The sequence below is a fragment of the Streptomyces sp. URMC 129 genome, from assembly GCF_051386415.1.
GTDB lineage: Bacteria > Actinomycetota > Actinomycetes > Streptomycetales > Streptomycetaceae > Streptomyces.
Map to the genome: position 1 here is coordinate 1 of NZ_JBPQTQ010000030.1, position 48,358 is coordinate 48,358.

The window sequence follows — 48,358 nt, forward strand, 5'->3', positions numbered from 1 at the left end:
CCCGGCCCCCGGCCCGCCCCGGCCCGGAGTCAGCCGAGGGCCACCGAGTACGGCGCGAAGCGGCGGGTGATGTCGCCGGGGATGTCGGGGGCGCCCAGCACCATCAGCGAGAAGCGGCTGCCGCCGGACAGCCCGGAGGCCCGCAGCCAGGCCGCCAGCTCCGGGTGGCGGTCGTCGGCGTCGAAGCGGATCGGCAGCGGCGCGGCCGAGCCGAGGCGGGCGATGAGGGCCTGGGCGGTGGGCAGGTCGTCGGCGCAGACCGGGCCGACGACGGTGGTGGTGACGTTGGGCCAGGCCGCCGCGTAGCCGGTGAGGCGGCCGTCGGGCGCGTGGGCGACGAGGATCCGGTCGGCGAACGACGGCAGCCGGGTGAGGAGTTCGGTCCGGTCGGCGCCGAAGACCGGGAGGTCGTAGGCGAGGATGCCCGGCAGGTCGGCGGCCGTCGCGGGGCGCACCGCGGCCGTCGCCGCCGCCGGGGCGGTGCCGGTGAACCTGCCCCGGAGCACGGTGACCGCGCCGACCGTCCGGAAGCCGAGCTGTTCGTACAGCGGCCGTCCGTAGTCCGTCGCGGTGAGGAACGTGACGGCCGGGGCGCACTCCGCGACGACGTGCCGCATCAGGTGGCGGCCCAGGCCGCGCCGGGAGTGGCGTCCGGCCACCAGCACCATGCTGACGCAGCGGTACGCGTCGGTGTACGAGGTGACGACGGCGGAGGCGATCAGGCCGCTCTCGCCGGGCGGGGCGTCGATGCCGTAGCCCTGTCCGGCGGCCAGCAGCAGCCGCCACTTGTGTGCCTCGGGGGGCCAGCCGCGGTCCTCCGCGAGGGCGAGGCAGGCGGGCAGGTCGGCGAGGGTCAGGCGGCGGGGAACGGCGCGGGCGTAGACGTCACGGCTTCCAGCGTGGCCGACCGCGCGCCCGCCGGGCGACTGCTTTTCCGGATGTTCGTGTGGTGGTCAACGGCATGGCGCCGCGACGCCGCGCGCGAGCCGCGCCCGGCGGGCCGGATCCGGGCGGTCGGCGGAGGGTGAATCGTGTCACAGGGCCAGCTTGAAACCGACGTGCGTCGCCCGGAAACCCAGCCGCTCGTAGAAGCGGTGCGCGTCGGTCCTGGCCGCGTCCGAGGTGAGCTGGACCAGGACGCAGCCGCGGCGGCGTGCCTCCGCCACCGCCTGCCGGATCAGCTCGCTGCCGAGCCCGGCGCCGCGCTCCGCCGCCGCCACGCGCACCGCCTCGATCAGCGCGCGGGAGGAGCCGCGCCGGGAGAGGCCGTGCAGAATGCTGAGCTGCAGCGTTCCCACCACGCGGCTCTCGCGCTCCCCGACCAGCAGAAGCTGGTTCGGGTCGGCGGCGATGCGCTCGAAGGCCGCGAGATAAGGAGCCGGTTCGGCCGGGTTCTCGCGCCGCGACCCGAGGATGTCGTCGGCGAGCATCGCGACGATCTCCGGGACGTCCGCCGAAATCGCCTGCCGCAGGATCACATTCATCACCAGCACTTTCTCGGAATCGCGGGAACCGTGCGAAGCTCGCGCTCCTGGAGGGGGCTTGTGTCTCAGCCGTATAACGGTATGGTCGATTCCGCGTCCGGGCGGCGCGAAGCCGTTCATTTTATGGGGTGCGAGGAGCTCGATGGCCGAGTTTCCGGTGAACCACCCGCCCGGGGTGAGCATGCTGACACGCTGTGCGACCGGGAGCTGATCGAGGCGAGGCAGGGGCATGACCGCGATATCGGCCGGTGACGGAGCCACCACGGCCGGAAACGGCCACCGGGACGAGAAGGAACCGCCGTCACCCGACGCGGTGGTGATCCGGCGCACTCTCGCGGAGATCGAGCCGCTCGCGAACGAGGCCACCTCGTACTTCTACGCGTTGCTCTTTCTCCGGAACCCGGCCGTGCGCGACATGTTCCCCGTCGCGATGAGCGGACAGCGCGACCGGCTCTTCGCCGCGCTGCTCACCGCCGCCGAACACATCGACGACACCGTCACGTTGACGGACTACCTGTGCAACCTCGGGCGCGGCCACCGGAAATACGGCACCCGGCCCGAGCACTACCCGGCCGTGGGCGAGTGCCTGATGACCGCGCTCGAACGGTACGCCCCCACCACCTGGGGCCCGGAGGCCGAGGCGGCGTGGGTCCGCGCCTACACGGCGATCTCGCAGATCATGATCGACGCGGCGGCCGAGGCCGAACTGCGCTCGCCGCCCTGGTGGCACGCCGAGATCGTCGCGCACGAGCTGCGCACCAGCGACGTCGCGGTGGTCACCGTCCGCCCCGACCAGCCGTATCCGTACCGCGCCGGGCAGTACGCCAGCGTGGAGACGCCGTGGTGGCCGCGCGAGTGGCGGTGCTTCTCCTTCGCCTCCTGTCCGCGCCCGGACGGGCTGCTGTCGTTCCACATCAAGGCGGTGCCCGCCGGGTGGGTGTCGCGGGCGCTGGTGCACCGGGCGCGGCCGGGGGACGTGCTGCGGCTCGGCCCGCCGGGCGGGTCGATGACCGTGGACCACGCGTCGGGGCGCGGCCTGGTGTGCGTGGGGGGCAGCACGGGCATCGCGCCGTTGCGGGCGCTGGTCGAGGAGGTCGCCGAGCACGGCGTGCGCCGCCCGGTCGAGATGTTCTTCGGGGCCAACCGGGAGTCCGAGCTGTACGACCTGGATCATCTCCTCGATCTGGAGCAGCAGTTCTCGTGGCTGTCGGTGCGGCCGGTCGTCGCCGAGTACGGCACGCGCGGTTTTCCGGGCCGACTTCCCGAAGCGGTGCGGAAGTTCGGGCCGTGGCACGAGTTCGACGGTTATCTGTCCGGGCCGCGGCTGATGATCCGCAAGAGCGTGGAAGCGCTGGTGTCCTCGGGCATTCCCGCGGACCGGATACGCCACGATTTCCCGGAGGAAACAGGCGCGTTGACACACGGAAAGCGTGAAGTGAACTAACGGCATGGCAGGCACGGATACTTCGGACATGGAGAACACGGACGCGGGCGCGGACACGGGCCTGCCGGGCGGCCGTCCGGGCAGCGACGGGGAGCACGTCCTCCAGCGGCGGCTCGGCACCGCGGAACGGGCCGGCCGGTTCTACGACGAGCAGGTCCTCGATCATCTCAACGAGCGCATGCGGGAGTTCGTCGCCCGGCAGGAGATGTTCTTCCTGGCGACCGCCGACCGCCACGGCGAGTGCGACAACAGCTTCCGCGCCGGCCCGCCCGGGTTCCTGCGCGTGCTGGACCCGCGCGCCGTCGTCTACCCTGAGTACCGGGGCAACGGCGTGCACGCCTCGCTGGGCAACATCACCGAGAACCCGCACGCGGGACTGCTGCTGGTGGAATTCGACAGGGCGCGGATCGGCCTGCACATCAACGGCCGCGCCAGCATCGTTCCCGACGCCGAACTGCGGGCGCGGCACCCGGACCTGCCCGTGGAGACCGTGCCGGGCCGGGCCGCCGAGCTGTGGGTGCGGATCGACGTCGAGGAGGCGTACATCCACTGTGCCAAGCACATCCCGCAGTTGGTGAAGGCGGCCCGGCGCACCCCCCGCGACTGGGGCACCGACGACCAGGGCCGCAAGGGCGGGGACTTCTTCGGCGCCGCCCGCGAGGCGCAGGTACGCCGCACCCGCGAGCTGAACGGCCGGCCGGTGTCCGCCGCCCCGGCCACGGGCCCGGCGCAGCAACCGCCCCCGCCGCCGGACGCGGCGGCGTGGCGGGCGGAGGCCCGGCGCGCGCTGGACCTGGCACGGCGCCGGGGCGCGGGCGGCGGGCGGCCCGCGGGCGGCTGGTTCGGCCCGACCGGCTCGACCGCCTGAGCCCGCCCGCTCCCGGCGTGCGCCCTCCCGGCGCGCCTCTCAACCGGGGAGAGGGGCCGAGGAGAAGTCGGGGGCGAGCAGCGCGCGGATGCCGGGGATGTTCCGGCTCAGGTAGCGGCCGAGCGAGTGCGGGACGAGATCGACGGAGGCCAGCCCCTCGGGCGTGAACGGCAACCGCACGATGTCGTACGTGCCGCAGGGCGACTCCACCTCGGGACCGTGCCGCAGCGACGGGTCCATCGAGGCGAGCCGGCAGGCGAAGAAGTGCTGCACCTTCAGGCCGGGCGGCACGCCGTCCCCGTCGTCGGACGTGCAGGGCACGGTGTCCACGAACGCCGGGACCACGTCGGTGATCGTCGCGCCCAGCTCCTCGGACACCTCCCGGTGGAGGGCGTCCAGCACGGTGGCGTCCGTCGGCTCGACCCCGCCGCCCGGCGTGATCCAGTACGGCGGGCGGCCCGGCTTGGTGCGCTTGATGACGACGAGCCGGCCGGAGTCGTCGAGCAGGATGGCGCGGGCGGTGCGTTTGACCACGGGTTGTGCTGGGGTCATGCACATCATGTGGCCCCGGGAGCCCCGCGCGAAACCTCCGCCCGTGCCACCCCGAGCGCCTGCCGCACGTCCGCCGCGAGATCCTCCGGGTCCTCGACGCCCGCCGAGAGCCGGACGAACCCCTCCGGCACCGCGTCGCCGCCCCACCGCCCGCGCCGCTCCGCCGTCGAGCGCACCCCGCCGAAGCTCGTCGCGTCGTCCACCAGCCGCAGCGCGGCGAGGAACCGCTCGGCGTGGTCCCGGTCCGGCAGCACGAACGACACCACGCCGCCGAACCGCCGCATCTGCCGCGCGGCCACCGCGTGCGCGGGGTCGCCGGGCAGGCCCGGATAGCGCAGGCCGGTCACCTCCGGCGCCTCGGCCAGCGCGGCGGCGACGGCCAGCGCGTTGGTCTGCTGCCGGTCCACCCGCAGGTGGAGCGTGGCCAGCCCCCGGTGGGCGAGCCACGCCTCCATCGGGCCGAGGATCGCGCCGGTCTGGGTGCGCCAGCGCCGGATCTCCCCGGCCAGCTGAGCGTCGCGGCAGGCGACGTAGCCGAGCAGCACGTCGCCGTGGCCGCTGAACGCCTTGGTGCCGCTGGCCACGGACAGGTCGGCGCCCAGGTCGAGGGGGCGCTGTCCGAGCGGCGTGGCCAGGGAGTTGTCGACGGCGACGAGCGCGCCGCGCGCGTGCGCGGCCTCGGCGAGGCGGCGGATGTCGCACACGTCGAGGCCGGGGTTGGACGGGGTTTCCAGCCACAACAGCCGTACGTCACCGGCTCCCGGGGCGGCGAGGGCGTCGCGGGGGGACAGGGCGTCGAGCTGCGCGTCGCCACCGGTGGGGGCGGTGCGGACGCGGACGCCGGTCGTCTCCAGCCGCTCGCGCACGCGCGGCAGGAGCTGGTATCCGTCGGAAGGGAGCACGGTCGTGTCGCCGGGCCGCAGCAGCCCGGTCAGGACGGCGGAGGCGGCGGCCATGCCGGAGGGGAAGACGACGGCGTGCGCCTCATGGCCGGGGGACTCCAGCTCGGCGACGGCCCGCTCCAGCGCGGTCCACGTGGGGTTGCCCTCGCGGCCGTAGCCGTAGGGGGCGTCGGCCGGGTCGCCCGGCAGGTGGAAGTGGGCGGCGAGCACCGGCCCGGGCAGGGGCGGCTGATACGGCTCCGCCGCCGGCAGCCCGGCCCGCACGGCGCGTGTCCCGTCCCCGGTCATCGGCTCCACCCCAGCTCCCGGTCCGCGTCAGTCGTTGTCCAGCACCAACGTGACCGCCCAGGACACGATGGAGATGATCAGGCCGCCCAGCAGGGCCGGCCAGAAGCCGTCGACCTCGAACGCGTCGCCGGCGAGGGCGCTGGTCAGCATCAGCATCAGGGCGTTGATCACCAGCGTGAACAGGCCCAGCGAGAGGATCAGCAGCGGCAGGGACAGCAGCTTCACGACGGGCTTGACGATCAGATTCACCAGGCCGAAGATCAGCGCGACGATGAGCAGGGTGACGGTCTTGCTGCCGGTGCTCGCGTCGGCCTCACCGAGGGTGATGTCACCCACGAGCCAGACAGCGGCGGCCAGCGCCACGGCGTTGGCCAGGAACCGGAACAGAATGCTTGTCATGGGGAGATCGTTTCAGATGGCACCAGGTGCGCAAGGGGAATGGGCGCGATGAAGGAGTTCCGGCTGGATCTGCTGGAAGCGGAGCGGATCGCGAACGACGGCGCCTACCTCCGCTTTCTTCGTGAACGCAATCTTTCGGCGGGGCTGTACGCGCTGGGCGCCGGAGCGCAGGACACCCAGCGCCCGCAGGCCCAGGACGTGCTGAACTTCGTCGTCAGCGGCCGGGCGTCGATGACGGTCGGCGGCGAGACCACCACCGTGGCGCGCGGCAGCGTGGTCTACGTGCCGGCCGGGACGCCGGCCCGGTTCCACCACATCACCGAGGACCTGCGGGTCATGGTCGTCTTCTCGCCGCCCGAGGGCTGAGCCCCCCGCGCTCCCCCGCGCGCTCCCGGGGCCGGTCTCAGGGTCCGGGTCAGGGAACGGTCAGGGGAGGACCGGGGCCGTCCGGCCTCCCGGCCCCCGCCGGGCGCGCCTAGCATCGACAGCGACGCGCCGGACGGGCGCGGGCGCCGGGCCAGGTGCGGGATCCCGGTGCCGGACGCGGGTACGGGAACGGGAGCCGTGGCGATGAAGGAAGCGTTCAGGAGCCTGCCGTGGTGGCTGCGGTGGGTCGCCCTGCCCGCCGTCGCGCTGCTCGTCTTCGGCGTCCTGCTGATCGGGGTGGTGACCTGGCTGGTCGCCGTCCTCTTCCGGATCCTGCTGATCGCCGCCGTGCTCGCCGGGCTGGTCTACCTGGTCCGCAAGGTCACTTCCTCCTCGCCCTCCTCCGGTGGCGGTTGGTAGCCGGGCCCGGCCCGGCGGCCTGTCCCGGGTGCCGGTCGGCGCTCACCACGAGCGCCGCGAGGACGGTGGTCACCGGCACGGACGCCACCAGACCCACCGACCCCACCAGCGTCCTGACGACCTCCTCCGCGACCAGCTCGCTGAACGTCACGGTCCCCACGCTGCTCTGTGCGATCGTGAACAACAGCAGCAGCGGCAGGGCGGCGCCCGCGTAGGCGAGCACCAGCGTGTTGACCACCGAGGCGATGTGGTCCCGGCCGATCCGCATCGCGGCCCGGTAGAGCTTCAGCCAGCTCGCCTCCGGCTCCGCCTGCTTCAGCTCCCACACGGCCGACGTCTGCGTCACCGTCACGTCGTCCAGCACGCCCAGGGACCCGATGAGGATCCCGGCCAGCAGCAGCCCCCGGATCTCGATGCCCGGATAGAGGCTGTGCACCAGGCCGGTCTGGTCGTCGGTGTTGCCCGTCAGGTGGGCCCAGCCGATGAACAGCGAGCCCAGCAGCCCGATCAGCAGCAGCGAGATCAGCGTGCCGAGCACGGCGACCGAGGTGCGGGCGTTGACCCCGTGGCACAGGTACAGCGTGACCAGCATGATCACGCTGCCGCCGATCACCGCCACCAGGAGCGGATTCGAGCCGTGCAGGATCGCGGGCAGGATGAACAGCGTCAGCACCGCGAAGCTCACCACGAGCCCGACCAGCGCCAGCAGTCCGCGCAGCCGTCCCACCGCCACCACCGCGAGCGCGAACACGGCGGCCAGCAGCAGCATCGGCGCCTTCCGGTCCACGTCCGTGACGCTGTACTGCAACTCCTCGGGCGCGTCCGGGGCGTAGGCGACGATCACGTCCTGGCCGTCGCTGTAGCGCTGGGTCGCGTCCGGCGGCACGATCTCCTCGAACGTCCGCCCGGCGTGCGGCCCCGACGTCACCTCCACCGTCGCCCGCTCGCACGCGCCGTCCACGCCCTGGGGCACCTGCACGCCGACGTCCTCGCAGGGCACCTCGACCACCTCGGTCACCCGGGCCCGTTCGTGCTGCTGGTCGAAGCCGACGCCGGTGTGCTCGTCCTGCTCGGGCGCGCCGCCCGGCCACAGCGCCACCAGCCCGGCCACCATCACGGCGGCGAACGGGATCAGCACCGCCGCTATCACCCGCCGCAGATGGGCCGAGACGGGTGCGGCGGGGCCGTGCTGGTGGGTGTGCCCGTGGGGGTGGGCGCGGAAGTCATCGGGTGCCGTCACGTTCCGATCATCGCGTAAACAGCCCGGCCCCCTGTTCAGCCGGTCCGGTGTGCCGTTAGCGTGGGGTGGCGATTCGCACATCGCGGGAGCTCCGGGCACGGGGCTGAGAGGGCGCTGCCGCCGCGCCGACCGCCGAACCTGTTACCGGGTAATGCCGGCGTAGGGAGTAGAACTGATGACCACGCAGGACGACGCACGCACACGCACGCCCGTCATCGGCTCGCACAAGGGATATATCACCGGAAGCCGCCCGGACCTCCGGGTCCCCGTGCGGCGGGTGCACCTCACCGACGGGAACTCCGTCACGCTGTACGACACCTCCGGCCCGTACACCGACCCCACCGTCACCACCGACGTCCGCCAGGGCCTGCCGCCGCTGCGGCGCGACTGGATCGCCGAGCGCCGCGCCGACGGGACGCCCGCCGTCACCCAACTGGCGTACGCCCGGCGGGGGGAGATCACGCCCGAGATGGAGTTCGTCGCCATCCGGGAGAACCGCTCCCCGGAGTTCGTCCGCGACGAGATCGCGGCCGGCCGGGCCGTGCTGCCGGTGAACGTCAATCACCCGGAGAGCGAGCCGATGATCATCGGCAAGAACTTCCTGGTGAAGGTCAACGCCAACATCGGCAACTCCGCCGTCACCTCCTCCGTCGAGGAGGAGGTCGAGAAGATGACCTGGGCGACCCGGTGGGGCGCCGACACGGTCATGGACCTCTCCACCGGCCGCGACATCCACACCACGCGCGAGTGGGTGCTGCGCAACTCGCCGGTCCCCGTGGGCACCGTGCCCCTGTACGAGGCCCTGGAGAAGGCCGGCGGCCGGGCCGAGGACCTGACCTGGGAGCTCTACCGGGACACGGTCGTCGCGCAGGCCGAGCAGGGCGTCGACTACATGACCGTCCACGCGGGCGTGCTGCTGCGCTACATCCCGCTGACCGCGCGCCGGAAGACGGGCATCGTCTCGCGCGGCGGGTCGATCATGGCCGCCTGGTGCCTGGCGCACCACCAGGAGAGCTTCCTCTACACGCATTTCGAGGAGCTCTGCGAGATCCTGCGCGCCTACGACATCACCTTCTCGCTCGGCGACGGTCTGCGCCCCGGTTCCATCGCGGACGCCAACGACGAGGCGCAGTTCGCGGAGCTGCGCACGCTGGCCGAGCTGACGCGGGTCGCCAAGGCGCACGACGTGCAGACGATGATCGAGGGCCCGGGGCACGTCCCGATGCACAAGATCAAGGAGAACATCGACCTCCAGCAGGAGCTGTGCGAGGAGGCGCCGTTCTACACGCTCGGCCCGCTGACCACGGATGTCGCGCCCGGGTACGACCACATCACCTCGGGCATCGGCGCGGCCATGATCGGGTGGTGGGGAACGGCGATGCTGTGTTACGTCACCCCGAAGGAGCACCTGGGTCTGCCGGACCGGGACGACGTGAAGACGGGCGTGATCACGTACAAGATCGCCGCGCACGCCGCCGACCTGGCCAAGGGGCACCCCGGCGCGCAGGTCTGGGACGACGCCCTGTCCGACGCGCGGTTCGAGTTCCGGTGGGAGGACCAGTTCAACCTCGCCCTCGACCCGGACACGGCGCGCGCGTTCCATGACGAGACGCTTCCGGCCGAGCCGGCCAAGACGGCCCACTTCTGCTCGATGTGCGGGCCGAAGTTCTGCTCGATGAAGATCAGCCGGGGCATCGCGGAGCGGTTCGCGCCCGAAGGGGCCGAGGAGTTGAGCGACGAGGAGGTCGAGGCGGGGATGCTCGCCAAGTCCCGGGAGTTCGCGGAGGCCGGGGGGCGGGTCTACCTGCCGATGGCCGACTGACGCGCCGCCGGGCCCGTGCCGACCGGCCGGGCCCGGCACGGGCGCGCTCGGGCAGACTGGGGCGCATGACTGCCATATCCCTCAGCAAGGGTGCGAACGTGTCCGTCGGCGCCGCCTCGGTGCGCGCGGTGTTGTCGTGGTCGGCCGGGCCGCCGGGGACGCCGGATGTGGACGCGTCGGCGTTGCTGCTGGGTGCGGAGGGCCGGGTGCGGGGGGATGGCGATTTCGTGTTCTACAACCAGCCCCGGCATGGGTCGGGTGCGGTGCGGCATGCGGGGAAGCGGCCGGGTTCGGATGTGGTGGAGGTCGATCTCGCCGCTCTGGAGCCGGGGGTGGAGCGGGTGGTGCTGGCGGCGTCGGCGGACGGTGGGTCGTTCGGTCAGGTGAGCGGGTTGCGGCTGACGCTGACGGATGCGGCGACGGGTGCGGGCGTGGCGGTCTTCGACATGACGGCGACGACCGAGACGGCCTTTGTCAGCGGGGAGTTGTACCGGCGGAACGGTGGCTGGAAGTTCCGGGCGGTGGGCCAGGGCTATGCCTCCGGGCTGGCCGGTCTGGCGACGGACTTCGGCATCACCGTCGACGACGAACCGGCTGTCCCCGCCCCGGCCGCGCCCGCCCCGGCGTGGTCGGCGTCGCCCGCGCCCGCTCCCGGGGTGCCGTCCGCCCCGCCCGCGTCCGTGCCGTCGGCGGGGCTTGAGCGGTTGCCGGTCGACATGCGCAAGCGGTTGTCGCTGCGCAAGGAGAAGGTCGCCGTCAGTCTCGCCAAGCACGGGGTGCCCGGGGTCAGGGCGCGGGTCGTGCTCGTGCTCGACGCCTCCGGGTCCATGACCGGGCTCTACCGGGACGGCATCGTCGCCGGAGTCGTGGAGCGGATGGCCGCCGTCGCCGCCGCGCTGGACGACGACGGCGCGATGCAGGCGTGGACCTTCGCCTCCCGGGCTGCCCGGCTGCCGGATTTCCGGATCGCCGAACTGCCGGGCTGGATCGGGCTCCACGTCCGCGTCGGCGAGCTGAGTCTCTTCGGCGGCCGGCGCAGGAAGCCGAACCCGAACCTCGCGCCCGGCCAGGTCGACATGAAGTTCGTCGGCATCCAGAACGAGGAACAGAAGGTCATCGAGGAAGTCCGCGACTTCGTGCGGACCAACCCGGAGCCCGTGCCGACGCTGGTCCTCTTCTTCTCCGACGGCGGCGTCTACCGCGACCGCGAGATCGAGAGCCAGCTCCGCGCGGCGGCGGCCGAGCCGGTTTTCTGGCAGTTCGTCGGGCTCGGCCGCGCCAACTACGGCGTCCTGGAACGCTTCGACACCCTTCCCGGCCGCACCATCGACAACGTTGGCTTCTTCGCCGTCGACGACATCGCCACCGTCTCCGACGACGAGCTGTACGACCGGCTGCTCTCCGAGTTCCCCGTGTGGATGAACGCGGCCCGGGGCATGGGCATCATCCGGTAGGCCCGCCGGACCCGCCGGGCGGGGTCCACTCCGGCGACCGGCCGCTGAGCCCCACCGCGCGGTCCAGCGGCGAGGCGTCGTCCGGCACGGGGACCACGGAGCCGAAACCGGTGCCCTCGCGCGCGTCGTCGCCCAGTGCCTGCGACAGCAGCCCGATCGACACCTGGACGCTCGCGTCGTCAGCGGTGAACGGCTGCCCGGTGGCACGGCTCAGGTCCCAGCCGTGCACCAGCAGTTCGTTCAGCGCGACCTGCCCGGCAATCGGGCCGGGCAGCGTGACGCCGCCCGCCCGCGTCGTGCCCTCCCACGCCTCGGGGGCCCGCCACACCTCCACCAGGTCGTCCAGCTGCCGCCGCAGCCGCCCGCGCCAGTCGCCGTCGAGGGACGGCTTGACCGCCGCCGGGTCGTCGGGGCTGGTGTCGGTCAGCGGGCCCAGCTCCTTCCGTCCGGACGCCGTGAACGCCTGCGTCAGCTCCAGCAGATGACCGAGCAGGTCCCGCACCCGGTACGCGGGACAGGGCGTCGGGGCGTCGAGGTGCTCCTCGGAGACGCCGTCGAGCAGCCCGGCCACCTGCCGGGCGACCGGTCCGAGGTCGTGCATGTCGTGCTCTGTTTCTGTCGTCATGCACGGGAAGACCGGCCCGGCGGGGGGAACTCATCGGTTCTGCGGCACACTGGCCGGATGACCGTCACCAACCTCGGCAAGGGTGCGAACGTGTCCGTCGGCGCCGCCTCGGTGCGCGCGGTGTTGTCGTGGTCGGCCGGGCCGCCGGGGACGCCGGATGTGGACGCGTCGGCGTTGCTGCTGGGTGCGGAGGGCCGGGTGCGGGGGGATGGCGATTTCGTGTTCTACAACCAGCCCCGGCATGGGTCGGGTGCGGTGCGGCATGCGGGGAAGCGGCCGGGTTCGGATGTGGTGGAGGTCGATCTCGCCGCTCTGGAGCCGGAGATCGATCGCGTGGTGCTGGCGGCGTCGGCGGACGGTGGGTCGTTCGGTCAGGTGAGCGGGTTGCGGCTGACGCTGACGGATGCGGCGACGGGTGCGGGCGTGGCGGTCTTCGACATGACGGCGACGACCGAGACGGCCTTTGTCAGCGGGGAGTTGTACCGGCGGAACGGTGGCTGGAAGTTCCGGGCGGTGGGCCAGGGCTATGCCTCCGGGCTGGCCGGTCTGGCGACGGACTTCGGCATCACCGTCGACGACGACAGCGAGGAAGCACCGGCGCCCGGGCCCCTGGAGCGGCTGCCGGTCGACATGCGCAAGCGGCTGTCGTCGCGCAGGGAGCAGGTCGCCGTCAGCCTCGCCAAGCACGGCGCCCCCGGCATCAGGGCGCGGGTCGTCCTCGTTCTGGACGCCTCCGGCTCGATGTACTGGCTCTACGGCAACGGCACGGTCACCGACGTCGTGGAGCGGATGGCCGCCGTCGCCGCCGCGCTGGACGACGACGGCGCGATGCAGGCGTGGGTCTTCGCCTCCCGGGCCGCCCGGCTTCCCGACCTCACGACCGGTGACCTGCCCGACTGGCTCCCGGCGCACCTGCGCCTGCACACGGACGACGCGGGCGAGGAGCGGCTCGGGCAGATCCCCGCCACCAGGATCGGGTACGGCAACGACGAGGCCGAGGTGATCGCGGAGGTCCGGCAGTTCGTCCGGGAGAACCCGGTGCCGGAGCCGACCCTGGTCCTGTTCTTCTCCGACGGCGGTGTCCACGCGGACCGGGAGATCAAGAAGCAGCTCGTCGCCGCCTCCGGGGAGCCGCTGTTCTGGCAGTTCATCGGGCTGGGCGACGCCGACTACGGCGTGCTCCGGCGCATCGACCGGATGAAGGGGCGGCGCGTGGACAACGCGGGCTTCTTCGCGGTGGACGACATCGCGGAGGTGCCGGACGCGGAGCTGTACGACCGGCTGCTCTCCGAGTTCCCCTCGTGGCTGACGGCCGCCCGTGACGCGGGGATCCTCGCCTAGGCACGCGGGCTAGGCGTGGTGCAGGCCGTAGACCGGGGTGTTGAGCACGGTGCCGATCTGCCGGATGCACTGGCGCTTCAGCAGGAACCGGAGACTGTCGTGCACCCGGGCCGCCGTCAGGCCGGTCCGTGCGGCGATCGCCTCGACGCCGAGCCGGACCTCGCCGCGCTCGGCCAGCGCGGGCGCGAGGACGACGGCGACCGCCCATACGTCGTCGGTGATGGTCACCCGCTCCCGCCAGGCCGTCAGGAGCTGCTCGGCGGTGAGCACGGGCCCGCGCTGGCGCGGCACGCGCGGCGTCGCGGGCGTCGCGTCGGGGCGCGGCGGCATCTTGTCGACCAGGTCCTCCACGGAGTCCGCCAGCCGGGACATCGACCGGGCGAAGTCCACCATCACGTCGTGCATCGCCATCACCGATCGCTGCTGGGCCTCGGCCACGGTCCGCAGCACCTCGACGGTCTCCCACCGCGCGCGGTTGGCGTCCTCCTGGGCGGCGGTGAACCGCTCGTCGGTGTCGATGTTGTGCCGCTCCAGCCGGACGATGGCCTCGGCGACCTCCCGCGGCATGGCGTACGCGGCGGGCGCCTGCGGCGCGCCGGGCTGGACCTCGGCCTTGTCGAGAGCGTAGGAGCCGTCGCGCTGGACGGTCACGATGACCTCGACCATCCAGCGCTTGAACGGCTGCGCGGCGGGCTTGGTGCAGCCGCCGACGAGGGAGAGGAGACCGTGCAGGTTCACCATCCGCATCGACTTCTTGAGCCCGTGACCTGCGATCTTGCGCAAACCGTCACGTCCACAGACGCTTTGCGTGAGATCTTGCAGCCGGGTGTTGTGCTCCTGCGCCACGTGCAGGGCGATGGCCTGTCGCGTGTTTGCGTAACCGAGCTCCGTGGCCACGTCGACCGCCGGGAACCAGTGGGTGCCGTCCGGCATCGTCAGGCGCCGGACGCGGGCGCCGGTGGCCGCGTAGACGAAGTCGTTGATGTCGATGGCGCCCTCGCGGGGAGCCCGGTGGCCGCCGAGAGCTTCGCGCTGTTCATCCATGCACCGGACGGTAAACAGAAGATCGCTCCAAATGACAGCAAACCAAGGCAACTTCACCCGTTCGTGGCGTCCCGTCCGGGTTCTCCCGACTCCGCCGCGCCGCGATTAAGCACACGATCCTTTCATTGCGCCGGGTGAACGCTTTCCCCTAGGCCGATCGAAGTCTCCTCTGCCGGGACGGAGCAGGGGCCGGGGAGCGCCGTGAAAGATCGGTGCCATGTCACCGCTCGACACCGAGGTGCCCGCCCTGCTGCTCCGGCTCGACCGCAATCCGTTCCACCACGGGTCGCTGGGCGCGGTCAGGTCGCTGGGGCGCGCGGGCGTCGAGGTGCACGCCTTCGTGGAGCGGCCCGGTACCCCGCTGAGCCGCTCCCGGTTCCTGCGGCGCGCCCATCTCTTCCACGGGGACGCGGGCTCGGCCGGGGACGTCGAACGGGCGCTGCTCGCCGCCGCCGAACGCATCGGGCGGCCCGCCGTCCTGATCCCCATGGACGACGTGGGCGCGATCACGGCCGCGCGGCTCGCCGGCCGGCTGCGCGGCAGGTTCCTGCTGCCCGCGCTGCCGGACGGGCTGGCCGAGCGGGTCGCGGACAAGGCGGAACTGGCGGCGCTGTGCGCGCGGTTCGGCGTGCCGCACCCGCCGACCCTGGCGCCGTCCAGCGCGGCCGAGGCGGTGGCGGCCGTCGCGGAGCTGGGGCTGCCCGCCGTCGCGAAGTGGAGCCGCCCGTGGCTGCTGCCACCGGGCGGGGCGCTGCGCAGCACCACGGTGGTGCGGAGCGCGGCGCAGGCGCGGTGGCTGTTCGGGCGGGCGGACCGGGCGGGCAGTCGGCTGCTGGTGCAGAAGCTGCTGCCGGGCGGGCCGGGCGCCGACTGGTTCTTCCACGGCTGCTTCGCGGCCGGCGGGGTGTGCCTGATGGGCGGCACCGGGCGCAAGGAGCTGTCGTGGCCGGTGCGGGCGGGGCTGACGGCGGTGGGGAGCTGGCGGCCGAATCCGGAGGTGGCGGCGACGGCGCGGACGCTGGCCCGGCGGCTGGGTTTCCACGGGGTGGCGGACATGGACTTCCGGCGCGACGCCACCACCGGCGCGTATCACCTGCTCGACTTCAATCCGCGGCCCGGCGCGCAATTCCGGCTGTTCGCGGACCGCGCGGGGCTGGACGTGGTCCGCGCGCTGCACCTGGATCTGACCGGGCGGCCGGTGCGGCCGGAACGGGCCCGCGCGGGGCGGGTGTTCGTGGCGGAGAACTACGGGCTGCTCGCCGCGCTGGCCAGTGCGCGCGGGCCGGCGGTGGGGGCCGGGCGCCCGGACGTGGAGTGGGCGTGGTTCGCGGCCGACGACCCGGCGCCGTTCCTGGCGATGACGGGCGGCTGCCTGCGGCGGGGACTGCTCTCCCTCGGGCGGCGGCTCGGGGGCCCGGCCGGGGAGACCGGCCGGGGACCGATGAAGGAAACGGAGAGAGTGAGCGGTGAGGCGACATGCATGACCTCGTAGTGGTGGGCGCCGGGCCCTATGGACTGTCGGTCGCCGCGCACGCCGCCGCGGCCGGGCTGGACGTGCGCGTCTTCGGCCGGCCGATGGCGTCCTGGCGCGACCACATGCCCGCCGGGATGTTCCTGAAGTCCGAGCCGTGGGCCACCGACCTGTCCGCGCCGGGGAAGGCGCGCACCCTCGCCGCGTACTGCGCCGAGCAGGGGCTCGGCGCGGAGCACGGCGTGCCGCTGCCGGTGGACACGTTCACGCGGTACGGGCTGTGGTTCGCGGACGGGCTGCCGCTGCCGGTCGAGGAGCGGGAGATCACGGCCGTGGCCCCGCACGGCGGCGGCTTCCGGGTCGGGACGGCGGACGGCGAGACCCTGGGCGCCCGCAACGTGGCGTTGGCGGTCGGCGTGATGCCGTTCGTCCACCTCCCGGGCGTGCTGCGCGGGCTGCCCGACGGGCTGGCCTCGCACAGCACCGACCACCGCGACCTCGGCCGGTTCCGGGGTGCGGAGGTGACGGTGGTCGGCGCGGGGCAGGCGGCGCTGGAGACGGCGGTGCTGCTGGCCGAGGCCGGGGCCAGGCCCACGGTGGTGGCCCGCGCCGCGCGCCTGCGCTGGAACACTCCGCCCGTGCCGCTGCGGCGCGGGCGGGGTGCCGCCCTGCGCGCCCCGCACAGCGGGCTCGGCACCGGCTGGTCGACGTGGGTGTGGTCCGAGCTGCCGTGGGCGGTGCGCCGGCTGCCGGAGGCGGCGCGTGCCCACATCGCGGCGACCGCGCTGGGCCCGGCCGGCGCCTGGTGGCTGCGGGAACGGTTCGAGGGCGTCGTTCCCGTGCGGCTCGGTCTGCGGCTGCTGCGTGCCGAGCCGCACGGGGCGGGCGTGCGGCTGACGGTGGCCTCGCCCGGGGGCAACCCGGAGGTGATCGAGACCGCGCACGTGGTCGCCGCCACCGGTTTCGTGCCCGACCTGCGGCGCCTCGACCTGCTCGACCCGGCGCTGCGCGAGGGGCTGCGGACCGTGCGCGGGACGCGGGCGCCCGCGCTGAGCGGCGGATTCGAGTCGTCGCGGGCGGGTCTGTTCTTCGCCGGGCTGCTGAGCGCGCCCTCGTTCGGCCCGGCGATGCGGTTCGTGCACGGGGTGTCGTTCACGGCCGGGCGGCTGGTGCGCGGGCTGCGGGACGTGCCGTCCGGGCGGCGGCCGGCCGCCGCCCCGCGCATGCCGGGTCAGGGCGCGGACCGGCCGGGCGCGCCGGCCGGGGCCGCCCGGTAGGGCGCGCGGGGCCGGGGCGCGCGGGGTGCCGGCGGTCAGGCCGCGAGCCGGGCCGCCAGCGCCTTCGCCTTGGCCCTGGCGTCCTCGTGGGCCTTGGCCCGCGAGGCGTCGGCCGCGTCGATGAGGCCCGCCATGGCCGGGTTGGTCCTGGCCAGGGTCAGCTCCGGGACGATGATGTCCACCTCCATGCCGAGGGCGGTGCCGAAGACGTGGCGCAGGTGCGGCTCGGCGAAGTCGTTGCCCTCCTGCGGGGTGCCCGGCGCGTAGGAGCCGCCGCGGCTGGTGACGACGACGACCGGCTTGCCCCGCAGCGGGGAGTTCTCGGTGTACGCGTTGCGGCCGGCGATGATCACGTGGTCCAGCCACGCCTTGAGCGTGGAGGCGATCGCGAAGTTGTACATCGGGGCGCCGATCAGGACGGCGTCGGCCGTCTCCAGCTCGCGGGCCAGCTCGTCGCGGAGCGCGTAGTCCGCGCGCTGCTCCGGCGTGTGCTCCCCGGCCGGGGTGAAGGCGGCGTAGTACGGGCCGGCGGTCAGGTGGGGCAGCGGCGAGGCGGCGAGGTCGCGGTAGACGACGGTGCCCCCCGGGTGCTGCTCCTCCCACGTTTCGCGGAAGGCGCGCGTCACCTCGCGGGAGACGGAGGTGTCGTCACCGTTCAGCGAGGAGTCGAGGTGCAGGAGCGTGGCCATGATGGTCCTCCGGGGTAGAGTTAGGTAGTGCAAGGCCGTTCGGAACTATTAATACCACAGGTGCTTACTTTTTAGCAGTCCCTTGTCGAGTAGGGTGGGAATCATGCCGGAAGCCGACGCCGCACAGGGCACCGACGACGGGCTCTGCACCGAGCCCGAGTCCGCGCTCCAGCGTGTCTTCGCGCTTCTCGGCAAGCGCTGGACCGGCGTCGTCATCGCCGCCCTGATGAGCGGCCCCGGCCACTTCGCGGAGCTGAAGCGCGCCGTCCCCGGCATCAGCGAGCGCATGCTCTCGGACCGGCTCAGCGAGCTGGCCCAGGCCGGTCTGGTCACCCGCCACGTGCAGGAGGGCCCGCCGCTGCGCGTCAGCTACCGCCTCACCGAGGCCGGTCTCGGCCTGCGCCCGGCGCTGGTCGAGCTGACCCGCTGGGCCGAGGCGCAGCTCCCCGAGGACGCCAGGAAGTGCCCCCGGGAGTTCCGCCCCTGATCCCGGCGGGGCCCCGGAGGACAGGCCCTAGGCTGGGCGGGTGACGGAGAACAGCGAGGCCGGAGCGCCGGCCGGGGACGACGGGGCGACGCGCCGGCTGGAGCGCGCGGTGCGGGCCGCCGAGACGGCGCTGATCGAGTTCGAGATCGCGGTGGAGACCTTCCGCATCGAGGTGGAGAACTTCTCGCGGCTGCACGAGCAGCGCCTCGGCCCCCTCTACGCGCACCTGGAGGAGCTGGACGCGCGCATCGCGGAGGCCGTCGCGGCCAGGACCGGCGACCCCGAGGACGAGCGCCGGGCCCGTGAGGCGCGGGCCGCCGTCGCGCCCATGCCGCAGGTTTCCGAGCTGTTCCACGGCTGGCTGGGCTCCGACGGCTCCGACGGCTTCGGCGCCGAGGGATACGCCATGCTCACCGGGCAGTCGGTGCAGGAGCCGCCCCGGGTCCGCCCCGGCGAGGAGGCCCGCCGCCTCTACCGCGAGCTGGTCCGCCGGTGCCACCCCGACCTGGTGACCGACGCCACCGAGCGGGACCGCCGCGACGCCTTCCTCGCCCGCGTCAACCAGGCGTACGCGCGCGGCGACGAGGAGGCCCTGCGCGACCTGGCCGCCGAGTGGGAGCGCGGCGGCCCCGGCCCCGGGCGCGCGCCGGAGCGCGACCCGGCCGAGGAGCTGTACGCGCGCCTGGAGTGGCTGGCCGAGCGGAAGGAACTGCTGGCCGACGCCGCCGCCGCGCTGGAGGAGAGCGCCATCGGCGCCATGCTGCGGATGGCCGGTGACGACCCCGACGGCATGCTCGCGGAGATCGCCGCCGAGCTGCGGCGGCGGGTCGCGGACAAGGAGGCCGAACTGGCCTCGCTGCTGGCCGGGTAGGGTCGTGGCATGAGCTTCGCACTTCCGGCCGTGACGGCCGACGCCGTGCCCGAGGGCGCCCCGTTGCTCGACGTCAGGGAGCCGGAGGAGTGGGCCGCCGGGCATGTCGAGGGCGCGCTGCACATCCCGATCGGGCAGGTCGTGGAGCGGATCGGCGAGATCGCCGAGCACGCCGGGGACCGGCGGCTGTACGTGGTGTGCAAGGTCGGCGGCCGGTCCGCCCAGGTCACGGCCTACCTGGTGCAGCAGGGCGTGGACGCGGCCAACGTGCACGGCGGCCTGCACGCCTGGGAGGACGCGGGCCGGGCGCTGGTCAGCGAGACGGGGGAGCCGTTCGTCCTGTGACCGGGGCCGGGACGGCCGCCAGCCGTTCCACCGCCGTGCGGATCGACTCCGGCCGCTTGCAGAACGAGAAGCGGACCAGCCACGGCGCCTCGTCCGGGCCCTGCCGGAACGCCGAGGTCGGGATCGCGGCCACGCCCGCCCGCTCCGGCAGCTCGCGGCAGAACCGCGGCCCGTCCGTGAACCCCCACGGCCTGATGTCCGCCTGCACGAAATACCCCGCCTCGGCGCGGCAGGGCCGCAGCCCGGCCTCGGCCAGGCCCGCGGCGAGCAGGTCCCGGTTGGCGGTGAGCGTCGCCCGCAGCCCGGCCGCCCACTCCCGCACCGAGCCCAGCGTCCGCGCGATGGCCTCCTGGTACGGGGTGCCCGACGCGTAGGTGAGCCACTGCTTGACCGAGGCCACGGCGGCGACCAGCCGCGCCGGGCCGCAGATCCAGCCGACCTTCCAGCCGGTGACGTTGAACGTCTTCCCGGCGGAAGAGATCACCAGCGTCCGGTCCCGCATGCCGGGCAGCGTCGCGATCGGCACGTGCCGGCCGCCGTCGTACACCAGGTGCTCGTACACCTCGTCCGTGACCACCGTCAGGTCGTGCTCGCGGCAGACCTCCGCGACCGCCGCCAGCTCGCCGGGCGTGAAGACCTTGCCGGTCGGGTTGTGCGGCGAGTTCAGCACCAGCAGCCGGGGGCGGCGCGCGGCGGAGACGGCGGCGCGCAGCGCGTCCGCGTCGAGGGCGAAGCCGTCGCCGTCGGTGGCCAGCGGCACCGGCACCAGCCGGGCGCCGCTCAGCCGCGCGTTCGCCGGGTAGGCGTCGTAGCACGGGTCGAACGTGACGATGTCGTCGCCGGGCCCGGTCAGCGCCAGGAACGCCGAGGCCAGCGCCTCGGTGGCGCCCGTCGTCACCAGCACCTCGCCGTCCGGCGCGTACTCCAGGCCGTAGTGCTCCCGCTGGTGCGCGGCCACCGCCTCGCGCAGGGCGGGGAAGCCGGACGCGGGCGGGTACTGGTTCCGCCCGGCCAGCACGGCGGCCGACACGCCAGCCAGCAGGGCGGGCGGCGCGTCGAGCTCGGGCACGCCCTGGCCGAGGTTGACCGCGCCGGTGCGGCGGGCCAGTTCGGTCATCTCGGTGAAGATGGAGATCTCGGTCGCGCGGCTCATGGAGCCCACCCTAGGGCCCCGAGCCGGGGGAACGGCCGGGGAACGGCCCTTCCGGGACCTTGGCCTGCCAACGCGGCCCGGCGGCAGGTACGGTGCACGGGTCAACCCCGAGCAGTCCTGTGGAACGAGCCGAGCATGCTGCCACCCGATACGGCACCGGAGCACGACGCCGAACACGACGCCGCGTCGCGCGCGGCCGGGCCCGCCGAAGTGCCGACCGAGTCCGTCAGCCTCGGCGCGCTGTCCCTGCCCGCCCGGCTGACGGTCGCCGTGGCCCTCGGCACCGTCGCCGTCTACACGGCCTGGCACCTGGCCATGGTCTTCCTCTTCGTGGCGCCCTCGAACACCCTCAGCGAGAACTACGAGGAGACCGTCGAGGGCTACATCTACCCGGAGTTCGAGCAGAACTGGAAGCTGTTCGCGCCCAACCCCCTTCAGCGGCAGGAAGGGCTCGCGGTCCGGGCCGAGGTCCGCGAGGCGGACGGCGGGACCCGCGTCACCGACTGGCTCGACCTCGGCGCCCTCGACGTCGAGGGCATCCGGCACAACCTGCTGCCCAGCCACACCTCGCAGAACCTGATGCGCCGCGCCTGGGACTTCTACGTCGGCGCCCACGACGAGGACGGCAACCCGATCGGCCAGCGCGGCGAGTCCTCGGCCGCTTACGTGCACCGCATCGCGCTGCTGCGGCTGGGCGAGGAGACCGACCTCGACCTGGACGACGTGGAGCGGATCCAGCTGCGCTCGTCCACCGCCCGCATCCCGTCGCCGGACTGGCGCGCCGAGGACTTCGACACCGCCACGTACTACGAAGAGCTCGACTGGTGGGTGGTCACCACCGAGGACCTGCCGAGCGGCGCTCTCGCCCAGGACGACGAAGGAGAGCAGCCGTGACCGTTCCCCCGCAGCGATCCGGCGCCGCCCCGGCCGCGCCCGCCCACGCCCCCGGCGCCCGGGCCGCGGCGCCGGCCGATCCGCCGTCGCCGTTCCGCGGCCTGGGCAAGAGCTTCGACGCGGCCCTCGGCCGCGGCCTGGGCAACGTCACCCGGCGCGCCCTCGGGCCGTACCAGACGGCGATCGTCCGCATCGGCTTCGCCACCACGATGCTGCTGTTCCTGCTGCACGAGTGGCAGCACCGGCACGAGATGTACGGGCCCGACGCGCCCTGGGGCTTCGACCTGGCCACCACGCACGTGGCGGGCAACGACGCGTTCACCGTGCTGCTGTGGTCCGACTCGACGCTGTGGTTCGAGCTGGTCTACCACCTGGCGATCCTCGCCTGCGTCGGCCTGCTGCTGGGCTGGCGGACGCGGGCGATGTCCATCCTGTTCATGGCCGGGGTGCTGTCGCTCCAGAACCGCAGCATCTTCCTCGGCGACGGCGGCGACAACGTCATCCACCTGATGGCGATGTACCTGGTCCTCACCCGCTGCGGCCGGGTCTGGTCGCTGGACGCCCGCCGCGAGGCGCGCCTGCGGGAGCGGGGCCCGCGCCCCGGCGACGACCCGGTGGGGATCGCGCTGTGGGCCGTGCTGGGCGCGGCGCTGATGGCGGCCCTGCTCACCGGCAAGCTCGACAGCACGATCTGGGGCCTGTTCTTCACCGGCATGTGGCTGGTGCACGGCTTCTGGTGGATGGTCCGGCGGTTCGCGCCGGGCGAGCCCCGCGTCGTCTCCGACATCGTCGCCAACCTGGTCCACAACGCCGCGCTGTTCGTGATCATGGCCGAGGTCTGCATCATCTACGCGACCGCCGGCTGGTACAAGATCCAGGGCTCGCGCTGGCAGGACGGCACCGCCGTCTACTACCCGATGCGGCTGGACTACTTCAACGTCTGGCCCGAGTTCACCGACATCCTCGTCGCCAGCGGGCCGATCGTGATGGCCCTCACCTACGGCACGGTCTTCATGCAGGTGATGTTCCCGTTCACCCTGCTGAACCGGAAGGCGAAGAACTGCCTGCTGGTGCTGATGATCGGCGAGCACATAGGGATCGCCGTGCTGCTGGGCCTGCCGTTCTTCTCGATGGCGATGATCGCGATGGACAGCGTCTTCCTGCCCACCGCGTTCCTGGTGTGGCTCGGCTCCCGCGCCCGGCGCGCGACCGACCCGGTGCGCCGACGGCTGCGGCGCACGCCGCCGGGCGCGCCCGCGTCGGCGGCGGGGGCCGAGGGGGCGGAGGGCGCGCGGCCGGACCACGCCCCGGCCTGGGCCAGGTGACCGACCGGCGCTGGCGCGAGCTCGCCCCCGGCACGGTGCTGCTGGACGGCTTCCACGCGCTGAAGCACGCCCTGCGCTTCGGCGCCACGGTCCCGCTGGCGGTGGCGGCCGACAAGGCCGCAGCGCTCGGTCTGGCCCGCCGCCTGGCGCCGGACCTCGCCGGGCCGCTGGCGGCGCTGCTGACCGAGACCGGCGAGGAGGGCCTGCGCCGCCTGGTCCCCCGTCCGCACCCCACGGGCGTCGCCGCCCTCGCCGTCCCGGACCCGCGCCCGCCGGCCGCCGCCGGGCGGACCGCGCCCGTGGTGCTGCTGGACGACCCCCGCCACATGGGGAACATCGGCGCGGTGATCCGCCTCGCCGCGGGCATGGCGGCGGCGGGCGTCCTCACCACCGGCACCGCCGACCCCTGGCACCCGGCGGTGCTGCGCGCCGCGGCCGGCCTGCACTACGCGCTGCCCGTCAGCCGCGCCGGCCTGGCGTCCCTGCCCGCCGGGCCGCTGTTCGCGCTCGACCCCGACGGCCGGGACATCGCCGCCGTCCGCCCGGTCCCCGGCGCCGTCCTGGCCTTCGGCTCGGAGCGCGCCGGGCTGTCCGGCGAGGTGCGGGCGCGGGCGGCGGAGCTGATCGCCCTGCCGATGCGGCCCGGCGTCTCCAGCTACAACCTGGCCACCAGCGTCGCCATGGCCCTCTACCACTGGCGGACCGGGGCGACGCGCTGACGCGTCCGCCGTTCGGCCGCCGAGCGCGGGCCGCCCCCGCCTCACCGGCCCATGATGGCGGTGGGATCGCGTTGTGCGGCGTCGAGGGCGAGGAGCGGGAACGTGACGGACGTGCCCCCGGCTCAGCGGAGCGAGCGGCCCTCCGAACTGGATGCCATGGCCGCCGCCGTCGTGGACGGGCGCGGGATCGTGTCGCGGTGGTCCCGGGCCGCCGCGGCCGTCTCCGGGCTGGCGGCGCAGGAGGTCTGCGGCCGTCCGGCGGCCAGCGTGTTCATGGAGACCGCCGGCACCCTGTCCGGCGGCGGCGTTCCCGCGCCCGGCCGGGCCGTGCTGCGGCACCGGTCGGGGAACGGGGTGGAGGTCACGCTGCGCGCCATGGCCCTGGGCGGCGCCGACGGGCCGGAGACCCTGCTGATGGCCGTCTCGGAGCGGCGCGTGACCCACGTGCGGGAGGGCGACCGCGCCGCCACGCTGGTGCGGGCCCTGCTCGGCCGGGACCGGGTCGAGGCGGTCCTCCTCGACCGGGACCTGCGGGTGGTGCGCACCAGCGACGGCGTGGTGTCCCACGGGACGCCCGTGGCCGTGGGCGGCGGGCTCTGCGACCTGATGTCGCCGCCCGACTCGGAGGTGTCCCGCACGGTCCTGCGGAACGTGCTGGACACCGGCGTCCGGTCGGTGGGCTGGGAGGAGCGGGTCCGCGCGCCGCACGTCGCGCTCTGCATGGACGACGCCACCGGCCGGGCCGCCGGGGTCCTGGTCCTGTACATGGACCCGATGGGGAAGCGGCGCAGGCGGCGGCACTGGGAGGCGCGGTACCAGGCGGCGATCCGCATCGGCCGCTCCCTCGACGTCGTCCGCACCGCCGAGGACCTGGTGGACGTCCTGATGCCGTCGATGGCCGACCTGGTCAGCGTCTCCCTCGCCGAGGCCGTGCTGCGCGGCGACGAGCCGCCCCCGATCTCCGGCGGCGGCGACCAGCACCAGCGGCGGGTCGCGGCGGGCGCGGCGTCCGGTCCCTGGCCCCGGGAGCTGCTCCAGGTGGGGGAACGGATGCTGCCGATGCCCGACACCGCGGAGACCCGGGAGGTGCAGCGCGGCGGCACGATCATGGTGGCCGACCGGGAGACCTCCGTCGCCTGGCTCGGCACGCCGGAGCTGGTGCGGGCCTATGTGCCGGACGGCGGCCACTCGGTGGCGTTCGGCTCGCTGCGGGCCCGTGACCTCGTCCTCGGCAGCGTCCTGCTGTGGCGGACCGAGCAGCCGGACACGTTCACCGACGAGGACGTGGAACTGCTGCGGGAGATCGTCTCGCGGGCCGCGATCGCGGTGGACAACGCCCGCAGGTACCGGCGGGAGCACCGGGCCGCGACGGCGCTCCAGCAGCGGCTGCTGCCGCAGGCCGCCCGGGAGACGCCGGGCGCCGAGACGGTCGGCGGCTACGTCCCGGCCGGGGACGGGATCGAGATCGGCGGGGACTGGTTCGACGTGATCCCGCTGCCGTCGCTGCGGGTGGCGCTGGTGGTCGGGGACGTGATCGGGCACGGCCTGCACGCCACGGCCACGATGGGGCGGCTGCGCACGGCGGTGCAGACGCTGGCCGATCTGGAGCTGGACCCGGGGGAGATGCTCACCCACGTCGACGACCTGGTGCAGCGGCTGGCCGCCGAGGCCGCGCCGTCCCACCGGGACAGCGTCGGCGGCACGCTGCTGTACGCGGTGTACGACCCGGTCACCCGCGAGTGCGCGATGGCCGCCGCCGGGCACCCGGCGCCGGTGCTGATCCGGCCGGACGGCGCGGCCGAGCTGGTGCCCCTCGACCCCGGGCCGATGCTCGGCTTCGGCGGCATGCCGTTCGAGGTCACCGAGACCCGCCTCGAACCGGGCACCGTGCTGGCCCTGTACACCAACGGCCTGACCGCGCTGCACGGCCCGGACACCGAGACCGGCACCCGCCGGCTGATGAAGCGCCTCGTCGCCGCCTGCCGGCCGGACGCCGCGCTGTCGGGCGTCAGCCGCGACCTGCTGGCCGGTGCCGCCGACCCCCCGCCCCGCGACGATGTCACGCTGCTGCTGGCCCGGGTGCGGGAACTGGGCGCGGACGCCACCGCCGGCTGGGAGTTCGCCGGTGACCCCGCCTCGCTGGCGGACGTGCGCAAGGCGGTCACCGATCAGGTGGCCGCCTGGGGGCTGGAGGAGCTGAGCTTCAGCACCGAACTGATCGTCAGCGAGCTGGTCACCAACGCGATCCGGTACGCCCGGGGGCCGTACCAGGTGCGGCTGATCCGCGACAACGTGCTGGTGTGCGAGGTGTCCGACCGCAGCAACACCCAGCCCCGCCTGCGCCGTGCCCGCGTCAGCGACGAGGGCGGGCGCGGCCTGTTCCTGGTGGCGCAGCTCGCGACCCGCTGGGGCAGCCGGTACGGGCACGCCGGGAAGACCGTCTGGGCCGAGCAGAACCTGGTGCCCTGACCGCCCGGCGGACGGATCCGGGGCCGTGGCGAGAATCCGGCGAACAACGGCAATCGCGCCACTTCCCGGCTCTGACCTGCGGGATTACGGTCGCGGCGTGTCCAAGTTCTTGCTCAGCGTCCACGTTCTCGCCGCGATCGTCGCCATCGGGCCGGTGACCGTCGCGGCCAGCATGTTCCCCCGCTTCGTCCGCGACGGCGGCAATCCGGCGGTCGGCGCCGTGCTGCACCGCATCTGCCGGGTCTACGCGGCCCTCGGCGTCACCGTGCCGGTCTTCGGGCTGGCCACCGCCCTCAGCATGGACGTGCTCACCGACGCCTGGCTGCTGGTGTCGATGGCGCTGACGGCGGTCGCCGCCGTCGTCCTCTTCGCCGCCGTGCTGCCCGCGCAGCGGGACGCGCTCGACGGCGGCGGCGCCAACGCCGCGCGGCTCGGCATGACCGCCGGGATCTTCAACCTGCTGTGGGCGGTGGTCGTCGTGCTGATGATCGTCCGGCCCGGCTCCTCGACGGGGGCGTGAGCACCGATGTCCTTGCTGCGTGCCGCCGCCGTGGTGGAGGCCCTGTCGCTGGCCGTCCTGCTGGGCAACCTGTTCACCGCGCACCACCCGGTCGTCTCCTCGGTGGTCGGACCGGTGCACGGCTCGGCGTATCTCGTCGCCGTCGTCGCCGTCTTCGTGGGCGAGGACGTGCCCCGGGCCGCCCGCCCGCGCGCGTTCGTGCCCGGTGTCGGCGGCCTGTGGGCGCTGCGCGCCGGGCCCGGGACCCCGCCCGCGCCGGGGGCTCAGGACCGCGCGCGGAACGTCCGCCGGTAGCCGAGGGGGCTGGTGCCCACCAGCGCCTTGAACGCGTCGCGGAACGCCGTCACCGAGCCGAACCCGACCTGGCCCGCGATCCAGTCGACCGAGTGGCCCGTCGTCTCCAGCAGGTACTGCGCCTTGCGGACGCGCGCCCGGTGCAGCCACCGCAGCGGCGTCGTGCCGGTCTGCTCGCGGAAGCGCCGGTTGAGCGTGCGGGGGGACATCCGGGCGCGGCGGGCGATGTCCGCGAGGCGCAGCTCGCGGTGGGCGTTCTCCCGCATCCACCGCAGCACCGGCTCCAGCGAGGTGCCGTCCGGCTCCGGCTCCGGGTGGGCGATGAACTGCGCCTGCCCGCCGTCCCGTTCGAGCGGCATCACGGAGAAGCGGGCGGCGTCGGCCGCGACCGCCGAGCCGTGGTCGCGGCGGATGATGTGCAGGCACAGGTCAAGCCCGGCCGCCGCGCCCGCCGAGGTGAGGAACTGCCCGTTGTCCACGTACAGCACGTCGGGGTCGACGGTGATCCGGGGGTGGCGGCGGGCCAGTTCGGCCGTGCCCAGCCAGTGCGTGGTGGCGCGCAGCCCGTCCAGCAGCCCGGTGGCCGCGAGGATGAACGTGCCCACGCAGATGGACGCGATCCGCGCGCCCCGGGCCGCCGCGGCCCGCAGTTCGGCCGTCAGTTCCTCCGGCACGGGCGTGCCGAGGGGATCGGCCACGCCGGGCAGCACGACGGTGTCGGCCGTGCGCAGCACGTCCAGGCCGTGCGGGACGCGGAGGGTGAAGGCGCCCGCGTCCACCTCGGGGACGGTGCCGCACACCAGCACCCGGTAGGCGGGCGCGCCGCCGGGCAGGGTGGCGGCGCGGCCGAACGACTCGACGGGTGTGGCGAGATCGAACGGGATGACGCCGTCCAGGGCGACCACCGCGACGGTGTGCGCCGTGTGCGCCGTGTCCATCGGTGTTCCTCCGCCCCGGTCAGGACAGGATGCCGGCGGCGCGCGCCGCGGCCAGCCACTGCGGGAACTCGCTCATCAGCCCGTCGTACAGCTCCTCGCCGGGCACGGCGCGCGGGTCGGGCCCGGCCGGGAAGAAGCCCGCGTTGTCCACGGCCCGCCGGGGCAGGTCGTCCAGCCTGCGCAGGAACGTGAACGGGTCGTCGCCGAAGCCGACGAACTGCCAGAACAGCGGCAGCGTCGAGGACTCCGTGAGCAGCGCGGCGGTGGCGCCCTTGTCCTTGGGCGCGCCGTCCGTCTGGAAGATCACGAACGCCGGGTCCTTGGTGCCGGAGGCGAGGTAGTGGTCGAGGACGGCCCGCATCGCCTTGGCGTAGTAGGTCTGCCCCATGTGGCCCAGGGTGTCGTGGATCTCGGCCACCCGGCCCCGGTGCCGGCCCAGCTCCAGGTCGGCGCGGGTGTGGACGTCGGTGGAGAAGAAGACGGCCGGCACCACGCCGTCGTCGTCGAAGTGCGCGGCCAGGCTCAGCGCCTGCTCGGCCAGGTGCTGGACGGTGCCGTCGGCGTAGAAGTTCCTCATGGATCCGGAGCGGTCCAGGACCAGGTAGACGGCGGCGCGCACGCCGGCCAGCCGGTGCTTGCCGAGGCTGACGCCCGCGGACTTGTAGAGGTCGACCAGGTCGGGGGCGGTGGCGGTGACCTTCTCCAGGCTTATCGGGCTCATGTCGGCGTCCTCGCTCATTCGTCGATCGTCGCTGTGCGCCGCGTTCGTCGCTCGGGTGCGCGGTCTCCCCAGGTATCCCATGAACCGGCGCGGTCTGTCTCCGGGTTCCGCCCCCGGCTCACGGCCGTGCGTCGAACGCCTGGACGTTTCTCACCCGTTCCGCGTCCCCCGAAGGAGTTTTTCGTTGCGCAATGCGGCGGAAAGTCGTCACCGGCCGACACCTGGAGCCCGCACAGTGGTCTCTTGGCACAACGCGGAACGGAACGCGAGGGAGCCGTTATGGGCTGGGCTGACGGCGTATGCGTGGTCGACACGAGGAGCGGCAGGATCGGCCGGATCACCGGGCGGTCCGGTCCCCGGCTCCGGCTCCGTCCGCTCGGCGGCGGCGGCCGGCCGTGGGCCTGTCCGGCGGACGCGGTGCGCGCCGCGACGGAGTGGGAGCAGCGCAACGCGGACGTGCTGGACGCCAACTGGCGCTTCTGGCGGGCCGCCGCGCGGCAGGGCGGCGAGAAAGCTACTCCCCGGTAGCATTTTTCGGCCGGTGCATATCAACTACGCTGACCCCCGGCGGGGGTGACGCAGGAGGCGGACGCGACACCGGGGAGCTCATGCAGCACGACCAGTGGCGGATGCCGGACCGGTCGGAGGCCGAGGAGTTCATCCGGCTCTTCCACGCCGAACACCCCAACCAGCCGGTGCCGTTGTCGATGCGCCTGCGCCAGGTCCGCGAACACCTCGACACCTACGGCACGTACCGGCACACCCGCGCGGAGCTGGACTTCGGCGCCCGCGTCGCCTGGCGCAACGCCAGCCGCTGCATAGGCCGGTTGTACTGGAAGAGCCTGCGCGTCATCGACCGCCGGGCCGCCGTGACGGCCGACGAGATCTACGCCGGTCTCTGCGACCATCTGCGGCTGGCGACCAACCACGGCCGTGTCCGCCCGATGATCTCGGTCTTCGCGCCCGCCACCCCGGACCGCGCGGCGCCCCTGGTGTGGAACAGCCAGCTCGTCCGCTACGCCGGCTACCGGGACCGGGACGGCACCGCGATCGGGGACCAGGGGCAGACCGGCTTCACCGACACCGTGCGCCGCCTGGGCTGGCAGGCGCCCGGCGGCTGGTTCGACATCCTCCCCCTCGTCGTCCAGGCGCCCGGCGACAAGCCGCAGCTCTACGACCTCCCCCGCGAACTCGTTCTCGAAGTGCCGCTCAGCCACCCCGACTTCCCCGGCTTCGCCCGGCTGGGCCTGCGCTGGTACGCGGTGCCGGTGATCTCCCACATGCGGCTGAGCATCGGCGGCGTCGACTACCCGCTCGCGCCGTTCAACGGCTGGTACATGGGCACCGAGATCGGCGCCCGCAACCTCGTGGACCCCGACCGCTACAACCTGCTGCCCGTCGTCGCCCGCCTCCTCGGCCTCGACACCAGCAGCGAGTCCACGCTGTGGCGGGACCGCGCGCTGGTCGAGACGAACATCGCCGTGCTGCACTCCTTCGAGGCGGCGGGCGTGAAGATCACCGACCACCACACCGAGTCCCGCCGCTTCCTCACCCACCTGGCGCGCGAAGAGGAAGAGGGCCGGATCGTGCCCGCGGACTGGAGCTGGATCGTGCCCCCGGTCTCCGGCGGCATCACCCCGGTCTTCCACCGCTACTACGACGAGGCCGAGTTGCGCCCCGCCTTCCACCTCGACGCGGAGGCGCGCGCCCGGGCGGCCGGCGGCTGCCCGGCCGGCCACTGAAACACGGCCGCTCCCGGCCGCGCGGCTCACTCCGGGGCCGGGAACGCGCCGTACTCCGGGGCGCCGGCCGGCTCGTACACCTGCAGCACGATCCCGGAGGCCGTCGTCGCCGTGCGCAGCAGCCGCATCGCGAGCGGCGCGCCGTTCTCGGGGAACAGCTTCTTGCCCGCGCCCAGCACCACCGGGTGGACCAGCAGCCGCACCTCGTCGATCAGCCCCTCGGCCAGCAGCGACTGGGCCAGCTCGGCGCTGCCGCTGATGCCGATCTCGCGCCCCGGCCGCTTCTTCAGCTCCGCGACCCGCGCCGGGACGTCGCCGGAGAGGATGGTGGTGTTCGCCCACTCGGCCGTGGTGAGGGTCTGCGAAGCGACGTACTTCGGCAGGGAGTTGAGCCGGGACGCGATCGGGTCCGCCGGGTCGGTGACCCGCGGCCAGTGCCCGGCGAAGATCTCGTACGTCCGGCGGCCGAGCAGGAAGGCGTCCGCCTCCTCGAACCAGCCGGTCACCAGCCGCCCGAAGTCCTCGTCGGCGTACGGGAACGACCAGCCGCCCTGGGTGAACCCGCCGCTGGTGTCCTCCTCCGGCATCCCCGGCCCCTGCACCACGCCGTCCAGCGTCACGAACTCCGTCAGCGTCAGCCTCATCGCGCTCATCTCCTCGCGTCGCGCGGCCGGGCCGCGGCCTGTCCGCCGCCCGTCACCCCCTGTCGGACCCGGCCGCTCGCGCGAACTCATCGGCGACGGCCGGGGAGGGGCCGTGGATCACCCGTCCGGCAGCAAGTCCCGCTCCTCGAACACCAGTAACGTCCGCGTGCCGATCACCTCCGGCATCGCCTGGATCCGGGTCAGCACCAGCTCCCGCAACGCCCGGTTGTCCGCCGTGTGCACCAGCAGCAGCACGTCGAAGTCCCCGCTCACCAGGGCGATATGGGCCGCGCCCGGCAGCGTCTCCAGCTTCTCCCGCACCGCGCGCCAACTGTCCTGCACGATCCTCAGCGCGATGTACGCCGACGCGCCCTGCCCCGCCCGCTCGTGATCGACCCGGGCCGAGAAGCCCCGGATCACGCCGTCCTCGATCAGCCGGCTGATGCGGGCGTACGCGTTGGCCCGGGATATGTGCACCTGCTGGGCCACCGCCCGCACCGACGCCCGGCCGTCGGCCTGGAGGAGCCGCAGGATCGCGCTGTCAATGGGATCGAGCGCCCGGCCCCGGTTCGGAGTCACCTGGTCCTCGCACATGGCCTCCGGCCTCCCCTGCCTGGACGTCCTGCCCCCATGTCACGGCAGAACGGGCCGACTGTCCACAGGCCGGGGGACGATACCTGCCGACCCGTCGGCGGGCAGGAGCATCCCGCTCCCCCGCGGCCGGAGAACGAGCCGCACCGCACGCCCGGCACGGCCGCACCGGACCCCGGGGACCCCGCCGAGGCGCGCCGCACCCGCCGGCGCGGGAGCCGAGTGCGCCGCCCGCGCCACCGGCGACGGCATTCCCCGCCCGCCGCCGCTGCCGGAGCGCCACCACCTCCCGGTCACGGCCCTCCTCGGCGTGCCGGGCGAGGAGCATCCCGGTCGGCGCCCCCGCCACCACCCCGGCCGCCGTGACGCGGGTGCCGCTGCGGGGAGTTCCCGGCGCCATGGCCGACCGGCTCGCCCGCGCCCGCCTCGCCGCCGCCGTGGAACGCGCGCCCGGGAGGTCGTCCGGCACCGGGCCGTTCACCCCGGCGTCCCCGGCGTCCCCGGCGTCGACGGCGTCCGTGCGTGCGCGCGACGGCCGACTCGCCCCGCGCCACGTCGCGGATCCCGTCGGACAGCCGGTGCTCCTGCCCCGCGACGCGTGACGCCGGGTACCGTGCCGGTATGGCACCCCCACACGCAGGGCCCGTCGCCCCCCACGACGCCGTCGTCCTCGCCGGCGGTGCCGCGCGGCGGCTCGGCGGCGCGGACAAGCCCGGCGTCACCATCGGCGCCCGGACCCTGCTGGACCGGGTCCTCACCGCCTGCACCGGGGCCGGGGCCGAGCGGTGCGTGGTGGTCGGCCCGCGCCGCCCCACCGCCCGGCCCGTCGTCTGGGCGCGCGAGGACCCGCCGGGGGGCGGCCCCCTCGCCGCCCTCGACGCCGGGCTGCGCCACACCGACCGGCCCCTGGTCGCGGTGCTCGCCGCCGACCTGCCGTTCCTCGGCGCGGACACGCTGCGCACGCTGCTGGCCGTTCCGCCGGACGCCGACGGCGCACTGCTCCAGGACGGCTCGGGCCGCGACCAGCCGCTCACCGCCGTCTACCGCGCCGAGCCGCTCCGCCGCGAACTCGCCCTGCTCCGCGCCGAGTACGGCACCCTCGCCGGGCTGCCCCTGCGGCTGCCGCTGAACGACCTCGCGCTGCGCCGCGTCCCGGTCCCCGGCGGCCTCGACTGCGACACCTGGGCCGACATCGCCACGGCCCGCGCCAGGATCAGGGACGATGGGACCGTGCTGGACGAATGGATCGCGGCGGTCAAGGCCGAACTCGGCATCGACCCCGACGTGGACACCAAAGCGCTGCTCGACGCCGCCCGCGACGCCGCGCACGGCGTGGCCCGCCCGGCCGCCCCCCTGACGACGTTCCTCATCGGCTACGCCGCCGCCCTGCACGGCATCGCGCCGGCCGACGCGGCCCGCAGGATCTCCGCGCTCAGCGAGACCTGGCAGCGGGAGCAGCCGGAACAGCCGGAGCAGCAGCCGTGAACGACGACTTCGACGACGCCCTCGCGCTCGCCAACGGCCCCCTGCCGCCGACCGGTTCGCACGGCAGACCCCAGCGGCCCGCCTCCGCGGCCGGGGCCGGGGCCGCCGCCGACGACGCGGCGCCCGCCGGGGACGCCCGGGACGGCGGGCACGGCGGCGACGGCGGCGACGGCGACTGCGCCCTCGTCAGCCCCGCCTGGGACAGCGCCCGCGCCACCGCGCACCGCTGCGTCCGCCCGCTGCCGCCGCGCCGCCTGCCGATCGACCTGGCCCTCGGCCACACCCTCGCCGCGCCGCTGACCGCGCTCACCGACCTGCCCGCGTTCGACACGTCCGCCATGGACGGCTGGGCCGTCGCCGGACCCGGCCCCTGGCGGCTGACCGACGCCACCGGCGCGCTGGCCGGCGCCCCCGCCGTCCGCCCGCTGACCGACGGCGAGGCCGTGCCCATCGCCACCGGGGCCCGCATCCCCGAGGGCGCCACCGCCGTGCTCCGCTCCGAGCGCGGCACCGCCGCGGACGGCCGGCTCAGCGGCGCCAACCCGCAGCCCGGCGCCGACATCCGCCCGCGCGGGCAGGAGTGCCGCACCGGCACCGAGCTGCTCCCCGCCCGCACCCCGCTCACCCCCGTGACGCTCGGCCTGGCCGCCGCCGCCGGATACGACCAGCTCCCGGTCCGCCCCCGGCCGCGCGTGGAGGTGCTGGTCCTCGGCGACGAGCTGCTCTTCCGCGGCCTGCCGCACGACGGCCGCATCCGCGACGCGCTCGGTCCGATGACCGGCCCCTGGCTCGCCGCCCTCGGCGCCCACGTCCTGGTCACCCGCCGGCTCGGGGACGACGCCGACGCCCTGCACGAGGCCGTCAGCACCAGCCGCGCCGACCTCGTCGTCACCACCGGCTCCACCGCCGCCGGGCCCGTGGACCACCTCCGCGCGGTGCTGCGCCGCCTCGGCGCCCACCTGCTCGTCAGCGGCGTCGCGGTCCGGCCGGGACACCCCATGCTGCTGGCCGAACTCCCCGGCGGCAGGCCGCTGGTGGGCCTCCCGGGCAACCCGCTGGCCGCCGTCTCCGGCCTGCTGACCCTGGCCGCGCCGCTGCTGTGCGCGCTCGCGGACCGGCCGATCCCCGCCGAGCGGCGCGCGGCGCTCACCGAGGCGGTGCGCGGCCACCCCAGGGACACCCGGCTGGTGCCGGTCGACCTGCCCGAGCCCGGCCGCGCCCGGCCGCTGAGCTACGCGGGCCCCGCCATGCTGCGCGGCATCGCCGCCGCCTCCGCCCTGGCCGTCGTCCCGCCCGGCGGCGCCGGGGACGGCGACACGGTCCGCCTGCTCGACCTGCCCCGCGCATGAGACTCCCCGGCTCCCAGGTGGCGCGCGGCGACCAGGACGACTCGTCGCCCGGCGTCCACCTGCCGCGCTACGTGGCCGGCCCGCTGGCCCAGGTCATCCGTCGGCTGTGCATGGCGGGCGCGGTGATGGCCCTGGCCGTCCTCCTGGTCTGGGCCGACCGCGGCGGCTACCACGACAACCACGACGGCGACGTCGGCTTCCTCGACGTCCTGTACTACGTGACCGTGTCGCTCTCCACCACCGGCTACGGCGACATCGTCCCCGCCAGCGACGGCGCGCGGCTGATCACGACCTTCCTGATCACCCCGCTCCGGGTGCTGTTCCTGATCATCCTGGTCGGCACCACGCTGGAAGTCCTCACCGAACGGACCCGCGATCAGTGGCGCCAGGCCCACTGGAGGAAGAACGTGCGCGACCACACCGTCATCGTCGGCTTCGGGACCAAGGGCAGGTCCGCGGCCGAGACGCTCATGAGCGGCGGCCTCGGCCAGGACCGGATCGTGATCGTGGACCCGAGCAGCCGGGTCGTGGAGCAGGCCAACGCCGACGGCTACGCGGGCGTCGTGGGCGACGCGACGCGCAGCAGCGTGCTGCTGCGGGCCAGGACCGACCGGGCCCGGCAGGTCGTGATCTCCACCCAGCGCGACGACACGGCGGTGCTGGTGGCGCTGACCGTGCGGCAGTTGAGCAAGTCGGTGCGGATCGTGGCCTCGGTGCGCGAGGAGGAGAACGTGCCGCTGCTGCGGCAGTCCGGCGCCGACGCCGTGATCACCAGCGCCAGCGCGGTCGGCCGGCTGCTCGGCCTGTCGATGATCAGCCCGAGTTCCGGCGCGGTGATGGAGGACCTGATCCAGCACAGCAAGGGCCTGAGCCTGCGGGAGCGGCCGGTCACCAAGGCCGAGGCGGGCCGTTCCCCGCGCGAGTGCGACGACCTGGTGGTGTCGGTGATACGGGGGCACCGGCTGCTGCCCTTCGACGACCCGGGCGTCGCCAGGCTGGAGCTGACCGACCGGCTCGTCGTCATCCACCGGGTGCGCCCCGAGGAGGCGCGGGCCGCGGCGGACAAGGCGGCGGCCGAGAAGGACCGGCGCGAACGGGAGCGCGGGCCCGGCTCCTGGCGCATCCCGCGCCGCTGAGCGGACGCCCCATGGCGGAGGAGATCCTGGCGGACCGTCCCGAGAGCACGGTCGTCCGCACCGGCGGCACGGTGACGAAGACCCACGCCCCCGGCACGGACGAGGCGGCGCTGGCGCTGCGGCTGGCGGTGGCGGCCCACCCGGCCGTCGCGGGCGTCCTGCTGCCGCCGCTGCCGCCCGCGGCGGTCGCGCGGTCCGCCGCCGGGCGGCCGGTGACCCGGTGGCCGTACGGCTCGCCCGTCAGCGGGCGCGCCATTCCGTGGGAGGCGGCGGGCGCGCTGCTGGCGCGCCTGCACGCGGTGCCGGTGGCGGCGCTGGGCGGGCTGGGCCCGCTCCCCGCGGCCCGCGGCCCGGAGCGGGCCGCGCGTGCGGTGGCCCGGATGCGGGAGACGGTGACCGGCCGCCGGTTCGCCGCGGCCAGGACGGCGGTGGAACGGGCCTGGGCGCGGATCGACCTCCCCGGTCCGCCGGGCCCCGGCGCGGTGCTGTGCCACGGCGACTTCCACCTGGGGCAGCTGGTCCGCCACCCGGAGCCGGGCGGGCCGTGGCACCTCATCGACGTGGACGACCTCGGCCTCGGCGACCCGGCGTGGGACCTGGCCCGGCCCGCCGCCTGGTACGCGGCGGCGCTCATCGGGACGGACGAGTGGGACCGGCTGCTGGGCGCCTACCAGGCGCGTTCCGGCACGGCGGGCGAGGATCCGTGGCCCCGGCTCGACGTCCCGGCCCGCGCGCTCACCGCGCAGCTGGCCGCGCGGGCCCTGGCCCGGGCGAGCGCGGACGGGACGGGCCTGGAGGAGGCGGGCCGGGCGCTGGTCGATTCCTGTGTCCGGATAGCCGCGCTGCCGTAGGGTGAAACGGCCAGCAAACGACCATGGAGCCGATCATGCAGTGTCCCAAGTGTGGCGCCGCCATGCACACCTACAACCGCAGCGGGGTCCAGATCGAGCAGTGCGCCAACTGCCGCGGGATCTTCCTCGACTACGGCGAGCTGGAGCACATCACCCAGCTCGAATCCCGCTGGGCCCCGCAGGCGGCCCCGCCCCCGCCGCCCGCGCAGCCGCACTACCAGCAGCCGGGCCCGGCCTGGGGCGCCCCGCACCAGGGCCACGGGCATCACCGCCCGCACCACCGCAAGGGCGGCCTCTCCGGCCTCTTCTACTCCTCCTGACCCCGGCGCCCGGAAGCACCGAGGCGCACTGAGAAGCCCCGCTGTCCCCGGGAAGACCTGGACAGCGGGGCTTCGGCGTGCCGCCGGGGTCAGTGGGCGTGCAGGTCCCCGGACACGACGGCAGTCAGGAAGCTGGTCCAGCCGTTCGAGGTGAAGGCGAGAACCGGACCCCGGGGGTCCTTCGAGTCCCGCACCGGGACCACCCCGGCCGCGGTGGCCAGGTTCCGTGCGCACTCGACGCATTGCCCGCCATTGCCGCTGCTGTACGTGGACCGGGTCCACTGCGCACCGGAGAGGTCGAACGTGCTTTTCATCAGGAGTACTCCTCCAACATCACCTTTTTGATGAATGCCAGCGAATCGTCAGGCGACAGAGCGTCCGCCCGCAATCGATCGTAGATCGCGCTCGCCGCGGTCACCTGCGCGGCCGAGTCGATCACATGACCGCCGGTCCACGATTCCTCCCACAGCAGGGTCGCCTCCTCGGCGAACGTCATCAGCGTGAAACTCTCCGCCGCCGGTGGGGCGCCCGTGCTGAAGGGCAGGACCTGAAAGGTGATGTGCGGGGACTCCGCCTCGCCCAGCAGATGGCCGAGTTGGTCCCGCATCACCTCGCGCCCCCCGATATGACGACGCAGACAGCTTTCGTCCAGGATCACCCAGAGGAGTGGGGGGTTTTCCCGGTCGAGGATCTCGTGGCGCCGCAGCCGGGCCTCCACCTTGCGCTTGACCCACTCCTCCGAGGCCGTCGGATGGGACGTCCGGTAAATGGCATAGGCATAGTCCTCGGTTTGCAGGATGCCGAGGACGAGGTTCGCGCTGTAGTCGAGGATGCTCTCCGCCTCCGCCTCCAGGTGCACGTACGGCTCGAACCAGGACGGATGTTCCCTCCGGTTGATGCGTTCGCGCATGCGCGCGAAAAAGCCCGAGGTATTGAACACGCGGTCGCACGCGGCGGCGAATTGGGCGCTGCCGAGCAGCAGGCCGTTCTCCACCTTGCTGATGTACGGCGGCTGGTAGTGCGTTTCGTCGGCCAGTTCCTTCTGGGTCAGCTTGGCGTGGAGCCGTGCTTCTTTGACCTCGGAGCCGAAATAGGCATAGCCGTCGCTCGATTCACTGCCGCTGTAGACGTTCACCTGTTCGCTTCCCTGACTTTCCGGATCGGTGGGAAACCCCAAAACCCTGTGTTTCGGGCACCCCGGAGGGTGATGGTTGGAGTACGCAAGGTAAGTACCCACGGCCGACGGAGAGTCACATGACAGCCACCGAACCGCCTGAACCGGTTTCCTGTACGAGCTTTCACCTGAGGGAGGTGACTGCGGCGTGATGGTGCATGTGGCCTTGCGGGGCGTCGAGTTCTCCGGTGCGAGCGACTGGCCGGCGCCCCCGGAGAGCGAGAGCGGGAATCAGTGGAAGACCGGCCGGTGCTGGCTGTACTGCCGGCGCGAGGACGTCGACGTGCTGTGGATCGGCCCGGTCCGCACGCCGTACCTGGACGGCGAGATGTACGGCTGCGGCCAGTGCATCGCCGAACTCGTCCAGACCGTGCGCGAGGAGCAGCGCCGCGCCGACCTGCGGCTGCGGCGGCTGTGCGAGCACCGGGAGCTGGAGAAGCGCGAGGGCAAGACGTTCTGCACGGGCTGCCGGCGGCAGATCTACCTCTGAGCCGCCGCCGGGTGCGGCGGGCGGCGGGCGGTAGCGTCGGGGCCATGCGTGCGATCACGATTCCCGAACCGGGCGGTCCCGAGGCCCTGGTGTGGGCGGAGGTCCCCGACCCCGCCGCCGGTCCGGGCGAGGTGCTCATCGACGTCGCGGCCTGCGGCGTGAACCGGGCCGACGTGCTCCAGCGGCAGGGCTTCTACGACCCGCCGCCCGGCGCCTCGCCCTACCCGGGCCTGGAGTGCTCGGGGACGGTCGCCGCGGTCGGGCCCGGCGTCACGCGGTGGCGGCCGGGCGACGAGGTGTGCGCCCTGCTGGCGGGCGGCGGATACGCCGAACGCGTCGTGGTGCCGGACGGGCAGGTGCTGCCGGTGCCGGACGGCGTGGACCTGGTGACGGCGGGCGCGCTGCCCGAGGCCGCCTGCACGGTGTGGTCGAACGTCTTCATGACGGCGGGCCTGCGCGCCGGCGAGACGCTGCTCGTGCACGGCGGCGGCAGTGGCATCGGCACGCTGGCCGTGCAGCTGGGCAAGGCGGCCGGGGCGCGGGTCGCGGTGACCGCGGGCAGCGCGGCGAAGCTGGAGCGCTGTCGCGCGCTGGGCGCCGACGTCCTGATCAACTACCGCGAGCGGGACTTCGTGGCGGAGCTGCGCGGCGGCGCCGACGTCATCCTCGACATCGTCGGCGCCAAGTACCTGGAGCGGAACGTGCGGACGCTGGCGGCCGGGGGACGGCTGGTGGTCATCGGGCTCCAGGGCGGCGTGAAGGCCGAGCTGAACCTCGGCGCGCTGCTGGCCAAGCGGGCGTCCGTGACCGCCACCTCGCTGCGGGCCAGGCCACCGGCCGAGAAGGCGGCGATCGTCGCCGGGGTGCGGGAGCACGTCTGGCCGATGCTGGCCGACGGCCGGTTGCGGCCGGTGGTGGACCGGGCGCTGCCGCTGCCGGAGGCGGCCGAGGCGCACCGCGTGATGGAGGCGAGCGACCACGTGGGGAAGATCATCCTGACCGCCCGCTGAAGATGCCGGATCCGTTCGGGTGTGTGACGCTGGACACATCGACGGTTGGGCATCAGTGGCGTGAAGGGTCGGGACCTGTGAGGCTGTGGGCGGGAATCGCGGTGGTCGTGGCGGCATCCGTCGCGGTGGTCCTGCTGCCGTCGGCCGCGTTCGGCCATCAGCCGTCCCCCGCGCCCGCGCCGGCCGCCGGGTTCCTCTCCGGGACCGTGGACGACCAGCCCGGACTCTCCTCGGAGCCGCGCTTCGCCTCGCGCCCCCAGGCCGGTGAGGTGCTCCCGGTCCTCCCGCTCGGCGCGGGCATCGCCTGCCTCGGGCTCGGGATAGGAGCCCTCGGCCTCCGCCTGCGCCAGTCCTGAGCCCGCACCGGTCCTGACCGCGCGCCGGTCCTGGCCACGGGTGTTGCCGGGGCGGTTCATACTCGGTATACATACGCGGTATGTCCATCAGATACGGGCTCCTGGCCCTTCTCGAACAGGGGCCGCGCTACGGCTCGCAACTCCGGGCCGAGTTCGAGTCCCGTACCGGGTCCGCCTGGCCGCTGAACATCGGTCAGGTCTACACGACCCTCGGCCGTCTGGAGCGCGACGGGCTGATCGTGCCCGAGGGGGGCGGCGACGCCAAGCAGCAGCTCTACGCGATCACCGACAGCGGCCGGGACGAGCTGGCGCGGTGGTTCACCCAGCCCGTCGACCGGACCCACCCCTCGCGCGACGAACTCGCCATCAAGCTGGCCATGGCGGTCGGCACCCCCGGCCTCGACGTGGCCGCGATCATCCAGGCGCAGCGCCGCCACACCCTGGCGGCCATGCAGGACTACACCCGGCTGAAGGCCCGCGCGCTGGCCGCGGGCCCCGGCAGCAGCGACGACATCGCCTGGCTGCTCGTGCTGGAGCAGCTCATCTTCACCGCGGAGGCCGAGACCCGCTGGCTGGACCACTGCGAGTCCCGCCTCCTCCGGCTCGCCGCCGCCCGGCCGCCTGCCGCCGAGCCGCCCGCGCCCGGCCCGGCGTCGCCGGCCACCGACCGACCGAAGGCCCGAGGGGGGACCTCGTCATGACCACCGACCGTTCCGCGGCCACCACCGCGCCCGTGCTGCGGCTGGCCGGGATCAGCCGCGTCCACGGCAGCGGCGTCACCGCCGTGCACGCCCTGCGGGGCGTCGATCTCACCGTCCACGCGGGGGAGTTCGTCGCCGTCATGGGCCCGTCCGGCTCCGGCAAGTCCACGCTGCTGACCCTGGCCGGCGGACTCGACACCGCCACCGCGGGCCAGGTCCTGGTCGAGGGCCGGGACCTCGGCGCCCTCGGCCGTGCCGAGCTGGCCAAGGTCAGGCGCACCAGCGTCGGTTACGTCTTCCAGGACTACAACCTGATACCGGCGCTGACCGCCGCCGAGAACATCGCGCTCCCCCGCGAGCTGGACGGCGTCTCCACCCGCGCCGCCCGCCGCGAGGCGCTCGCGGCGCTCGCCGAGATCGGCCTGCCCGAGCTGGCCGACCGCTTCCCCGACGAGATGTCCGGCGGCCAGCAGCAGCGCGTCGCCATCGCCCGCGCCCTGGTCGGCGACCGCCGCCTGGTCCTGGCGGACGAGCCCACCGGCGCCCTGGACTCCGAGACCGGCGAGGCCGTTCTCGCGCTGCTCCGCAGGCGCTGCGACGAGGGGGCCGCCGTGGTGCTGGTGACCCACGAGTCCCGGTACGCCGCCTGGGCGGACCGGGTGGTCTTCCTGCGCGACGGCACCGTCGTGGACCAGTCCGTCGCCCCCCGGGCCGAGTCGCTGCTGACCGGCGGGGAAGCCCGGTGAACGCTCTTGCCACCTGGCGGCTCGCGCTGCGCATCGCCCGGCGCGACGCCCTGCGCGCCAAGGGCCGCAGCGCCCTGGTCGTGGCCATGATCGCGCTGCCCATCCTCGGCGTGACCGCCGCCGACCTGGCGGTGCGCAGCAGTGAGCTGTCCCAGGCCGAGCAACTGACCCGCGAGATGGGGCAGGCCGACGCGCGGTTCCGCGTCGAGACCGGCGGCGAGCCCGTCCTCCAGTCGCCGGAGGGCGACGCGCTCCAGTTCCCCGACACGGTCGACACCTGGACGGCGGCCCTGACCAGGCCGCTGGACGAGGTGACGGACCGGCTGCGCGCGACCCTGCCCCCGGGCACCGAGATCCTGGCGGACCACACGGTCGAGGGCCTTGTCGACACCGAGGATGTCCTGCTGGCCACCGAGGTCAGGGAACTGGACGCCGCCCATCCGGCCACCGAGGGCATGATCACCCTGCTGAGCGGCCGGTACCCCGAGGGGCCGGGCGAGATCGCGGCGACCGAGGCGTTCCTCGACGAGAGCGGTCTGCGCGTCGGCGCCGAGCTGCGTATCCGGGACGACGACCGGAGCTACCGCGTCACCGGCGCCTACGAACTGCCCGACCGCCTCGACCAGGCCCAGCTCCTCGCCCTGCCCGGCGCGGTGCTGCCCCTGCCGGAGGGCGGCGCCGGCTGGCAGGGGCCGGCCACCCTTCTCGCCGTCGTGCCGGACGGCGGTGTCACCTGGCCGATGGTGATGGCCGCCAACGAGCACGGCCTCAGCGCCGAATCCCGTGCGGTGCTGGCGGACCCGCCGGCCGACGCCGACGTGCCGCTGTGGGACGAGTACGGCCCTCCAGGCTCCTCCGGGTCCGGCGTCGACAGCACCGTCGTGGCCGCGACCGTCACCGCCGTCTCGCTGGTGATCCTGGAGATCTGCCTGCTGGCCGGACCGGCCTTCGCGGTCGGCGCCCGCCGCTCGCGCCGCCAGCTCGGCCTGGTCGGCGCCAACGGCGGCGACCGCCACCACCTGCGGGCCGTCATGCTCGCCGGTGGGGCCGTGCTCGGCGCCGTCGCCGCGGCCATCGGCGTCGCGGGCGGCATCGCCCTCACCCTGGCCGCCCACCCGCTCATCGAGGAGCAGGGGAACAAGCGGTTCGGCGCCTGGGACTTCCGCGTCGCCGAACTGGCCGGGATCGCCGTGCTCGCCGTCGTCGTCGGCCTGCTGGCCGCCGTCATACCGGCGGTCAACGCCGCCCGCAGCAGCGTGCTCGACTCGCTCACCGGCCGCCGCGGCGTCCGCCGCGCCAACCGGGTGCTGCCCGTGATCGGCCTCGCCGTCCTGGTCCTCGGCACCGCCACGGCCCTCCTCGGCAGCCTGGTCACCGACAGCACGGTCGTGGTCGCGGCCGGCGCGGTCACGGCCGAGCTGGGCCTGGTCGCCCTCACGCCCGTGCTCGTCGGCGCCGCCGGCCGGCTCGGCCGCTGGCTGCCGCTCTCCGCCCGCCTGGCCCTGCGCGACGCCACCCGCAACCGGGGCCGCACCGCGCCCGCCGTCGCGGCCGTCCTGGCCGCCGTCGCGGGCAGTGTCGTGGTCGCCACCATGGTCGTCAGCGGCGAGGCCGAGAACCGCGCCGAGTACGTGGCGACACTGCCCACCGGCGGGGTGTCGCTCGCCGCGGACTTCCCCGATCAGCGTGACCAGCTCGACGCGGCCCGCGCCGCGGCGGAGCGGGAGCTGCCCACGGCGGAGCGGGCCGACCTCTTCGAGGTCGTGGCCGGCGACCCGGAGTGCGACAGCAGCGATGTCGCGGAGAGCTGCGGACTCGTGGAACTCGTCGTGCCCCCGGAGCGGGAGTGCCCGCTGTGGACCGAGGACGCCGACCGCCTGACGGCCGAGGAGCGCGGCGGGCTGAGCGACGATCCGCGCTGTGCCCGGGCGACGGCGCTGCTGATCGACGAGCGCGGAGTGTGGGTCGGCGGCCCCGAGGCGCTGGGGATCCTCGGCGTCGGCGACGACGAGGTCCGCCGGGCCGCCGACGCGCTGGAACGGGGCGAGGCCGTCGTCTTCACCGACCGGTTCGTCTCGGGCGACGGCGAGGTGCGGGTGAACCTCTGGGACGTCGACCCCTGGGAGGAGGACGGCGCCCCGACGCCGCCGGACCACACGGCCACCTTCGCGGCCCACCTGGTGGAAGGGGCGGAGTTCGGGCTCTCCGCGCTGATCTCGCCGGCCGCCGCCGAGGCCGCCGGACTGACCACCGTGGACGCCGCCAGCTTCTTCGCGACCACCGAGATGCCCGGCAGCGGCGAGCAACTGTCCTTCGAGCAGGCGCTGGCCGCGCTGGGCACCCCGCCGGCGGCGTACATCGAGGACGGCTACGACGGCGACCCCACGGCGGTCCTGCTGATCCTCGCGCTGGTGGCGCTGGTCATCACGCTCGGCGCCGCCGGGATCGCCACCGGCCTCGCCCAGGCCGACTCCGAGGCCGACCTCACCACCCTGGCGTCGGTCGGCGCGTCACCCCGGGTCCGCCGTACCCTCTCCGGACTTCAGTGCGGGGTGATCGCCGCCATGGGGGTGCTGCTCGGCTCCGTCGCCGGGCTGATCCCGGCGCTCGGCCTGCGGCTGGACGAGCACCGGAAGGCCGTCTCCGCGTGGGAGTGGAACTGGGAGCAGGGGTGGGATTCCGGGCCCCGGCCGGAGCTGTTCATCGAGCTGCCGTGGGCGACGTTCGCGCAGCTCATCGTGGTGGTGCCGCTCATCGCGTGCGCGGTCGCCGCGCTCCTGACCCGCTCCCGGATCCCCCTCGCGCGGCGGGCGGGGTGAGGCGCGTTGCATGATGGAGGTATGACGCAGCCGAGGAACGAACCACCGCACGAGAACTCGCAGATCCTGGTCGTGGGGCCGGACGGGATGGCTCTCAGCAGCGCCGGGCCCCGCGGTGGTGGCGCGGGCGACGAGGGACCGTCGGAGACTCCGCTGACGGAGATGGTGGAGCAGCCGGCGAAAGTCATGCGGATCGGCAGCATGATCAAGCAGCTCCTGGAGGAGGTCAAGGCCGCGCCGCTGGACGAGGCGAGCCGGGCCCGGCTGAAGGAGATCCACGCCAGCTCGGTCAAGGAGCTGGAGGAGGGCCTGGCGCCGGAGCTGGTCGAGGAGCTGGGACGGCTGTCGCTGCCCTTCACCGACGACAGCGTGCCCACCGAGGCGGAGCTGCGGATCGCCCAGGCGCAGCTCGTCGGCTGGCTGGAGGGGCTGTTCCACGGCATCCAGACCGCGCTGTTCGCCCAGCAGATGGCGGCCCGCGCGCAGCTCGAACAGATGCGGCGGGCGCTGCCGCCCGGCGCGCTGGCCGAGGACGGCGGGGAGCAGGGCGAGACCCGCGGCGGCGCCCGGTCCGGCCCCTACCTGTGACGGCCTGTCCCTGACGCGGCGACGGCGGCACCCGACGGTGCCGCCGTCGCCGTCCGTCCCGGGGGCCGTCAGCCCCAGGTGATGAGGCGCTGCGGCTGTTCCAGGACGGCCGCGACGTCGCGCAGCACCTTCGACCCCAGCTCGCCGTCCACCAGCCGGTGGTCGAACGAGAGCGCCAGCGTCGTGACGTGCCGCGGCTTCACCTTGCCCTTGTGCACCCACGGCTGGAGTTTGATCGCCCCGAAGGCGAGGATCGCGGACTCGCCCGGGTTGAGGATCGGGGTGCCGGTGTCGATGCCGAAGACGCCGATGTTGGTGATCGTCACCGTGCCGCCCTGCATGGCGGCCGGGGGCGTCCTGCCCTCCCGGGCCGTGCCGACCAGCTCGGAGAGCGCCCGGGACAGCTCCGGCAGGGTCTTGGCCCCGGCGTCCTTGATGTTCGGCACGATCAGGCCGCGCGGGGTGGCCGCGGCGATCCCGAGGTTGACGTACTCCTTGTAGACGATCTCCTGGCGCTCCTCGTCCCAGGAGGCGTTGACCTCCGGGTTGCGCCGGATCGCGACCAGCAGCGCCTTGGCGACGATCAGCAGCGCGTTGACCCGCAGCCCCGCCATGTCCGGGTCCTGCTTCAGCCGCTCCACGAGCTTGACCGTCCGGGTGACGTCCACCGTCACGAACTCGGTGACGTGCGGCGCGGTGAACGCGCTGCCCACCATGGCCTGCGCGGTCGCCTTGCGCACGCCCTTGATCGGCACCCGCCGCTCCCGTCCCACCGCTTCGGCGACGGGCGCCGGCGCCGGCGCGGGCTCCGGCTCGGGCGCCGGGGGCTCGGCGGCGGCGCGCACGTCCTCGCGCGTGACGACGCCGTTCGCCCCGGTCGGCGTGACCGACGCCAGGTCGATCCCCAGATCCTTGGCCAGCTTCCGCACCGGGGGCTTGGCCAGCGGGCGCTTCTCCCCGGCCACGTCCCCGGCCGCCTCCCCGAGGACCCCCGGCGGCGGTGCGGCCTCCGGCTCCCGGCCGCCGCCACCGGCCGGGGGCTGCTGCTTCCGGGCGCGGCGCTTCGTGGAAGGGGCCGAGACGCCGTAGCCGACCAGCACCGGCTTGCGCGCCTGGGCCCTGGCCTGCGGCGCCTCGCCCTCCTCCGCGGCGGGCTTCGCCGCGGAGGGGTCCGTGTCCACCCTGATGATCGGCGTGCCGACGTCCACCGTGGTCCCCTCCTCGAAGAGGAGCTCACGGACCTCGCCGTCGTACGGGATGGGCAGCTCGACCGCGGCCTTGGCGGTCTCGACCTCCACCACCACCTGGCCGTCGGTCACCGTGTCACCCGGCTGGACGAGCCACTTCAGGATCTCGGCCTCCGTGAGCCCCTCGCCCACGTCCGGCATCTTGAACTCGCGGTAGCGCTGTGCCTCAGCGGCCATCGTCACGACTCTCCTCAGCCTTTCCTCAGTACGCCAAGGCGCGGTCGACGCTGTCCAGGACCCGGTCCAGCCCCGGGAGATACTCCTCCTCCAGCCGCGCCGGCGGATACGGCGCGTGGAAGCCGCCGACGCGCAGCACCGGGGCTTCCAGGTGGTAGAAGCAGCGCTCCGTGATCCGGGCCGCGAGCTCCGCGCCCGCCCCGAAGAAGACCGGCGCCTCGTGCGCGACCACCAGCCGGCCGGTCTTCTCCACCGACCGCTGGACGGTGTCGAAGTCGATCGGGGAGACCGACCGCAGATCGATCACCTCCAGCGACACCCCGTCCTCCTCGGCCGCGACCGCCGCCGCCAGCGCGGTCTTCACGGTCGGACCGTACGCCACGAGCGTCAGATCCGTGCCCGGCCTGACGACCTTCGCCGTGTGCAGCGGCCCCGGGATGCCCGCCGGGTCGACGATGCCCTTGTCCCAGTAGCGGGCCTTCGGCTCGAAGAAGATGACCGGGTCGTCGCACTCGATGGCCTGCTGGAGCATCCAGTACGCGTCCGACGGGTTCCCCGGCGTCACGACCTTCAGCCCCGCCACGTGCGCGAACAGCGCCTCCGGCGACTCGCTGTGGTGCTCGACCGCGCCGATGCCACCGCCGAACGGGATCCGCACCACCACCGGCAGCTTGACCTTCCCCAGCGACCTGGCGTGCATCTTCGCCAGCTGCGTGACGATCTGGTCGTACCCGGGGAAGACGAACCCGTCGAACTGGATCTCCGCGATCGGCCGGTACCCGCGCAGCGCCAGCCCGATCGCCGTCCCGATGATCCCCGACTCGGCCAGCGGGGTGTCGATGACCCGCTCCTCGCCGAAGTCCTTCTGCAGCCCGTCGGTGATCCGGAAGACGCCGCCCAGCCTGCCGACGTCCTCGCCCATCACCAGCACCTTGGGGTCGCTCTCCATCGCCCTGCGCAGCGAGGAGTTGAGCGCCTTAGCCATCGCCATCGTCTCGGCAGCCATGTCCGTCAGACCCCCTCGTGCCCGTGGTCCGCGAAGGAGGCGAGATACGCGGCGTACTGGGCGCGCTCCTCGTCCACCAGCGCGTGGCCGTCGGCGTAGGTGTGCTCGAAGATCGCCATGCCGTCCGGGTCGGGCATGCTCCTGATGGCCTCGCGGACCCGCCGGGCCATCGCGTCGCTCTCCTCCGCGAGGTCCGAGAAGAACGCCTCGTCCGCCGCGTCCTCCCGCTCCAGGCAGCGGCGCAGCCGCAGGATCGGGTCCTTGGCCTCCCAGACCTCCAGCTCCTCCTTGCGGCGGTAGCGGGTCGGGTCGTCCGACGTCGTGTGCGCGCCCATCCGGTACGTGAACGCCTCGACCAGCATGGGGCCCTGCCCGGTCCGTACGTGCTCGGCGGCGGCGCGGGTGACGGCGAGGACGGCGAGCACGTCGTTGCCGTCGACGCGGACGCCGGGGAAGCCGTAACCGGCCGCCCGCTGGTAGAGCGGAACGCGGCTCTGCCGCTCGGTGGGCTCGGAGATGGCCCACTGGTTGTTCTGGCAGAAGAAGACGACGGGCGCGTTGTAGACCGCGGCGAACGTGAACGCCTCGGCCACGTCGCCCTGGCTGGAGGCGCCGTCCCCGAAGTAGGCCACCACCGCCGAGTCCGCGCCGTCCTTGGCGACGCCCATCGCGTAGCCGGTGGCGTGCAGCGCCTGGGAGCCGATGACGATGGTGTAGAGGTGGAAGTTGTTGCTGTTCGGGTCCCAGCCACCGTGGTTGACGCCGCGGAACATCCCGAGCAGCAGCGTCGGGTCCACGCCCCGGCACCAGGCCACGCCGTGCTCGCGGTAGGTCGGGAACACGTAGTCGTCGTCGCGCAGCGCCCGGCCGGAGCCGATCTGCGCCGCCTCCTGGCCCAGCAGCGAGGGCCACAGGCCCAGTTCGCCCTGGCGCTGGAGCGCGGTGGCCTCCGCGTCGAAGCGGCGGGTGAGCACCATGTCGCGGTACAGGCCGCGCAGTTGCCCGGGGGTGGTGGTCAGGGCGTAGTCGGGGTGCTCGACGCGCTCGCCCTCGGGGGTCAGCAGCTGCACCATCTCCGGGCGCGCCGCCCGCTTTCTCGCGGCGGCGGTCGTCGTCTTCTTCGTCGCGGCCCGGCGCGGCTTGCCGCGCGGCGCGGTGCGTTCCACGGTCACTCGTGCTCCTCCGTCGGTCCGGCCCCCGGGGTCGCCGGGCGGCCAGGGCGGGCTCGTCCGGTCCCGTACGGCGCACGGGGTGGGGTGCGGCGTGGACGGAACCGAGCGGTCTGGTGTTCCGTTCGTGTCCCGTTCGTCGGCCCCATAAGAGCACGGTATCCAGTCGGATCTCAACCCGAGAAAGCGCCCCTGACCTGCGGATTTACCTGGAAATCCAAGTAGTTCGCCACAGCGGGCGGAACGGCACTGGTCCAAGCCTTGCAGGGCCCGGGACCCTTGCACGGTAACGCGGCCGGGCGGGTCGCGGGAAGGGGCGGGCGGACCCGGACGGC

Annotated in this window: 52 protein-coding genes; 33 read left to right on the forward strand and 19 right to left on the reverse strand. The window is 74.1% G+C overall.

Features of this window, described 5'->3' with window-relative positions:
• Positions 1–29 precede the first annotated feature (29 nt).
• Together ACSNOC_RS08895 and ACSNOC_RS08900 are read right to left on the reverse strand one after the other, a co-directional pair.
• Entirely contained in the window at positions 30–857 is an 828-nt protein-coding gene (locus ACSNOC_RS08895) for a GNAT family N-acetyltransferase (RefSeq protein ID WP_436746791.1), read from the reverse strand.
• Positions 858–1,034: 177 nt separating this feature from the next.
• Complete coding sequence (locus tag ACSNOC_RS08900) at positions 1,035–1,484, reverse strand: N-acetyltransferase family protein (protein ID WP_436746743.1); 450 nt, start codon at positions 1,482–1,484, stop codon at positions 1,035–1,037.
• A 229-nt stretch (positions 1,485–1,713) separates the two neighbouring features.
• Here ACSNOC_RS08900 and ACSNOC_RS08905 point away from each other — a divergent pair, with 229 nt between their 5' ends.
• On the forward strand, positions 1,714–2,928 hold the full coding sequence (locus ACSNOC_RS08905) for a globin domain-containing protein (protein ID WP_436746744.1): 1,215 nt from the start codon (positions 1,714–1,716) through the stop codon (positions 2,926–2,928).
• Positions 2,929–2,956: 28 nt separating this feature from the next.
• Complete coding sequence (locus ACSNOC_RS08910; RefSeq protein WP_436746745.1) at positions 2,957–3,796, forward strand: pyridoxamine 5'-phosphate oxidase family protein; 840 nt, start codon at positions 2,957–2,959, stop codon at positions 3,794–3,796.
• A 39-nt stretch (positions 3,797–3,835) separates the two neighbouring features.
• On the opposite strand, the gene ACSNOC_RS08915 is transcribed toward ACSNOC_RS08910, so the two are convergent.
• The 3 genes from ACSNOC_RS08915 to ACSNOC_RS08925 are packed head-to-tail and all read right to left on the reverse strand — an operon-like array spanning position 3,836 to position 5,937.
• The gene (locus tag ACSNOC_RS08915) at positions 3,836–4,357 is read right to left on the reverse strand and encodes an NUDIX domain-containing protein (protein WP_436746746.1); all 522 of its coding nucleotides are present in this window, start codon (positions 4,355–4,357) and stop codon (positions 3,836–3,838) included.
• Positions 4,354–5,538, reverse strand: coding sequence for a cystathionine gamma-lyase (locus ACSNOC_RS08920; RefSeq protein ID WP_436746747.1), 1,185 nt, complete (start codon positions 5,536–5,538; stop codon positions 4,354–4,356). Before ACSNOC_RS08920 ends, ACSNOC_RS08915 begins: the two co-directional genes overlap by 4 nt.
• 27 nt (positions 5,539–5,565) lie before the next feature.
• The gene (locus ACSNOC_RS08925) at positions 5,566–5,937 is read right to left on the reverse strand and encodes a phage holin family protein (protein ID WP_436746748.1); all 372 of its coding nucleotides are present in this window, start codon (positions 5,935–5,937) and stop codon (positions 5,566–5,568) included.
• Between the two features lie 48 nt (positions 5,938–5,985).
• On the opposite strand from ACSNOC_RS08925, the gene ACSNOC_RS08930 reads away from it, so the two are divergent.
• Entirely contained in the window at positions 5,986–6,303 is a 318-nt protein-coding gene (locus ACSNOC_RS08930; RefSeq protein ID WP_436746792.1) for a cupin domain-containing protein, read from the forward strand.
• A gap of 204 nt (positions 6,304–6,507) precedes the next feature.
• Entirely contained in the window at positions 6,508–6,723 is a 216-nt protein-coding gene (locus ACSNOC_RS08935; protein WP_436746749.1) for a DUF5326 family protein, read from the forward strand.
• On the opposite strand, the gene ACSNOC_RS08940 is transcribed toward ACSNOC_RS08935, so the two are convergent.
• Positions 6,686–8,044 carry a YibE/F family protein gene (locus ACSNOC_RS08940; RefSeq protein ID WP_436746750.1) on the reverse strand — a complete coding sequence of 453 codons (1,359 nt, stop codon included), beginning with the start codon at positions 8,042–8,044 and terminating at the stop codon, positions 6,686–6,688. The genes ACSNOC_RS08935 and ACSNOC_RS08940 overlap by 38 nt on opposite strands.
• Positions 8,045–8,138: 94 nt before the next feature.
• Between ACSNOC_RS08940 and thiC the strand changes: the two genes are divergently transcribed.
• Both thiC and ACSNOC_RS08950 read left to right on the forward strand, forming a co-directional pair.
• The gene (thiC, locus tag ACSNOC_RS08945) at positions 8,139–9,785 is read left to right on the forward strand and encodes a phosphomethylpyrimidine synthase ThiC (RefSeq protein ID WP_436746751.1); all 1,647 of its coding nucleotides are present in this window, start codon (positions 8,139–8,141) and stop codon (positions 9,783–9,785) included.
• A 65-nt stretch (positions 9,786–9,850) separates the two neighbouring features.
• A complete protein-coding gene (locus tag ACSNOC_RS08950) occupies positions 9,851–11,239 on the forward strand; it encodes a VWA domain-containing protein (protein ID WP_436746752.1) in 1,389 nt (462 codons plus the stop codon).
• Here ACSNOC_RS08950 and ACSNOC_RS08955 read toward each other — a convergent pair.
• The gene (locus ACSNOC_RS08955; protein WP_436746753.1) at positions 11,229–11,864 is read right to left on the reverse strand and encodes a TIGR03086 family metal-binding protein; all 636 of its coding nucleotides are present in this window, start codon (positions 11,862–11,864) and stop codon (positions 11,229–11,231) included. The genes ACSNOC_RS08950 and ACSNOC_RS08955 overlap by 11 nt on opposite strands.
• A gap of 57 nt (positions 11,865–11,921) precedes the next feature.
• On the opposite strand from ACSNOC_RS08955, the gene ACSNOC_RS08960 reads away from it, so the two are divergent.
• The gene (locus ACSNOC_RS08960) at positions 11,922–13,205 is read left to right on the forward strand and encodes a VWA domain-containing protein (RefSeq protein ID WP_436746754.1); all 1,284 of its coding nucleotides are present in this window, start codon (positions 11,922–11,924) and stop codon (positions 13,203–13,205) included.
• 9 nt (positions 13,206–13,214) lie between these two features.
• Here the strand turns inward: ACSNOC_RS08960 and ACSNOC_RS08965 are convergent, their stop codons facing one another.
• Positions 13,215–14,249, reverse strand: a complete 1,035-nt coding sequence (locus ACSNOC_RS08965; protein ID WP_436746755.1) for a BRO-N domain-containing protein — start codon at positions 14,247–14,249, stop codon at positions 13,215–13,217.
• 217 nt (positions 14,250–14,466) lie between these two features.
• Between ACSNOC_RS08965 and ACSNOC_RS08970 the strand changes: the two genes are divergently transcribed.
• A complete protein-coding gene (locus ACSNOC_RS08970; protein WP_436746756.1) occupies positions 14,467–15,741 on the forward strand; it encodes an ATP-grasp domain-containing protein in 1,275 nt (424 codons plus the stop codon).
• Positions 15,726–16,997, forward strand: coding sequence for an NAD(P)-binding domain-containing protein (locus tag ACSNOC_RS08975; protein WP_436746757.1), 1,272 nt, complete (start codon positions 15,726–15,728; stop codon positions 16,995–16,997). Before ACSNOC_RS08970 ends, ACSNOC_RS08975 begins: the two co-directional genes overlap by 16 nt.
• A 35-nt stretch (positions 16,998–17,032) precedes the next feature.
• On the opposite strand, the gene ACSNOC_RS08980 is transcribed toward ACSNOC_RS08975, so the two are convergent.
• Positions 17,033–17,686, reverse strand: a complete 654-nt coding sequence (locus ACSNOC_RS08980) for an FMN-dependent NADH-azoreductase (RefSeq protein WP_436746758.1) — start codon at positions 17,684–17,686, stop codon at positions 17,033–17,035.
• A 103-nt stretch (positions 17,687–17,789) separates the two neighbouring features.
• Between ACSNOC_RS08980 and ACSNOC_RS08985 the strand changes: the two genes are divergently transcribed.
• The 3 genes from ACSNOC_RS08985 to ACSNOC_RS08995 are packed head-to-tail and all read left to right on the forward strand — an operon-like array spanning position 17,790 to position 19,389.
• Positions 17,790–18,173, forward strand: coding sequence for a winged helix-turn-helix transcriptional regulator (locus tag ACSNOC_RS08985; RefSeq protein WP_436746759.1), 384 nt, complete (start codon positions 17,790–17,792; stop codon positions 18,171–18,173).
• 40 nt (positions 18,174–18,213) lie between these two features.
• On the forward strand, positions 18,214–19,044 hold the full coding sequence (locus ACSNOC_RS08990) for a J domain-containing protein (RefSeq protein WP_436746760.1): 831 nt from the start codon (positions 18,214–18,216) through the stop codon (positions 19,042–19,044).
• A gap of 9 nt (positions 19,045–19,053) precedes the next feature.
• A complete protein-coding gene (locus ACSNOC_RS08995; protein WP_436746761.1) occupies positions 19,054–19,389 on the forward strand; it encodes a rhodanese-like domain-containing protein in 336 nt (111 codons plus the stop codon).
• On the opposite strand, the gene ACSNOC_RS09000 is transcribed toward ACSNOC_RS08995, so the two are convergent.
• Positions 19,358–20,542 carry an aminotransferase class I/II-fold pyridoxal phosphate-dependent enzyme gene (locus ACSNOC_RS09000; RefSeq protein WP_436746762.1) on the reverse strand — a complete coding sequence of 395 codons (1,185 nt, stop codon included), beginning with the start codon at positions 20,540–20,542 and terminating at the stop codon, positions 19,358–19,360. The two genes, ACSNOC_RS08995 and ACSNOC_RS09000, sit on opposite strands and share 32 nt — an antisense overlap.
• A gap of 135 nt (positions 20,543–20,677) precedes the next feature.
• On the opposite strand from ACSNOC_RS09000, the gene ACSNOC_RS09005 reads away from it, so the two are divergent.
• From ACSNOC_RS09005 to ACSNOC_RS09030, 6 genes are all read left to right on the forward strand, one after another.
• A complete protein-coding gene (locus ACSNOC_RS09005; RefSeq protein ID WP_436746763.1) occupies positions 20,678–21,436 on the forward strand; it encodes a DUF5819 family protein in 759 nt (252 codons plus the stop codon).
• Positions 21,433–22,761: an HTTM domain-containing protein gene (locus ACSNOC_RS09010; RefSeq protein WP_436746764.1), complete on the forward strand. Its 1,329-nt coding sequence runs from the start codon at positions 21,433–21,435 to the stop codon at positions 22,759–22,761. Before ACSNOC_RS09005 ends, ACSNOC_RS09010 begins: the two co-directional genes overlap by 4 nt.
• On the forward strand, positions 22,758–23,480 hold the full coding sequence (locus tag ACSNOC_RS09015; protein ID WP_436746765.1) for a TrmH family RNA methyltransferase: 723 nt from the start codon (positions 22,758–22,760) through the stop codon (positions 23,478–23,480). Before ACSNOC_RS09010 ends, ACSNOC_RS09015 begins: the two co-directional genes overlap by 4 nt.
• 102 nt (positions 23,481–23,582) lie before the next feature.
• Positions 23,583–25,949 carry an ATP-binding SpoIIE family protein phosphatase gene (locus ACSNOC_RS09020; RefSeq protein WP_436746766.1) on the forward strand — a complete coding sequence of 789 codons (2,367 nt, stop codon included), beginning with the start codon at positions 23,583–23,585 and terminating at the stop codon, positions 25,947–25,949.
• Positions 25,950–26,046: 97 nt separating this feature from the next.
• Complete coding sequence (locus ACSNOC_RS09025) at positions 26,047–26,469, forward strand: hypothetical protein (protein WP_436746767.1); 423 nt, start codon at positions 26,047–26,049, stop codon at positions 26,467–26,469.
• Between the two features lie 6 nt (positions 26,470–26,475).
• Complete coding sequence (locus tag ACSNOC_RS09030) at positions 26,476–26,763, forward strand: DUF3817 domain-containing protein (protein WP_436746768.1); 288 nt, start codon at positions 26,476–26,478, stop codon at positions 26,761–26,763.
• Here ACSNOC_RS09030 and ACSNOC_RS09035 read toward each other — a convergent pair.
• Positions 26,733–27,701: a GlxA family transcriptional regulator gene (locus ACSNOC_RS09035; RefSeq protein WP_436746769.1), complete on the reverse strand. Its 969-nt coding sequence runs from the start codon at positions 27,699–27,701 to the stop codon at positions 26,733–26,735. The genes ACSNOC_RS09030 and ACSNOC_RS09035 overlap by 31 nt on opposite strands.
• Before the next feature lie 19 nt (positions 27,702–27,720).
• Positions 27,721–28,422: a VWA domain-containing protein gene (locus tag ACSNOC_RS09040; protein WP_436746770.1), complete on the reverse strand. Its 702-nt coding sequence runs from the start codon at positions 28,420–28,422 to the stop codon at positions 27,721–27,723.
• A 279-nt stretch (positions 28,423–28,701) separates the two neighbouring features.
• Between ACSNOC_RS09040 and ACSNOC_RS09045 the strand changes: the two genes are divergently transcribed.
• Together ACSNOC_RS09045 and ACSNOC_RS09050 are read left to right on the forward strand one after the other, a co-directional pair.
• Entirely contained in the window at positions 28,702–28,950 is a 249-nt protein-coding gene (locus ACSNOC_RS09045; RefSeq protein ID WP_436746771.1) for a hypothetical protein, read from the forward strand.
• Positions 28,951–29,030: 80 nt separating this feature from the next.
• A complete protein-coding gene (locus tag ACSNOC_RS09050; protein WP_436746772.1) occupies positions 29,031–30,164 on the forward strand; it encodes a nitric oxide synthase oxygenase in 1,134 nt (377 codons plus the stop codon).
• 26 nt (positions 30,165–30,190) lie between these two features.
• Here the strand turns inward: ACSNOC_RS09050 and ACSNOC_RS09055 are convergent, their stop codons facing one another.
• A complete protein-coding gene (locus tag ACSNOC_RS09055) occupies positions 30,191–30,808 on the reverse strand; it encodes a dihydrofolate reductase family protein (protein WP_436746773.1) in 618 nt (205 codons plus the stop codon).
• 117 nt (positions 30,809–30,925) lie between these two features.
• Positions 30,926–31,402 carry an Lrp/AsnC family transcriptional regulator gene (locus tag ACSNOC_RS09060; RefSeq protein ID WP_436746774.1) on the reverse strand — a complete coding sequence of 159 codons (477 nt, stop codon included), beginning with the start codon at positions 31,400–31,402 and terminating at the stop codon, positions 30,926–30,928.
• A gap of 359 nt (positions 31,403–31,761) precedes the next feature.
• On the opposite strand from ACSNOC_RS09060, the gene ACSNOC_RS09065 reads away from it, so the two are divergent.
• Genes ACSNOC_RS09065 through ACSNOC_RS09090 form a run of 6 tightly spaced genes read left to right on the forward strand, consistent with a single transcriptional unit; the run spans position 31,762 to position 36,540 of the window.
• Positions 31,762–32,001 (forward strand): hypothetical protein, encoded by a 240-nt coding sequence (locus ACSNOC_RS09065; RefSeq protein ID WP_436746775.1) that lies wholly within the window; start codon positions 31,762–31,764, stop codon positions 31,999–32,001.
• Positions 32,002–32,020: 19 nt separating this feature from the next.
• Positions 32,021–32,884 (forward strand): NTP transferase domain-containing protein, encoded by an 864-nt coding sequence (locus ACSNOC_RS09070; RefSeq protein WP_436746776.1) that lies wholly within the window; start codon positions 32,021–32,023, stop codon positions 32,882–32,884.
• The gene (locus tag ACSNOC_RS09075) at positions 32,881–34,233 is read left to right on the forward strand and encodes a molybdopterin molybdotransferase MoeA (protein WP_436746777.1); all 1,353 of its coding nucleotides are present in this window, start codon (positions 32,881–32,883) and stop codon (positions 34,231–34,233) included. The genes ACSNOC_RS09070 and ACSNOC_RS09075 overlap by 4 nt, the downstream gene beginning before the upstream one ends.
• The gene (locus ACSNOC_RS09080; RefSeq protein ID WP_436746778.1) at positions 34,230–35,369 is read left to right on the forward strand and encodes a potassium channel family protein; all 1,140 of its coding nucleotides are present in this window, start codon (positions 34,230–34,232) and stop codon (positions 35,367–35,369) included. Before ACSNOC_RS09075 ends, ACSNOC_RS09080 begins: the two co-directional genes overlap by 4 nt.
• Positions 35,370–35,380: 11 nt before the next feature.
• Positions 35,381–36,220 (forward strand): phosphotransferase family protein, encoded by an 840-nt coding sequence (locus tag ACSNOC_RS09085; protein WP_436746779.1) that lies wholly within the window; start codon positions 35,381–35,383, stop codon positions 36,218–36,220.
• Between the two features lie 35 nt (positions 36,221–36,255).
• Positions 36,256–36,540, forward strand: a complete 285-nt coding sequence (locus tag ACSNOC_RS09090) for a zf-TFIIB domain-containing protein (protein WP_436746780.1) — start codon at positions 36,256–36,258, stop codon at positions 36,538–36,540.
• Positions 36,541–36,629: 89 nt separating this feature from the next.
• On the opposite strand, the gene ACSNOC_RS09095 is transcribed toward ACSNOC_RS09090, so the two are convergent.
• Positions 36,630–36,854, reverse strand: a complete 225-nt coding sequence (locus tag ACSNOC_RS09095) for a DUF397 domain-containing protein (RefSeq protein WP_436746781.1) — start codon at positions 36,852–36,854, stop codon at positions 36,630–36,632.
• On the reverse strand, positions 36,854–37,675 hold the full coding sequence (locus tag ACSNOC_RS09100) for a helix-turn-helix domain-containing protein (protein WP_436746782.1): 822 nt from the start codon (positions 37,673–37,675) through the stop codon (positions 36,854–36,856). Before ACSNOC_RS09100 ends, ACSNOC_RS09095 begins: the two co-directional genes overlap by 1 nt.
• 190 nt (positions 37,676–37,865) lie before the next feature.
• Here ACSNOC_RS09100 and ACSNOC_RS09105 point away from each other — a divergent pair, with 190 nt between their 5' ends.
• The 7 genes from ACSNOC_RS09105 (at position 37,866) to ACSNOC_RS09135 (ending at position 44,424) form a co-directional block, all read left to right on the forward strand.
• On the forward strand, positions 37,866–38,204 hold the full coding sequence (locus tag ACSNOC_RS09105; protein ID WP_436746793.1) for a hypothetical protein: 339 nt from the start codon (positions 37,866–37,868) through the stop codon (positions 38,202–38,204).
• Positions 38,205–38,248: 44 nt separating this feature from the next.
• On the forward strand, positions 38,249–39,214 hold the full coding sequence (locus tag ACSNOC_RS09110) for an NAD(P)H-quinone oxidoreductase (protein WP_436746783.1): 966 nt from the start codon (positions 38,249–38,251) through the stop codon (positions 39,212–39,214).
• Positions 39,215–39,321: 107 nt separating this feature from the next.
• The gene (locus tag ACSNOC_RS09115; protein ID WP_436746784.1) at positions 39,322–39,570 is read left to right on the forward strand and encodes a hypothetical protein; all 249 of its coding nucleotides are present in this window, start codon (positions 39,322–39,324) and stop codon (positions 39,568–39,570) included.
• 80 nt (positions 39,571–39,650) lie between these two features.
• Positions 39,651–40,271, forward strand: a complete 621-nt coding sequence (locus ACSNOC_RS09120) for a PadR family transcriptional regulator (RefSeq protein ID WP_436746785.1) — start codon at positions 39,651–39,653, stop codon at positions 40,269–40,271.
• Positions 40,268–41,017: an ABC transporter ATP-binding protein gene (locus ACSNOC_RS09125; protein ID WP_436746786.1), complete on the forward strand. Its 750-nt coding sequence runs from the start codon at positions 40,268–40,270 to the stop codon at positions 41,015–41,017. Before ACSNOC_RS09120 ends, ACSNOC_RS09125 begins: the two co-directional genes overlap by 4 nt.
• Positions 41,018–41,103: 86 nt before the next feature.
• Entirely contained in the window at positions 41,104–43,836 is a 2,733-nt protein-coding gene (locus tag ACSNOC_RS09130; RefSeq protein ID WP_436746794.1) for an FtsX-like permease family protein, read from the forward strand.
• A 21-nt stretch (positions 43,837–43,857) separates the two neighbouring features.
• Positions 43,858–44,424 (forward strand): bacterial proteasome activator family protein, encoded by a 567-nt coding sequence (locus tag ACSNOC_RS09135; RefSeq protein WP_436746787.1) that lies wholly within the window; start codon positions 43,858–43,860, stop codon positions 44,422–44,424.
• A 68-nt stretch (positions 44,425–44,492) separates the two neighbouring features.
• Here the strand turns inward: ACSNOC_RS09135 and ACSNOC_RS09140 are convergent, their stop codons facing one another.
• From ACSNOC_RS09140 to pdhA, 3 genes are read right to left on the reverse strand one after another with little or no spacing between them, the layout of a single operon-like run.
• Complete coding sequence (locus tag ACSNOC_RS09140; RefSeq protein ID WP_436746788.1) at positions 44,493–45,848, reverse strand: dihydrolipoamide acetyltransferase family protein; 1,356 nt, start codon at positions 45,846–45,848, stop codon at positions 44,493–44,495.
• Between the two features lie 25 nt (positions 45,849–45,873).
• Positions 45,874–46,854, reverse strand: a complete 981-nt coding sequence (locus tag ACSNOC_RS09145) for an alpha-ketoacid dehydrogenase subunit beta (RefSeq protein ID WP_436746789.1) — start codon at positions 46,852–46,854, stop codon at positions 45,874–45,876.
• A 5-nt stretch (positions 46,855–46,859) separates the two neighbouring features.
• Complete coding sequence (gene pdhA, locus ACSNOC_RS09150; RefSeq protein WP_436746790.1) at positions 46,860–48,026, reverse strand: pyruvate dehydrogenase (acetyl-transferring) E1 component subunit alpha; 1,167 nt, start codon at positions 48,024–48,026, stop codon at positions 46,860–46,862.
• Positions 48,027–48,358: the final 332 nt, after the last annotated feature.

Excerpts from the sequence above, each read along its gene's own strand:
- ACSNOC_RS08900 (WP_436746743.1), bottom strand. The coding sequence starts at position 1,484 with ATGAATGTGATCCTGCGGCAGGCGATTTCGGCGGACGTCCCGGAGATC.
- ACSNOC_RS08905 (WP_436746744.1), top strand. The coding sequence starts at position 1,714 with ATGACCGCGATATCGGCCGGTGACGGAGCCACCACGGCCGGAAACGGC.
- ACSNOC_RS08910 (WP_436746745.1), top strand. The coding sequence starts at position 2,957 with ATGGAGAACACGGACGCGGGCGCGGACACGGGCCTGCCGGGCGGCCGT.
- ACSNOC_RS08915 (WP_436746746.1), bottom strand. The coding sequence starts at position 4,357 with ATGATGTGCATGACCCCAGCACAACCCGTGGTCAAACGCACCGCCCGC.
- ACSNOC_RS08920 (WP_436746747.1), bottom strand. The coding sequence starts at position 5,538 with ATGACCGGGGACGGGACACGCGCCGTGCGGGCCGGGCTGCCGGCGGCG.
- ACSNOC_RS08925 (WP_436746748.1), bottom strand. The coding sequence starts at position 5,937 with ATGACAAGCATTCTGTTCCGGTTCCTGGCCAACGCCGTGGCGCTGGCC.
- ACSNOC_RS08930 (WP_436746792.1), top strand. The coding sequence starts at position 5,986 with ATGAAGGAGTTCCGGCTGGATCTGCTGGAAGCGGAGCGGATCGCGAAC.
- ACSNOC_RS08935 (WP_436746749.1), top strand. The coding sequence starts at position 6,508 with ATGAAGGAAGCGTTCAGGAGCCTGCCGTGGTGGCTGCGGTGGGTCGCC.
- ACSNOC_RS08940 (WP_436746750.1), bottom strand. The coding sequence starts at position 8,044 with ATGTGCGAATCGCCACCCCACGCTAACGGCACACCGGACCGGCTGAAC.
- thiC (WP_436746751.1), top strand. The coding sequence starts at position 8,139 with ATGACCACGCAGGACGACGCACGCACACGCACGCCCGTCATCGGCTCG.
- ACSNOC_RS08950 (WP_436746752.1), top strand. The coding sequence starts at position 9,851 with ATGACTGCCATATCCCTCAGCAAGGGTGCGAACGTGTCCGTCGGCGCC.
- ACSNOC_RS08955 (WP_436746753.1), bottom strand. The coding sequence starts at position 11,864 with ATGACGACAGAAACAGAGCACGACATGCACGACCTCGGACCGGTCGCC.
- ACSNOC_RS08960 (WP_436746754.1), top strand. The coding sequence starts at position 11,922 with ATGACCGTCACCAACCTCGGCAAGGGTGCGAACGTGTCCGTCGGCGCC.
- ACSNOC_RS08965 (WP_436746755.1), bottom strand. The coding sequence starts at position 14,249 with ATGGATGAACAGCGCGAAGCTCTCGGCGGCCACCGGGCTCCCCGCGAG.
- ACSNOC_RS08970 (WP_436746756.1), top strand. The coding sequence starts at position 14,467 with ATGTCACCGCTCGACACCGAGGTGCCCGCCCTGCTGCTCCGGCTCGAC.
- ACSNOC_RS08975 (WP_436746757.1), top strand. The coding sequence starts at position 15,726 with ATGCATGACCTCGTAGTGGTGGGCGCCGGGCCCTATGGACTGTCGGTC.
- ACSNOC_RS08980 (WP_436746758.1), bottom strand. The coding sequence starts at position 17,686 with ATGGCCACGCTCCTGCACCTCGACTCCTCGCTGAACGGTGACGACACC.
- ACSNOC_RS08985 (WP_436746759.1), top strand. The coding sequence starts at position 17,790 with ATGCCGGAAGCCGACGCCGCACAGGGCACCGACGACGGGCTCTGCACC.
- ACSNOC_RS08995 (WP_436746761.1), top strand. The coding sequence starts at position 19,054 with ATGAGCTTCGCACTTCCGGCCGTGACGGCCGACGCCGTGCCCGAGGGC.
- ACSNOC_RS09000 (WP_436746762.1), bottom strand. The coding sequence starts at position 20,542 with ATGAGCCGCGCGACCGAGATCTCCATCTTCACCGAGATGACCGAACTG.
- ACSNOC_RS09005 (WP_436746763.1), top strand. The coding sequence starts at position 20,678 with ATGCTGCCACCCGATACGGCACCGGAGCACGACGCCGAACACGACGCC.
- ACSNOC_RS09030 (WP_436746768.1), top strand. The coding sequence starts at position 26,476 with ATGTCCTTGCTGCGTGCCGCCGCCGTGGTGGAGGCCCTGTCGCTGGCC.
- ACSNOC_RS09035 (WP_436746769.1), bottom strand. The coding sequence starts at position 27,701 with ATGGACACGGCGCACACGGCGCACACCGTCGCGGTGGTCGCCCTGGAC.
- ACSNOC_RS09040 (WP_436746770.1), bottom strand. The coding sequence starts at position 28,422 with ATGAGCCCGATAAGCCTGGAGAAGGTCACCGCCACCGCCCCCGACCTG.
- ACSNOC_RS09045 (WP_436746771.1), top strand. The coding sequence starts at position 28,702 with ATGGGCTGGGCTGACGGCGTATGCGTGGTCGACACGAGGAGCGGCAGG.
- ACSNOC_RS09050 (WP_436746772.1), top strand. The coding sequence starts at position 29,031 with ATGCAGCACGACCAGTGGCGGATGCCGGACCGGTCGGAGGCCGAGGAG.
- ACSNOC_RS09055 (WP_436746773.1), bottom strand. The coding sequence starts at position 30,808 with ATGAGGCTGACGCTGACGGAGTTCGTGACGCTGGACGGCGTGGTGCAG.
- ACSNOC_RS09060 (WP_436746774.1), bottom strand. The coding sequence starts at position 31,402 with ATGTGCGAGGACCAGGTGACTCCGAACCGGGGCCGGGCGCTCGATCCC.
- ACSNOC_RS09070 (WP_436746776.1), top strand. The coding sequence starts at position 32,021 with ATGGCACCCCCACACGCAGGGCCCGTCGCCCCCCACGACGCCGTCGTC.
- ACSNOC_RS09080 (WP_436746778.1), top strand. The coding sequence starts at position 34,230 with ATGAGACTCCCCGGCTCCCAGGTGGCGCGCGGCGACCAGGACGACTCG.
- ACSNOC_RS09085 (WP_436746779.1), top strand. The coding sequence starts at position 35,381 with ATGGCGGAGGAGATCCTGGCGGACCGTCCCGAGAGCACGGTCGTCCGC.
- ACSNOC_RS09090 (WP_436746780.1), top strand. The coding sequence starts at position 36,256 with ATGCAGTGTCCCAAGTGTGGCGCCGCCATGCACACCTACAACCGCAGC.
- ACSNOC_RS09095 (WP_436746781.1), bottom strand. The coding sequence starts at position 36,854 with ATGAAAAGCACGTTCGACCTCTCCGGTGCGCAGTGGACCCGGTCCACG.
- ACSNOC_RS09105 (WP_436746793.1), top strand. The coding sequence starts at position 37,866 with ATGGTGCATGTGGCCTTGCGGGGCGTCGAGTTCTCCGGTGCGAGCGAC.
- ACSNOC_RS09110 (WP_436746783.1), top strand. The coding sequence starts at position 38,249 with ATGCGTGCGATCACGATTCCCGAACCGGGCGGTCCCGAGGCCCTGGTG.
- ACSNOC_RS09120 (WP_436746785.1), top strand. The coding sequence starts at position 39,651 with ATGTCCATCAGATACGGGCTCCTGGCCCTTCTCGAACAGGGGCCGCGC.
- ACSNOC_RS09125 (WP_436746786.1), top strand. The coding sequence starts at position 40,268 with ATGACCACCGACCGTTCCGCGGCCACCACCGCGCCCGTGCTGCGGCTG.
- ACSNOC_RS09130 (WP_436746794.1), top strand. The coding sequence starts at position 41,104 with ATGATCGCGCTGCCCATCCTCGGCGTGACCGCCGCCGACCTGGCGGTG.
- ACSNOC_RS09135 (WP_436746787.1), top strand. The coding sequence starts at position 43,858 with ATGACGCAGCCGAGGAACGAACCACCGCACGAGAACTCGCAGATCCTG.
- ACSNOC_RS09140 (WP_436746788.1), bottom strand. The coding sequence starts at position 45,848 with ATGGCCGCTGAGGCACAGCGCTACCGCGAGTTCAAGATGCCGGACGTG.
- ACSNOC_RS09145 (WP_436746789.1), bottom strand. The coding sequence starts at position 46,854 with ATGGCTGCCGAGACGATGGCGATGGCTAAGGCGCTCAACTCCTCGCTG.